We start from the raw sequence: 57,671 nt of genomic DNA, 5'->3' as shown, positions 1-57,671 counted from the left end.
CCACAGCCAGCGACGATCCACACATTGAAACGCGCGCAGTTGGACGATGCAAAACAGGCACCACGGAATAAAACTGCTGCCAATGCCAATATCGCCATAGGCCATCAGCTTAACGAAGCTCACCAGCACGCCCGCGAGGAAAATCTCCGCCATCCCCCAGCTTTTAAGCTGAAAGAGCACCCGTGCCAGCAGTCGCTTTAAAGGCTCCGGCATCTCAAGGCGATTTACCAGCAGTAAAATGGTGATCAGACAAAACGCGGGGACCAGTTGAACGAAGACGATAAAAAACGTTCCGAGGCTGGCATAATCTTCAGAGAACATGACGCGCGGGATCTCCAGCAGCGTCACTTCGCTTTTAACACCTGCCACGTTCATATTGACGAACGGGAACAGGTTTGACAGCAGAAGCATGAACAGCGCCACCAGCGCGTAGGCGGTCGGGCGCTGCCTTGGCGCAAACCATTCTGTCGTCAACGTCGTTTCGCAACGTGGACACGTGGCCTTATGACCGTGTTCCAGCGGCGGTAAAGCCACCAGCAAATCACACTGCGGGCATAAAATATGCCGCGCAGCATGATGGCTATCACACATACTCGTTCCTCGGGTTATGCGCCGTTTTTAAGCGCTTCCAGGTATTCCCAGCGCTCAAACGCCTCTTCCAGTGCCTGCTCAGCGGCGGCCATCTCCGCCAGCACTTTTTGCGTATGATCGTGTGGCTGGTTAAAGAACGTAGCGTCAGCGACCTGAGCCTGAAGCGACTCCAGATTCGCCTCCAGACTCTCCAGCTTCTGCGGCAGCTGTTCCAGTTCACGTTGTAGGTTATAGCTTAACTTTGCACCACCGCGCTTAACATTTTCCGCTTTTGTTGCCACTGTCTCCGGCGCTTTGCTACTGGCAACCGGTTTTTTTGCCAGCGCCTGCGACTGAGATTGTTGACCGCGCGCGTCGTGATAGCCGCCAACGTAGCAGCCAATCTTACCGTTACCTTCGAAGATCCAGCACTCCGTCACGGTATTATCAACAAACTGACGATCGTGGCTCACCAGCAAAACCGTGCCCTGATAACCGTCGATCAACTCTTCCAGCAGTTCCAGCGTTTCGACATCGAGGTCGTTGGTCGGTTCATCGAGGATCAATAAGTTGCTGGGTTTGAGGAATAACCGTGCCAGCAGCAGGCGGTTACGTTCCCCACCGGAGAGTGCCCTTACCGGCGTCATCGCCCGTTTTGGATGGAACAGAAAGTCCTGCAGGTAGCCGAGCACGTGACGCGGCTTACCGTTGACCATCACTTCCTGTTTGCCTTCGGCGAGATTATCCATCACCGTTTTATCCGGATCGAGTTCCGCCCGGTGCTGGTCAAAGTACGCCACTTCAAGCTTAGTACCGACATGGATCCGTCCGCTGTCCGCCTTCAGTTGGCCGAGCATCAGTTTTAACAGCGTGGTTTTGCCGCAGCCGTTAGGCCCAATCAGGGCGATTTTGTCGCTGCGCTGTACCTGGGCCGAGAAATCGTTTACCAGCACTTTGCCGTCAACCTGATAATTAGCATGCTCAATTTCAAAGACAATTTTGCCGGAGCGGGTGGCCTCTTCGACCTGCATCTTCGCGCTACCCATCACTTCACGGCGTTCACTGCGCTCGTTACGCATCGCTTTCAGTGCGCGCACACGCCCTTCATTACGGGTACGACGCGCTTTGATGCCCTGACGGATCCACACCTCTTCCAGCGCCAGTTTGCGATCAAACTCCGCATTCTGTAGCTCTTCAACGCGCAGCGCCTCTTCTTTTTCCAGCAGGTACTGATCGTAATTGCCCGGATAAGTCACCAGCTTGCCGCGGTCGAGATCGACAATGCGCGTCGCCATATTGCGAATAAAGGAACGGTCGTGCGAGATAAAGATAATCGTGCCGTTGAAGGATTTTAAAAACCCTTCCAGCCAGTCGATAGTTTCAATATCCAGGTGGTTAGTCGGCTCGTCGAGCAGCAGAACGCGCGGTGCGCTGACCAGCGCCCGCCCCAGCGCCGCTTTACGCAGCCAGCCGCCGGAGAGCGCCGCCAGCTCGGTATCCGGCTCCAGACCTAATTGCGCGAGCACTTCATTAATGCGGTTTTCAAGCTGCCACAGACCGTGATGATCCAGCTGCTCCTGCACTTTCGCCAGCTCGTGCAAATTTTTATCACTCGGATCGGTCATGACCAGATGCGAGATATCGTGGTAACGCTTGAGATACACCGCTTGTTCTGCAATCCCTTCCGCAACGAAATCATAGACGCTGCCCTGCACGTTGCGCGGTGGATCCTGTTGCAGACGCGCCACGACCAGATCCTGCTCATAGATGATGCGACCGTCATCCAGCCCCTGTTCACGATTGAGGATTTTCATGAGGGTGGATTTGCCTGCGCCGTTACGGCCAACCAGACAAACACGCTCGTTATCTTCGATATGCAGTTCTGCGTTATCCAGCAGCGGCGAGTCGCTAAACGACAGCCAGGCACCGTGCATACTGATTAATGACATTTACTTTTCCTTTCAGGCGGCGGTAATCAGCCAGCAGTTGTGGATCTGACGATTGCGGGCAAAGTCTTGTGACAGCGTTTTTTGGGTGATTTCTTGTGCTTTCAGTCCCAGCTCAGCCAGCCCGTCGTTATCCATGCGAAAACCGCGTTTGTTGTTAGAGAACATGATGGTGCCGCCTTTGCGCAGCAGGCGCTTGAGATCGCGCATCAGACGCAGGTGATCGCGCTGCACGTCAAAGGTTTCTTCCATCCGTTTAGAGTTAGAGAACGTCGGCGGATCGATAAAGATCAGATCGAATTGTTCATCGGTGTCGGCCAGCCAGCCCAGAACATCAGCCTGCATCAGGCGATGCTGACGCCCGGTCAGACCATTCAGGCGCAGGTTACGTTCGGCCCACTCCAGATAGGTACGTGACATATCGACGGTGGTGGTTGAGCGTGCGCCGCCCAGCCCGGCGTGAACGCTGGCGCTGCCGGTATAGGAGAAGAGGTTGAGGAAATCTTTCCCTTTGCTCATCTGCCCCAACATCCGGCGGGCAATGCGGTGATCGAGGAACAGACCGGTATCCAGATAGTCGGTCAGATTTACCCACAACTTCGCGTTGTATTCGCTCACTTCAAGGAAGTCACCCTTCTCGCTCAGTTTTTGATACTGATTTTTGCCTTTCTGCCGTTCGCGGGTTTTCAGGATCAGCTTATTCGGTGCCATATTAAGGACAGCGATCGTTGCCGCGATAATATCAAACAGGCGCTGACGCGCTTTATGCTCGTCGATGGTTTTCGGCGGCGCGTATTCCTGAATGACGATCCAGTCGCCGTAGCGATCGACCGCCACGTTATATTCCGGCAGGTCGGCATCGTACAGGCGATAGCATTCAATCCCCTCCTGACGCGCCCATTTTTCCAGTTTCTTCAGATTTTTACGCAAGCGGTTAGCGTAGTCTTCCGCCACCGTGGCCGGTTTACTCTCAGCGGTAGTTTCGGCGAGGTGATAGTTTTTCTGCACGCAGTCCAGCGGGCCGTTTTTGGCTTTGAACTGGCGATCGGCGCGCAGCTGAAGGCAATTAAGCAGATCCGGCGAGGCGCTGAACATCGACAAATTCCAGCCGCCAAACTGGTTTTTCATGATCTGACCCAGCAAGCTGTGCAGCGCGATCAGCGCAGGTTCACTCTCCAGACGCTCGCCGTAAGGCGGGTTACTGACCACGGTGCCGTAAGGTCCTTTCGGCAGCGGATTGGTCAGTTGCGCCACATCTTTTGCTTCAAAGGTAATCAGTTCGCCAACGCCGGCGCGGCGGGCATTGCCGCGCGCGAGTTCAACGACTCTACTGTCAACGTCAGAGCCATAAAAACGTGAGCCATACTCTGCCAGTCCCTGACGGGCGCGCGTCTGCGCCTCGGCTTTAACATCTTTCCACAACGCCTCATCGTGTTGCGCCCAGCCGCCAAAACCCCAGTGTCCACGATGCAGGCCCGGCGCACGGTCCGTCGCCAGCATGGCGGCTTCAATCAGTAAGGTCCCCGAACCGCACATCGGATCCAGCAGCGGCGTACCCGGCTGCCAGCCGGAGCGCATTATGATGGCAGCGGCAAGCGTTTCTTTGATGGGGGCCATGCCGGTGCGATCGCGATAGCCGCGCAGGTGCAGACCGTCACCGCTGAGATCGAGGGAAATGTGCGCCGTTTCTTTATTCAGCCAGACGTTAATGCGCAGATCCGGAGACTCACGGTCAACGTTCGGACGCGGCAGGTTTTTACGCATAAAGGCATCGACGATGGCATCTTTAACTTTTAATGCCCCGTACTGGCTATTGCGAATGCTGTCATTGAGACCGCTGAAATGAACCGCAAAGGTCGCCTCAGGGTTGAACATCTCGGTCCACGGGATTGCCTGTACGCCAAGATAAAGGTCGAGATCGCTGTAAACGCTGCATTCTCCGAGCGGCATCATGATGCGCGACGCCAGACGACTCCACATCAGGCTTTGATATAAGAGCCGCGCGTCCCCTTCAAAGTGGACACCACCCTGGACCACCTGGCAATTCACCGCACCAAGCCCTTCCAGTTCAGTTTTTAACAGCTCTTCCAGCCCACGGGCCGTACTGGCAAACAGAGAATTCATATCGTCACTTTTACTCTAATAAAATTGTTGCGCATTATAGCCAATCTCAACGCTATGTCATAAAGTTGAGGGCTTATTTTCATGCATAAGGGGCAGGTTGTGGCCACGTTATCCAGACTTTTCATTCATCCGGTAAAATCCATGCGCGGCATTGGCCTGTCGCATGCCCTTGCGGATATCAGCGGCCTGGCATTTGACCGAATCTTTATGATCACTGAACCTGATGGTACGTTCATTACTGCCCGTCAGTTTCCACAGATGGTTCGCTTTACGCCTGCGCCTCTGCATAACGGACTTCATCTTACCGCACCTGATGGCAGCAGCGCGCTGGTGCGTTTTAGCGATTTTGCCGTCCACGGCGAACCCACTGAGGTATGGGGAAATCATTTTACCGCACTCGTGGCCCCCGGGGAAATTAACCGCTGGCTTTCAGGCTTTTTCGCCCGCGAGGTCCAGTTGCGCTGGGTGGGACCCGAGCCGACGCGACGCGTTAAGCGCTTCGATGCGGTGCCGCTGTCCTTCGCCGATGGCTTTCCGTTTCTGCTGACCAGTGAAGCCTCGCTGCGCGAGGTGCAAAACCGCTGCTCTGCCGGGGTGAAGATGGAACAGTTTCGCCCTAATCTGGTGGTGGCGGGCGCGCAACCGTGGGAAGAAGATACGTGGAAAACAATCCGCATCGGCGAGGTGATTTTTGACATCGTTAAACCCTGTAGCCGTTGCGTATTAACCACCGTCAGCCCCGAACGAGGCCAGAAACATCCCGCCGGTGAACCGCTGGCCACCCTGCAAACGTTCCGTACTGCCGACAACGGCGATGTCGACTTTGGCCAAAATCTGATTGCCCGTAATAGCGGCGTCGTTCGGGTGGGCGATGAGATCACCGTTCTGGCTACCGGCCCGGCCAGACCGTATGGCGCGGGTGAGGTCGTTGAAAATATTGCCGTTGCGCAGCAGGAGAACGCGGCGGTCGATATCGACTGGCAGGGGCAAACGTTCAGCGGTAATAATCAGCAGATCTTACTTGAGCAACTGGAACAACAGGGGATCCGCGTGCCCTACTCTTGTCGTGCCGGACTCTGTGGCAGCTGCCGCATTCGTCTGGTTGAGGGAGAGGTGAGCGAATTAAGGAAAGGGGCTATCGCTCAGGACGGAACCATCCTGTGCTGTAGCTGCGTGCCGAAAACATCACTACGCCTGCAAAATTAAACGGCATGCTCCAGATAGTGACTGACACAGTCGACCTGACGGAGTCGGTCATTCATCACTTTTATCGCATCCCCTAACTGCATCGTACGCCCGGCAATCATTACGCCGGGCTGAGCCACCAGACAGAGCGTAGCATTATCGCCAGGTTCAACCACCAGCAAATTAATCTGCTCTAGTGAGTCGCTAAGCCATACACAGGCGGCATCGCCCATCATGGGCATCCAGTGGGAGGAATGCGAGGTGAAGTGCCAGCTTTTCGGCATTTGTGGTTTCAGAAAACGAATGGCGACCAGCGCATTAAGCACCAGTTCGGCACGATGTTCTTTTTTAAGATCGAGGTCGCGGCATTTCTCATCAAACGAGAAATAAAGTGCGGCATCGTCAACACAAAAGCCAGAGGATTCAAAGGCATCCGGCGTTAGCATTCGTCGGGCAAAGCGAGAGCGAAAAATCATGCCGTTCGCTAAATCGAGCATCATTCGATCGTGCTCATCGTCGAAATACCAGCGCCAGTTATCGTCGGGTTTAATACGCATTATGTTCCTGTCCCCTTCAGATTTTGATTTCGGCATCGTCCTTTGCCGCTTCGTTTGTTGCTTTAATAATAAAGACCAGAACGTATAAATAAGCAACAAGAGGGGAATATAAAACAACCAGGGCTGAAAATAAAGCCCTGGCAGGTCACAAAATTCAGGATTAGATGTGAGAAATGATGTCTTTAATCAACGGTGGACCTTTAAAAATAAATCCGGAGTAGATTTGCACCAGCGAAGCCCCTGCCGCCATCTTCTCGCGAGCAGCCATCACCGAGTCAATGCCGCCGACGCCAATAATGGGCAATTGACCTTTTAATTCCGCAGACAGCATACGGATAATTTCAGTGCTTTTTAACTGTAATGGACGGCCGCTCAAACCACCGCTTTCATCGCAATTCTTCATCCCCTGAATCAGAGATCGATCTAATGTCGTATTGGTCGCAATAACGCCATCGATATTATGGCGTAATAAACTATCGGCGACCTGAATCAGTTCCTCTGAAGAAAGATCCGGGGCGATCTTTACTGCGATCGGAACATATTTGTGATGCCGCGCCTGAAGTTCATTTTGCTTATTTTTTATCGCGCTTAATAAATCATCCAGTGCCTCACCGTATTGCAGCGTGCGCAGACCGGGGGTATTTGGCGAGGAAATATTAATCGCGATATAACCGGCATAGGCATAGACTTTTTCCATACAAATCAGATAGTCATCTTTACCATGTTCTACTGGCGTATCTTTATTTTTGCCAATATTAATCCCAAGTACGCCATCAAAATGCGCTTTTTTAACGTTCTCAACCAGATTATCAACGCCAAGATTATTGAAGCCCATGCGGTTGATCAGACCTTCGGCCTCCACCAGCCGGAAGATCCGCGGTTTATCATTGCCTGGCTGAGGCAGCGGCGTGACCGTGCCGATTTCAACCGAACCGAAACCCATTGCGCCCAGGGCATCGATGCATTCGCCATTCTTATCCAGTCCGGCGGCCAGGCCGAGGGGATTTTTGAACGTCAGCCCCATACAGGTGACTGGCTTTTGCGGCACCCTCTGGCGCACCAGCACTTCCAGTGGTGTTCCTGAAAGGCGGCGTAATTGCTGAAAAGTAAATTCATGAGCGCGCTCTGGATCGAGCTGGAACAGGGCTTTACGAACGAAGGGGTAGTACATGAACTCTCCTGGATTCCCGGTGTGCAAACCGGGGGCGTATTATGGGTGATATTCAGGAGAAAGGGAATTGACCTGCGGCAAAAAAGGACCGTTTATACGCAAACGTTTTCTTATCGCGGTGCGAGCACCTCTTTGTGCGAGATTTTCGCCGGATGAATCATTTACGGGAATGGCCCCCTTTTGCCGCATTCTCGCTGGGGGAATTGATGTAGGGTTTATGAGGAGTGGTCATGCGCCAGGTGAAAGAGGATCAACGCGCTCATGCTGTTCCAGCACCGCCAGCGCCAGTCCCCTGGCCGGATCGACCCGCTGTTCAATAAAATGCAGGCGGGTTCGTTGCACGGTAAAATCCAGCGCGCTTTGCTTAGCGCTATGACGCACGGCGGTAACAAACCCTTCATGGCAGTTCCAGGGGCCATCAATCACAATATCACCAGGATTCAGTAGCAGCATGATTTGACCCAGCGCATGTCCCAGATACATGCCAGCGGTCGCCATAATCGTGTTCACAATATCAGGGGCGCTGGCACGATTTTCCCAACAAAGACCGGGCGCTTTTTGTGCCAGTTGCTGCTGGATAGCTGGCTGACTTATCAGCGTTTCCAGGCACCCTTTACGGCCACAGGAGCAACGGCCCCCACGCGGATCGATAACCAGATGCCCCACTTCCCCGGCGGTCCAGCTACTGCCGGTATAAATTTCCCCTTCTTTGACCAACGCTCCGCCGACCCCTTCGCCGATACGCAAATAAAAATTACTGTTGGTCGGATCGCATTTTAACTGCTGTACGGACAGCAACGCCGCCGCCTTGACGTTATTCATAATCAATAACGGCACCGAAACCTGCGGCTGCAACGATGAGAAGAGATCGGCATCCTGCCAGCCAAGATGGGAGGAGTGGTGCATCCATCCGCGCTGCGGATCGATGATCCCCGGGAAGCCAAGCGCAATGCCAATCAGCGCCGGATAATCGCGAGTCAGTTGCTGGCAGTGTTTGCCGAGTTCAGCAAGCAAACGCGTCGGATCGGCGGTCTCCGTTTGCCAGGTCCGTTCTTCCAGCACCTGAGAAAAGGCATCACATACCCGCAGATGAACGCCCTGCCGCTCAACCATGATCCCCGCACTTAACCGCCGCTCCGGACGTAGCGCAATACCGATTTTGCGCCTTCCTGCCACGGAGGAGGAGAACGGTTCACGCTCTTCAACGATGCCAGCAGCAATAAAATCGTCAACGATCAGCGAGACGGTATTTTTGCTCAGTTTGAGCTGGCGGGAAAGATCCTGCCTGGAGGTCAATTGCTGATGACGCAGGGCGGCTATCACTCGCTTTTCATTGTTTATGCGCAGGATAGCCGTCCCTTTCCCTGTTTCTTTCATGACTGGACTCAGTTAGTACGGTGATGTTTCCAGTCTATCAGTCGCGCTGAGTTAGTCACCCCATACTTTCTGCCCTTTTTTCCAGCATCCCGTCAGCGTCACGCCACCGTCGGAACGCTCGAAAAGCGTAATCAAGTCGGCTGGGGCGCCCACGGTAAGCCCTGCCTGCTGCGGTAAGCTAAGCTGCCGTGCCGGGCGCAAAGAAGCCATCTCAATCGCCGTTTGTAAATCAGTAAGCGATGAGGTCAACAGGTAATTAACCCCCTCCAGCAGACTACGGGCCGAGCCGGCCAGTAACTGCGGGTTATCACGCATTGCCAGCCGTCCGTGAGGATGAAGAATGACATGTCCGCCAATATTGGCCTGATATTCTCCCGGCGCAAGCCCGGCAAAATGCGTCACATCGCTGACCAGCATGATGTGCTCTCCCTTAGCGCGCATAAATACTTTCAATACCGACACTGGCAGATGTTCGCCATCGGCAATGACAGTGCAGGCCAGTCGGTCGTCTGCCAGTTGTTGCCAGATATAATTCGGATGACGCGGAAGTTGTAAATGCGCACCGTTGCCAAGGTGCGTAGACATACTCGCTCCGGCCTCAACCGCCTCATCAATTTGCGCCGGGGAGGCGGCGGTATGGCCGATGGAAAACCGGACGCCGCTGTGCTGATAGTTGCGAATAAACGCCGCGGCCTGCGGCCATTCCGGGGAAAGGGTCAACAGACGAATTCGCCCGTTTGCGCGGCGCTGCCACTCGTCAAATAGCGAGCATGCCGGCGCGCAAATAGCATCGCGCGGGTGTGCTCCCCGCGGCCCGTCCTGCGGCGACAAAAACGGGCCTTCAAGATGAATACCTGCTATCGCTTCTTCCACCACCGACCGCTGCTCACACGCCTGAGCCAGCACGCTCATGGCGTTGCCGATGGTTTCTGCATCGGCGGTGATCACCGTCGGTAACCAACTGGTCACCCCCTCCCGCCACAGCAGACGCACGGCCTCTTCTACCTGCTCGTCGCTAAAGGGATAATGATTAAAATCGATTCCCTGAAAACCGTTGACCTGAAGATCGACCAGACCGGGGGCAATGATGGGCAGCGTCTCATCAGTATCCAGACGTTCGATAGCACAAATTCTCCCCTGCGCTATTTTCACGGCGACCGGATGTAACGTCCGGTAATCACGCGCGTGCAATACATTATTAGTCAACGGTCACCTCCGCACAGGCATCGGCATCGGTATATAGCGTGCAGTCGGCATGCTGGCGCAGGATCGTCGCCGGACACGCGACGGTGATCGGATCGTACAATGTGCTGGCAACCGCCTGACGTTTCGTGGCTCCCGGCACGATGCAAAAGAGACGGGCCGCCTGCATCAACGCGGGAATAGTCAACGTCAACGCCCGGGTGGGGACGTCTTCCAGACGAGCAAAGCAGCCATCGTTAACCTGCTGCTGGCGGCAAATCTCGTCAAGCTCGACGGGCTTAATAATGGCCGGATCGTTAAAATCCGCTACTGGCGGATCGTTAAATGCCAGATGACCATTCTCACCAATGCCCAGGCATACTGCGTCAATCGGCGCTTCAGCCAGTAACTGCGTATAGTGTCGGCAGATTTCCTGAGTATCCCCCTGCCCCTCAATTAAATGAACATTCCCTGGCTTCACCCGATCAAACAGAGCGTCGCATAAAAAACGACTGAAGCGCTGGGGAGCCTTTGCCTCCAGCCCAATATATTCATCCATATGAAAAACGGTGACACGTGACCAGTCGATACCTTCAGCCTGCGTTAATGTGGCGAGGAATTCCGATTGCGAAGGCGCGGCGGCGAATATCATCCGCACCTGTGGTTGAAACGCAAGGCGAGTGCGCAGCCAGCCTGCGACCGCTTCCCCGGCGGCTTCCCCCATCGCCTGACGGCTGGTAAAACGCAGGACGTCAAGGTTTTCAACTTTTGCTTTCTGAAGAAGCGTTGTCATGTTACACCTCCTGTGATGTAGCTGTTCTTTTAACCGAAAGCCGATCGGCTTCTTTATTGAGTGCAGCCAGCATTTGTTCTACCTCGGGTCGCACGGCGGACGGTCGTAGCCAGCCAAAGACCACATACACCACCAGCGATGAAAGCACGGGCGCGGCGACTGTCATGGCAGTGCTGGCATCGGTCAGGACAAACTTAACGATGAAAAATGCGCTAATCCCTGTCGCCCAGCTCACGATGGCGGCGGCGCTACCGCTGCGTTTACACCATGGCAATAAGCCTAACAACATTGGAATGGAAATAGGTCCTACCAGCCCACCAAACCAGATTACCAGCAGGGATAACACGCCACCAAAGCGGGAAGCGTTAACAGCGATAATCAACGTGGTGATGATGAACAAAAAGGCCGTTGTGCGCGCAACCAAAAGTGACGTTTGACCGCGTTTAAACTTTTTAGGCAACATGACAGGCAGAATGTCACGCGTCACCACTGCCGTAATCGCATTTGCATCCGACGAGGTCATGGAGAGTGTATGGGTAAACATGGCGATAAGCACCAGCCCAATCAGCCCGTTAGGCAGTAAATCCATTGCCATGACTGAGTAAGAGCGCGAAGGATCGCTAATATCGGGATAAATAAGCGGGGCCGCCCACATCGGCAAAAACAGTACCAGTGGCCAGATAAGATACAGCGCGGATGATAACAGCGCGGCCTTACGCGCGTCGCGCCCACCGGGAGAGGCAATAAAGCGCTGTGCCAGATTCCATGTTCCTCCGTTATAGCTCAATGTATAGATGACCAGATAAGCAAGAATAAATCCGAGCGTATAGGGTTCCTGAATAATTTGCGTATGGTGCGCTGGCAATCGGTCAAAAATGCTTAACAGCTCGCCAAACCCGCCGAGGTGCATCGCCACGGCCACCACCATCACGATAGCCGCGATAAACTGGACGATAAACTGGCCAAAATCGTTACAGGCATCCGCCCATAAACCGCCCATCACGGTATAGAACATACTCAACGCACCGGAAATACACATGCCAATGATGGGATCAAGCCCGGTAAAGACATTGATAATAATGGCGATAGCCGCCCACTTCGCGCCCACATCAAAGGTCTTGAGCAGCACGCCGCTCCAGGCCAGAACCTGCTGCGTGGGCAGGTTATAACGCGTGGCGAGATACTCCATCGGCGATTCGATATTCATATGAATACGCAGGCGTGCCCAGCGCGGGGCGAAAATCCATGCGCCGATAAGCACGGCTATCGCGATAGGCAGCGCCCACCAGAAATAGATCGTAATTCCGGCGTTATAGGCCACCGCAGCATAGGCGACAAATACTGCCGCACTGTAGCCTGACATATGGTGGGATACGCCTGATAGCCACCACGGCATTTTGCCACCGGCGGCAAAAAAGTCTCGCGTGCTGTCAACCCGCCGCATCGCCCACAGCGTTATTACCACAATCATTAGCGCGTAAAGCGCCATTACACTGTAATCAAGAGCATTCATCCCGAACTCCATTAAGGGGCTTTTCCCCTGCTGGTAAAGGTATGCGGATGTTCTCGCCAATTAGTCCTTAATTAGGACCAATTGAATGTGACAGATCTTCACTGGCGATTTTGTGATCGTTTTCTCGTTACGTGAATGAAGGAATTAATTTATGGGTGACACGGTTTTCAGGGCGTAAAAAAACCGGGCAACGTCATGTTTGCCCGGCTGGATGGATAACGAAGCGCGATCAGGCCAGCGCTTTAACAATTTTCTCGTACAAATCACCGGATAGATCCGGCAGGTTTTTCAACTGCTCCAGCGCGGAACGCATCAATGTCTGACGTTTTTCGTCATAGCGTTTCAGACGGATTAGCGGTTCGATCAGCCGCGAAGCCACCTGCGGGTTACGGCTGTTCAGCTCGGTCAGCATTTCAACCATAAACGCATAGCCGCTGCCATCTTCCGCATGGAACGCCGCCGGGTTGCTGCTGGCGAATGCGCCGATCAGCGAGCGGATGCGGTTCGGATTGCTGAGGGTGAACGACCGGTGATTCAGCAGACCACGCACCGTCTCAAGCACGTTTTCAGCCGGGCTGGTCGATTGCAGTACAAACCATTTGTCCATCACCAGACCATCCTGATGCCATTTATCATCGTATTCCTGCATCAGCGCATCACGACACGGTAGCTGAGCCGCCACGGCAGCAGAAAGCGCCGCCAGCACATCGGTCATGTTATCGGCATGATGATATTGTTGGCTGACCAGTTTCACCGCCAGCGCCTCGTCACCAAACGCCAGATAGCGCAGGCAGGCATTGCGCAACGTGCGCTTGCCAATATCGGCGTGATCCACACGATAAGTATCGAGTTTGTTGGCGTTGTAGACCGCGAGGAATTCATCCGCCAGCTCGACAGCCAGCGTGCGGGTCAGCGCCTCACGTACCGCGACAATCGCGATGGGATCGATGATCTCGAACAGCTCAGCGATTTCCGTTGCCGACGGCAGGGTCAGGATCTCCGCGGCCAGCGCCGGATCGATATGCTCATCCAGCAGGATACCGCGGAAGGCGTCAGCGACGTGGATTGGTAAGGAGAGCGGTTGACCCTGCTGATAGCGAGCCACGTTCAGTTTGATCCAGATAGCCAGCAGGCTTTGCGCCGCATCCCAGCGGGAGAAATCGTTACGCGCGTGACGCATCAGGAAAGTAAGCTGCTGATCGCTCCATTTATACTCGAGTTTCACCGGCGCGGAGAATTCACGCAGCAGTGAGGGGATCGGCGGCGTAGTAATATTATCAAAGATAAAGCTCTGTTCAGCTTCGGTCACATTCAGCACATGATGCACCGGATGCCCGCCTTTTTGCAGCGCAATAACCTGCCCTTCGCTGTCATACAGTTCGATATCAAACGGGATATGCAGCGGTGCTTTCTCCGGCTGCCCGGCGGTCGGCGGCGTATATTGACTAATTGTCAGGGTGTACTGACTGTTCTCAGCGTCGTAATCATCGCGAACGGTTACGACAGGCGTACCAGACTGACTGTACCAGCGGCGGAAATGGGAGAGATCGATGTTCGACGCGTCTTCCATCGCCTGTACAAAGTCATCGCAGGTTGCTGCACTACCGTCATGGCGTTCAAAATAGAGCTGCATGCCTTTCTGGAAGTTTTCTTCACCCAGCAGCGTATGCAGCATGCGGATAACTTCGGCCCCTTTCTCATAAACCGTCAGGGTATAGAAGTTGTTCATTTCGATAACCTGATCCGGGCGGATCGGGTGCGCCATCGGGCTGGCGTCTTCAGCGAATTGCAGGCCACGCATGGTGCGCACGTTATTAATGCGGTTGACGGCGCGCGAACCGAGATCGGAACTGAACTCCTGATCGCGGAATACGGTCAGCCCCTCTTTCAGGCTGAGCTGGAACCAGTCACGGCAGGTCACGCGGTTGCCGGTCCAGTTATGGAAATATTCGTGGCCAATCACGCGCTCAATATCAAGATAATCTTTGTCCGTCGCGGTATCGGTACGGGCCAGCACATATTTGGAGTTAAAGACGTTCAGCCCTTTGTTCTCCATGGCACCCATGTTAAAGAAATCCACCGCCACGATCATATAGATATCGAGGTCGTATTCGAGAGCGAAACGGGTTTCATCCCATTTCATCGAATTTTTCAGCGAGGTCATCGCCCACGGCGCACGGTCGAGATTGCCACGATCGACAAACAGCTCCAGCGCGACCTCACGGCCTGAACGGGTAGTAAAGGTATCGCGCAGCACGTCGAAATCACCGGCCACCAGCGCAAACAGATAGCACGGTTTCGGGAATGGATCCTGCCACTGCACCCAGTGGCGGCCATTTTCCAGCTCGCCCTGGTCGATACGATTGCCATTGGAGAGCAGAAACGGATATTTGGTCTTGTCAGCAATTAATTTAGTCGTAAACCGCGCCAGCACGTCCGGACGATCAAGATACCAGGTAATGTGACGGAAGCCCTCAGCTTCGCACTGAGTACACAGTGCCTCACCCGACTGATAAAGTCCTTCAAGGGCGGTATTCGCAGACGGGCTGATTTCATTAACAATACGCAGCGTAAAACGCTCCGGCAGCCCGGAAATGACCAGATGACGCTCTTCCTGCTGATACTCAGTCCACGGCTGGTCATTGACATGCAGGGACACCAGCGTCAAATCTTCGCCGTCCAGTTTCAGTGGAACCTCAGACGCCCCCTGGCGAGAGACCTGGCTTACCGCCGTTACCACGGTTTTTGTGGCATCCAGGTCAAAGGTCAAGTCAATATCACTAATCAGGTAGTCAGGCGCACGATAGTCGTGGCGGTATTTGGCTTGTGGCTGTTGTGTCATAAAAAACCTTTAGCATCTTCAGTTAGGTATCGATTCCAGTCTATTCCTGTTGCCTGGATCGCGCTATGCAGAATAAACATCTTTCGCCGTTGAGGGCGCAAATTGCACCATTTCTTACGCTCATGTATCAATGGGAAAGCAGTGGGTCCAGTTATAGTTTGTTTTGACAAGTTGAGCGCTGCCGGTCACCTCGCCGTAACGCTGCGTCTGGCGAAGGAGGAAAAATGACCGCACTGTTTCCGGCAGTCGTTGCGCCCGATAACGCAACAGCGTGCTATGCCAGAAAAGCGGCGGCAGTGGGCTATTCTGGTGCCGCGCCAGCAGCTCTTGACGCCATGAAGACTCCAGCACCTGCTGACAAAAACGCTGACGTAAAGAAACAGCAGCCCGATTGGCGATACCCGCCAACAGCAGTTGCCCCGGAAGCGCAACCAGTCGTAGCTGACTGATGGTTATCTCCGTGCCGCGGTAGTCATGCCACAAATCATGGAGCTCCTGCACTCTGCCGGGAAGCGGCTGATGTTGCTCAAAGCGCGCGAGCGTCAACGGTAGTAACGTGAAATGAAAGCCCGCTTCAGGCAATACATCCGCCAGCGGATCGTCTTTAACCACGGTGTAAAGCGCCCTCAGCAATGCGCATTGCGTCAGGGATAACGCGGGTTTGATGCCAGTGGCTAAGGCCAACGTCTCAGCCGGGTAATATTCCTCGCGAAGCCTCTCGCCGGCGGTAGCCTGGGTTTGCCATTCCTTTATCGTTCGCGCGCTGGTGGCAGCGTAGAGCTGAGCTAACCTGGTATCGCACATCATTTAACCTTTTGATAGTCAGGATCTCTTCATACTCTATGTCAGTTTGCCAGCGTAAATCCAGATCGTCGCCACGCAGGTTAAGTTATTGTTCGTTTTTTGTTACTTTTCATTTAAGAAATTGGTGCGCAGGCTGATTAAGCCGGGAAAATGATACTACTGGCCTGGCGGACAGAATAAGCTGTTCTTACCCACTCCTCCGGCAAATGGTTCGCTATACTAAACAAAAAGAGCGGGAACATTTATTAGTGAAACCATCCCGCTAAAGGTTAACAGCCCGGTAAAAACCTTTATTTTCTGAAGATTAAAGGCTTGTTTTCTACATTTACATAACATGTGGCACGAAATGTTCTCGATCCATTGGGCAGCTTGTGTTGTGATTGGGGTTTAATAAACAGATAATCAGGGTATACTCCTGCGTCTTTTATCTACCCGGTTTGAGATGGAAACGCTCCTGTAAGAGGACGCTACAGCGCACCATGAGACAATTCGCTTCTCCTATACTGTATTCGCTGCTTGATACCGACGCCTACAAGCTGCACATGCAGCAGGCGGTTTTCCACCACTACTACGACGTACAGGTCGCGGCTGAGTTCCGCTGTCGTGGAGACGATCTGCTGGGTATTTATGCCGATGCTATTCGTGAACAGGTCGAGGCGATGCAATCCCTCCGCCTGCAGGATGACGAATATCAGTGGCTGTCCGGCCTGCCCTTCTTTAAGAAAGACTACCTCGACTGGCTTCGCGATTTCCGTTACGACCCGTCGCAGGTGACGGTCAGTAATGAAGATGGCAAGTTGAGCATTCGTCTTACCGGGCCGTGGCGGGAAGTGATTATGTGGGAAGTTCCCTTGCTGGCGGTGGTGAGTGAACTGGTTCATCGCTACCGCTCACCCGAGGCGACCACGCAACTGGCGCTGGACGCGCTGGAGCAAAAGCTTGCGACGTTTGCCACGCTGACCGCAGAGACCGACATGTCTGCGTTCCGGCTGATGGATTTCGGCACCCGCCGCCGCTTTTCCCGCGACGTGCAGCAGGCCATCGTCCACCGTTTACAGCAGGAACCGTGGTTCGTCGGCACCAGCAATTACGATCTCGCCCGGCGTCTGTCGCTCACCCCGATGGGGACTCAGGCGCATGAATGGTTCCAGGCACATCAGCAAATCAGCCCGGACCTTGCCACCAGCCAGCGCGCCGCACTTGCGGCCTGGTTAATGGAATATCCGGATCAACTGGGTATTGCACTCACCGACTGTATTACCATGGATGCCTTCCTGCGCGACTTTGGCCCTGAGTTTGCCACCCGCTATCAGGGGCTGCGCCACGATTCCGGCGATCCGGTTGAATGGGGTGAAAAGGCCATTGCGCATTATCAGAAGCTGGGTATCGATCCGTTAAGTAAGACGCTGGTGTTCTCCGATAATCTCGATCTCAATAAAGCCTTTGACCTTTACCGGCATTTTGCCGATCGGGTCAATCTGGGCTTTGGCATCGGCACCCGTCTGACCTGTGATATCCCCCAGGTGAAACCGCTAAATATTGTCATTAAACTGGTAGAATGTAACGGTAAGCCGGTTGCCAAACTGTCCGATAGTCCGGGTAAAACTATTTGCCACGACAAGGCGTTTGTGCGTGCGCTGCGTAAAGCATTCGACCTGCCTAAAGTGAAAAAAGCCAGCTAGTATCAGTCTGAATCACGTCAGGTCTGAAAAGGGAGCCGTAACGGCTCCCTTTGTCATTGTTATTTTCCGATTTATTCCCTTCACGCTGCGAATTCTGCTTGTCTGATAGCGGATGACAGGTAACATAGGTATCCCCCCGCCAGGGGCGGATATTTATATGTTCATTGGACTATTAACAGATAACAGAGAGACTATTTATGAGCGTTGTGCCTGTAGCCGACGTACTCCAGGGCCGCGTTGCCGTTGACAGTGAAGTCACCGTGCGCGGATGGGTACGTACCCGTCGAGATTCAAAAGCTGGCATCTCCTTCCTCGCCGTTTATGACGGTTCCTGCTTTGATCCTGTCCAGGCCGTCATAAATAATTCTCTGCCCAATTACAATGATGATGTGCTGCACCTGACGACGGGTTGTTCAGTTATCGTCACCGGCGTGGTTACCGCCTCTCCGGGACAGGGTCAGGCCTTTGAACTTCAGGCGACCTCAGTAGACGTTGCCGGCTGGGTGGACGATCCGGATACCTATCCGATGGCAGCTAAACGCCACAGTATCGAGTACCTGCGTGAAGTGGCGCATATGCGTCCGCGCACCAACCTGATTGGCGCGGTCGCCCGTGTGCGTCATACCCTGGCACAGGCGCTGCACCGTTTCTTCCACGAACAGGGCTTTTTCTGGGTATCGACGCCGCTTATCACCGCCTCGGATACCGAAGGTGCCGGCGAAATGTTCCGCGTCTCCACGCTGGATCTGGAAAACCTGCCGCGCAACGATCAGGGCAAAATTGACTTCGACCAGGATTTCTTCGGCAAAGAAGCCTTCCTGACCGTGTCCGGGCAGCTTAATGCCGAAACGTATGCCTGTGCGCTGTCAAAAGTGTATACCTTCGGGCCAACCTTCCGTGCCGAAAACTCCAATACCAGCCGCCATCTGGCAGAATTCTGGATGCTGGAGCCGGAAATCGCCTTTGCCGATCTCGAAGACAACGCCCGCCTGGCGGAAGCTATGCTAAAATACGTCTTTAAAGCGGTGCTTGACGAGCGTATGGATGACCTGAAATTCTTCGCAGAACGCGTGGATAAAGACGCCATCGAACGTCTGGAGCGCTTTATTTCCGCTGACTTCGCGCAGGTAGATTATACCGACGCGGTAACCATCCTCGAAAACTGCGGCCAGAAATTTGAGAATCCGGTTTACTGGGGTGTAGACCTCTCCTCCGAGCACGAGCGTTACCTCGCCGAGCAGCACTTCAAAGCGCCAGTCGTTGTCAAAAACTATCCGAAAGACATTAAGGCTTTCTATATGCGCCTTAACGATGACGGGAAAACCGTGGCTGCCATGGATGTTCTCGCGCCGGGTATCGGTGAGATCATCGGTGGTTCACAGCGTGAAGAGCGTCTGGATGTGCTGGACGCACGCATGGCTGAAATGGGCCTCAACAAAGAGGATTACTGGTGGTATCGCGATCTGCGTCGCTATGGCACCGTACCGCACTCAGGTTTCGGCCTTGGCTTTGAACGCCTGATTGCGTATGTTACTGGCGTACAAAACGTCCGTGATGTGATCCCGTTCCCGCGTACTCCGCGCAACGCCACATTCTGATGTCTTTAAAAGCCAGCTTCGGCTGGCTTTTTCCTCTCCCTGCTGTTTTGTCAAAAAACTTCAGCAAATCCCGCATTCAACCCCTTTTCCTGCCAGGACTGTAACACTCCATTTCGATGTTACAAAAATGTACAAAAATAATCCCACATTCTTATTGCGCCTAAGTTATTTCTCATCACATAGCATAATTTGACCGCTCATATCGGCTATCCAGATGGCTAAATATTATCAGAAGAAAAAACGCGATTAGATTGGTACGGCGATAAGAAAGGCTTTTATCTAAATTAAATATAAGCATTTCATATATATAGAGTAAAAGGCGCTGTTTTAATAAGCGATCGCTTCGGAATTTAGAGGTGTCTCACAAAGTTCCTCAAAATTAATACTTATTTACACATTATTTCTTTTTGTTACTCATTTTAGACATTTGTAGCACTTTCAGGCTAGCGAAACGTTGTTATGAATGGAAAGATGCCTCTCAGACACAGAAAGACACCAAACTCTCATCAATGGTTCCGTAAATTTATATTGACAGAATTTATTGGCGGCAGTGGCAGGTGTTCAAAAAAAACCAATGAGGGTAATAAATAATGATGAAGCGCAATATCCTGGCAGTGGTTATCCCTGCCCTGCTGGTAGCGGGTGCGGCTAACGCTGCTGAAGTGTATAACAAAGATGGCAACAAAGTTGATATTTACGGTAAAGCAGTAGGTCTGCACTACTTCTCTAAAGACAATGGCGATAACAGCTACGGTGGTAACGGCGACCAGACCTATGCCCGTCTTGGTTTCAAAGGGGAAACTCAGATTAATGACCAACTGACCGGTTACGGCCAGTGGGAATATCAGTTCAACGGCAACAACTCCGAAGGTTCTGACGCTCAGGACGGCAACAAAACCCGTCTGGCATTCGCGGGTCTGAAATTCGGCGATGCGGGTTCCTTCGACTACGGTCGTAACTACGGCCTGGTATACGATGCGCTGGGTTACACCGATATGCTGCCTGAGTTCGGCGGCGACACCGCAGGTTCCGACCAGTTCTTCGCTGGCCGTACCGGTGGTCTGGCTACTTACCGTAACTCCAACTTCTTCGGTCTGGTTGACGGCCTGAACTTTGCTGCACAGTACCTGGGCAAAAACGAACGTTCCACCGTTAACCGTTCTAACGGTGACGGCTGGGCTGGCTCTCTGAGCTACGAAGTTGACGGCTTCGGCGTGGTCGGTGCTTACGGTGCTGCTGACCGTACCAATGACCAGGAAGCTCTGGCACTGGGTGACGGCGCGAAAGCTGAGCAGTGGGCGACTTCTGTTAAGTATGATGCGAACAACATCTACCTGGCCGGTACCTACAGCGAAACCCGTAACGCAAGCCGTATCCCTGGCGGTTACGCGAACAAAACTGAAGACGTGCTGCTGGTTGCACAGTATCAGTTCGATTTCGGTCTGCGTCCGTCCCTGGGCTACACCAAATCTAAAGCGAAAGATGTTGAAGGCATCGGCGACGTTGACGTAGTGAACTACTTCGAAGTGGGCGCAACCTACTACTTCAACAAAAACATGTCTACCTACGTAGACTACATCATTAACCAGATTGACAGCGACAACGAGCTGGGCATTGGTTCTGATGACACTGTTGCAGTGGGTATCGTTTACCAGTTCTAATCAGAAACTATTCTGTTAGATGCTTGAAAAACAGGACTTCGGTCCTGTTTTTTTATGTCCGTCAGCGAAAAATCTTCTCTTGTAAAAAGACCCGCGCTTTTTGTCGCAAACGGTTGGCATTTGCGCCATCTACCGTTAACCTGATAGCGGATCTCCCTTCTGTAATCACAATGGAACTTCGCCATGTTTGAGAACATTACCGCAGCCCCTGCCGACCCTATTCTGGGCCTTGCCGATCTGTTTCGTGCCGATGACCGTCCGGGAAAAATCAACCTCGGTATTGGCGTTTATAAAGATGAAACCGGCAAGACGCCGGTACTGACCAGCGTGAAGAAAGCAGAACAATATCTGCTGGAAAACGAAAATACGAAAAACTACCTTGGTATTGACGGTATCCCGGAATTTGGCCGTTGCACACAGGAATTATTATTCGGTAAAGGCAGCGCTATTGTCAGCGACAAACGTGCGCGCACCGCTCAGACTCCAGGCGGTACGGGGGCACTGCGTGTGGCGGCTGATTTTATCGCCAAAAATACCGACGTTAAACGTATCTGGGTCAGCAATCCGAGCTGGCCAAACCATAAAGGCGTATTTAACGCGGCGGGTCTGGAAGTTCGCGAATACAACTACTATGACGCGACTAACCATGCTCTCGATTTTGACGGCCTGCTGGCAAGTCTGAACGAGGCACAAGCGGGCGATGTCGTGCTTTTCCACGGTTGCTGCCATAACCCGACCGGTATCGACCCGACGCTGGAACAGTGGCAGCAGCTGGCACAGCTATCGGTAGAAAAAGGCTGGTTGCCGTTGTTTGATTTCGCCTATCAGGGCTTTGCCCGCGGGCTGGAAGAGGATGCCGAAGGTCTGCGCGCGTTTGCGGCACTGCATCAGGAACTGATTGTCGCCAGTTCATTCTCCAAAAATTTCGGCCTGTACAACGAGCGTGTAGGTGCCTGTACGCTGGTGGCGGGCGATACGGCAACCGCCGATCGCGCCTTCAGCCAGATGAAATCGACCATCCGCGCCAACTACTCTAATCCACCAGCACACGGTGCCGCGGTAGTTGCGACAATCCTCAGTAACGATGCGCTGCGCGCCATCTGGGAGCAGGAGCTGACCGACATGCGTCAGCGCATCCAGCGTATGCGTTTGCTGTTTGTGAATACGCTTCAGGAAAAAGGTGCCAACCGTGACTTCAGCTTTATTACCAGACAGAACGGCATGTTTTCATTTAGCGGTCTGACCAAAGATCAGGTGCTGCGTCTGCGTGAAGAGTTTGGTGTGTATGCGGTGGCATCCGGACGCGTCAACGTTGCCGGGATGACGCCGGATAATATGGCTCCGCTGTGCGAAGCGATTGTCGCGGTGTTATAAGGCAGAGACATTAAAAATGCCGCATCGGGATGCGGCATTTTTTATAGCAATATGTTGTTACCAGACCGGCATTTCATCCTGCAGGAAAGGATTATGCAGCCTTTCATGGCCGAGCGTCGATATCGGGCCGTGGCCGGGGATAAAGGTGACGTCATCACCCAACGGCAGCAATTTGCGCTTAATGGCATCGATAAGTTGCCCATGATCGCCACGCGGGAAATCACTGCGCCCTACTCCGCCTTTAAAAATCACGTCACCCGAGACCAGCAAACGGGAAAGCGGATCGAAAAACACAATGTGCCCTGGCGTATGTCCGGGACAATGCAGCACCTCAAGATTCACGTTACCAACGCTCACCTTGTCACCCTCATTCAGCCAGCGATCCGGCGTCAGCGGCTGACAATCCTCCAGCCCAAACATCCGGCTCTGCGCGGGTAAACCCTGAAGCCAGAACTCATCCTCTTTTTCCGGTCCCACAATCGGTACGCTGTAGAATGCTGCCAGCTCCGCAGCGGCTCCAACGTGATCGAGATGTCCATGGGTAAGCAAGATCTGCGTTAGCGTCACGCCGGACGCGGCCACTTCCTGTTTAATGCGTTCGGCATCGCCGCCGGGATCGACCAGCGCCGCCTGTTTTGTCTGCTCACACCAGATCAGTGAACAGTTCTGCGAGAAGGCAGTTACCGGGATAATACGATAGTTCATGCTGCTCCTGTTTCATTAAGCGTTTGATTACCAGTGGCGCACCGGCCCGGTATCAATATGCACAAAGTTGCTGCTCGGGTAATATCCTACACCACCTGAGCGCATAGATAACGCTGCTTTGCGAACATTGCTTAATGAAAGGCCTTCGATATGGAAATCCATTGCCTGACCTTTGGTGTGGTAGCTGTTTTTTGCCACCCCGCTACTGTGCCTGCGCAGGTCGTCGTTAGTATTCAACGAACGGTAGCCGGAGATAAGCTGCACCGGTTTGCGCGTGCCCAACAGTCCCTGTAAACGGTAAAGCTGATCGAACAACTTCGGATCGATGGACTTTATTTTATTCGCGCGATAGTCGCGGAAAAAATGGTTAAGTTTTGCTAATTCATCCTGAATATAGCCTCTGCCATCGAAAAACTCCGCCTTAATTGACTCACCGGTGTGCAGGTTGTTTAACGTCAAAATACGCGGCCGTGGGGTCGAGAGGGTGGCAAATGCAGGCGTCGGTAAGATAGCGGCTGCGCCCAGCGCAACGCCACCTAACGCCAGCAGTTTGCGGCGATTAGCGTCAAATTTGTCCATGATAATCAGGTCTACAGTAAAAGTATTAGTGTTGATAATTTATGCACTTCTGGCGCACGAAAGCACCTTACCGGGCATTATCACTGGCGTCAAGGCTACCAAACCCAGCCAAAACGGGCCGTGCAGCGATGCAGGCCCGTTTTTTTGCTGATCCTTTCGGCACTTACTTTTTCTGAACTACTTCATTTACCTGATTAATTGTTCCGCTTTTTCCATAATTTGTGCGCCAGATCGTGCCGTGAGATCATAATTGTAAATATCTGTTCGATACTGCGCTTTACCATCAGCACCAATAAACGCCGTTAAATAATAGAGATTGACCGGAATAGTTTGCGGAATATTAACGTAGCGGGTATCGCCCTGTTTTAACGCGCCCGAAATGCGGGTGTCATTCCAGCCAGCATCCGTTAATAACATATTCGCCAGTTCAGCCGCTTTATTAACGCGAACACAACCGGAGCTTAACGCACGCGCATCGCGCTGGAACAGGCTATGGTTGGGGGTATCATGCAGATAGATAGCGTCTGAACTCGGCATGTTAAATTTATAACGGCCAAGCGAGTTGTGCGCTCCCGGAGCCTGCTGGAAACGGAAAGGTAAGTTAGACGGCGTAATGGTCGCCCAGTCTACATTCCACGGATCGATTGTCTCGTTGCTGTTCCAGCCGCGCTTGACCGTATAACCATGACGCTCCAGATACCCCGGATCGTTCCAGACCTTCGGCAGAATGTCCTTACGCGCAAGCGTAGGCGGCACGTTCCACGGCGGGTTAACCACAACGTTATTTAACGCGCTACTCATCATCGGCGTCTTGCGATCGGGACGACCGACGATGACACGCGAATCCAGCACCGGATCGCCATTCTGATAATACACCAGCGAGTAGGCGGGAATATTCACCATGATGCCCGTAGAGAGTTTGCCCGGCAGCAGGCGCAAACGCTGAATATTAAGCGCTAATACGCCCGCACGTTGCGCAGGTGACACATTCAGCCAGTCGCGCGTCGCGCCGCCAATAATGCCGTCAGCCCCCAACCCCTGCCACGCCTGGAAGCGCTTCACCGCCTCCACCAGCGTTTTATCGTAGGCCGCGCGCACTGGCTGAGCCGGTTTTTTCGCCGTTGCGTTAGTTTCCGTAGAAACCGCTGAAGGACTCACGGCAGCATCGCCGGGAAGCGCAATATCAGGACCACCATCCAGCATACCGTTACGCTCAAGGATCTCGCGCAGCGCCGGAATGTCGTTACTCCACTGTCCTGGACGCAGCGAGGCCTTACCGGTCAGTTGTGGCCACGGGCGACGATCTTCTGTCAGCGCAAGCAACGCCTGATGCATCGCCTCATACTGTGAATGTTGCGGGGCAAGCGTGGCGATAAACTGCGGCAGGGAACCGTTATCCAGCGCCATTTGCCACTGATTGATGACCGACAGTGGCGGCGTTGCCAGTGCGTAAGGTTTACTGCTATAGAGCCAGCGGTTACCCTTAACCGGAATACCGCTGACAAAGTGCAGGTAGCCCATCATGGCATCGGAAAGCACGACATCCCGCGCCATCCCGGTGACAGCAGGATCGGTCAATAACTGCACCCAGGTAGTAAACTGTGGCTGAAAACCGGCCATGGCGACTTCCGCCAGCTGCTGCTGGAACGCCTTCACCGCCTCGCGGTTTTCCCACATTGGTTTCATTTCTCGCGCCGCATACAGCGACGCCAGCGCATTAAGATAGACGGGCGAATATCCTGCCGGAAGCAGTGACTCAATCTCGGTACGTCCCGCCTGCGGAGAATGGTTCTCCGGGAAAGCCCGGACACCCGTCATCATTTCGACGGCACTGGACTGGACCAGCGGCTGTAAGCCTTCGCTCATCGCGGGGACGCTATCCCCGGGAACCACTTCAGGCTCATCGGCCTGGACGTTGAACAGTGGAGCAAATGCGAAGGCCAGGCACAAGCTGAGTGCTGACCATCGACGACCATAACTACGCTTTAGCAACATCCCTTGCCCCCTGTTTTGACGATGTCATTTCCGCTTACTTTCAGTATATAAAGACAAAACGGGTTTTGCCTTACCTAATGTAAAGAAGATTAAAGATATTATCATCGTTCTAAGGTAATACTGAACACAAAAAAGGCGACATCACTGTCGCCTTTTCGGTCCTTTTTCGGACTACTACGATGCGTCAGCGGTGCCCGGCAGCGGATCCGGCAACTGCGGTGCAAAGCCACGCAGCCCCACCACGTGTACATGTTCCGTATTCTGGAAGACTTTACGTACCAGTTTATAAGTGGTGCCTTTTTCCGGACTGATGTTTTCCGGCGCAGCGATGATGAGCTGCATTTCAAGACGGTCACACAGTTCAAAAAGCGTGGCAATGGAGCGCGCATCCAGACGCGCTGCTTCGTCGAGGAACAGCAGACGGCATGGGGAAATATCTTTGCCGCGCAGGCGACGCGATTCATCTTCCCAGCTCTGTACCACCATCACCAGGATAGACATCCCGGTACCGATCGCTTCACCGGTCGACAACGCACCGGATTCCGCACGCAACCAGCCGTCAGAACCACGGTTAACCTCCACTTCCATCTCCAGATAGTTGCGGTAGTCGAGCAATTCTTCGCCGATGGTTTGCGGCGTGCGCTGTCCCATGTCGATCTGCGGATTCAGACGTTGGTACAGCTTCGCCAGCGCTTCCGAGAAGGTCAGGCGATTGCTGTTAAACAGATCCTGATGCTGCTCATGCTGCTCAGAAAGCACATCCAGCAATGTCGCATGGGCCTCACGGACGTTGACGTTGAGACGCACGCTGTTGACCTGACCAAAGGAAACGCTTTGCAGCCCCTGGTTAAGCATCCGGATACGGTTCTGCTCGCGCTGAATGGTCTTACGGATAATGTTCGCCGCACTTTTTGAGCTGATCGCCAGTTTCTGCTCGCGGGTGGTCAGTTCTTCCGTCAGACGGCTCAGTTCAATTTCCATCTGTTCGATGGCTTCAACCGGATCGTCGGTGCGAATGATATCCTGGCGGATACGCTCGCGCAGATGCTGATAGACGGCCACAAAGAACTGAATCTTACGCTCAGGACGTTTCGGATCTTCCGACATACGCAGCACATCGCGCAGGTGTTCGTTATCGGCCACAGCCAGACGCAGCGCACCCAGCGCCTTATCCGACATGGAACGTAGTTCATCAGCGGAAAGATAAGCCAGTTCACGGCGATGCAGACGACGTTCAACGCCGTTATCTTTCACCAGCCGCATGACCGCACACCAACCCGCTTTGGCGGTGACCACCTGCTCACGCATGGCGAGATAATCACGTTCCAGCGCACGCAGCTTACGAGTCAGGTTGTCCATTTCTGCCTCGCAGAAGGTCAACGCTTTTTCCAGCTGATTGCGCCGCGCACGGTTATTGCTCAACTGACTGTGCAGTTCATCGCGACGACTACGGGCGCGCTCTTCCGCGCCGTTGTCGGCACGCACGCCAATATCCTGCAACTCTTTATGCAGGTCGCCCAGCAGCTCTTTTTTGGTGTCGTAGGAACTTTTCAGCGACGCCAGTACCTGATTGTACTGACTGAGCTGGGCCGCATGCGCACGCAGCGCATCACGCGTGCGGCTACGTTCAGCCTCTGCATGCTCAAGGCGCTGACGCAGTTTTTCGTTCAGATCGCTGTTGCCGCTAAGCATTTCTGCCGAGTCGGAATAGCCAAAGTGCGCCCGGCGCTGGACCACTTCCGTCAGCGCAAACGCCTGCTGGCGAGCTTCACGCTGGGTCTGCTGCGACCAGGCGTAATCTTCTTTGAGCTGTTCAAACTGCTCCGGGTCGCTTTGCAGCACGGAGACCAGCGGTTCAAGTTTTGCCAGCTGATTACCGTGCTGCTGAATAAAGCGTACGGCTTCCTGCGCCTCGTCCAGACGCTCCTGAATTTCATCAACCCGGTCAGCAAGTGTTTCATCCGCCAGCAGGTTCAGGCGTGGCAGAAGGCGGTTCAGTTGTGAGACACCCTCTTTCGCCAGTTCATACTGAGCACGCTGCTGCTCGTTGTCACTCTCATGGCTGGTAAGCCCACGTTCCAGTTCGCCACGGCGAGTGGTTAACTGACGAATTTCCACTTCCGGATCGTCTTTAAAGGCTACGGCCAGATGGCTACCGATAAAGCGGCTGAAAGCCTGGTGCAGACGCTGGGTCTTCTGCACGTCGAAGGACAGCGTGGCAAAGCGTTCGGAAAGCGTTTCACGCTCGGCGTGCAGGCTTTCAATACGGCTTTCGCGCGCGGCGCGGCCAAACAACGGCAGTTCAGGGAAGCGGGAATAACGCCACTGGCGGTCGGCAATTTTCACCACCACCGCTTTTTCCAGCTCGTCGACGGCGAATACGCTATCGTCAAAGGACTGCGGATCGCCCTCGATCAGGTACAGATCTTCCGGACAATCTTCCAGCCCTTCGAGCTGTTCGGTCAGCAGCGACAGATCCGGTACCACAATCGCATGGCGTGACGGCCCGTACAGCGCGGAGAAGTACGGCGCATCTTCCAGGCTAACGTCATCGTAAATTTCAGAGAGCAGCACACCGCCAAAACGTTCGGCCAGTGCATTAAGACGCTGATCTTCCGACCCGCCCGGCTGACTGAGACGCTCAATCTCTTCATCAACGGCGTTTTTACGCGCGCCAACTTCATCACGTAAAACGATAGACTCACGCTCACGCTCCAGCAGTTGCTGCAGATATTCCGTTACATCCTGGCTGGTTTCGAAGGTTTCGCCGCACTGATCGGCAAGCTGGTTCAGGCTACTTTGCGCCGCCAGCCAGACCGGCGCACGCTTTTGCAGCGCCTGAATGCGTGCCTGCGTTTGCTCAAGCTCCTGACGCAGGTTCATGCGTTTTTCGCGGGCGTTTGAGACGCTATCGGACAGGCTGGCAATACGCGCTTCCAGTTCCTGATGCAGTTCCTCAAGCTCCTCGATATCGTAACGCTTACCCTGGCGCTTGTTGAATTCGGTTAACAGGCGCTCCGCGTCCTGTTGCTCGCGTAGCCGCTGTTCCAGCTCGCTCAGGCGACTACGCAGCGGTTGCGCCTGCTCAGCCAGATGGCGCTGATTGACGCCGTCACGCAGTAATTCACGGGCAATATCCCAGGCTTCATCGCGTGCCAGCGGGCCGTTGATAGCCTCCACCAGTTGAAACGCCTGCTCAAATTGCTTGTGCGCGCTTTGTGCCACGTTCATCTTCTGTTCCAGCGACAGCAGGCGCTCGGTGGCTTCCTGCTCTTTCGCCTGGAAGGTTTCCAGCCACTCGTCCGCACTGTCCGCCGTCAGGTCTGGCAGATGGCACAGTTCGCGCGCGCGCTGGAGGGCCTGTAACGCCTGGTTGTACTGAATGGCGCGGGTTTGCTGCACGTCCAGCGCCTGCTGGTAGTCGGCAAGCTGGTTTTTCAGCTCATCCACTTCCAGCTCAGCGGCTTCCGCCCGCGCTTCGTTATCTTCCTGACGGTCGACCGCTTCAGCAACCACCTCATTCTGCTCTTCAAGACGGATCTGCAGCTCTTCCAGGTCCGACTCGTAACGTTCAATTTTTTCCTGCTGGCGCAGCGCGGTTTGTACCAGGTTCAGATGATCGCTGGCCGCCTGGTAATCAGCTTCCAGATCGCCTTCTGCACCGTTGTGCTCCTGCAACTCACGCGCCATCTCAACGTGTTTGTACTGCTCCGCCGCCAGTTTCTTACGCGACGTAAACAGTTCACGGCGGAACTCCAGCGCCTTGTCGAGGTGGACCCGGCGCTCGTTGGCGTGACGCATATAATCTGCCGCCACATAATCCGTTGCTTCGGAAATCAAATGCTTGAACAGATCGCGATCCGACTGCGTTACGCGAATGGCTTCCAGCGTCATGCGGTTTTCGCGCAGCGCGGCTTCCATATCCTGAAAGGCTTTACGCACGCCGCTATTTTCCGGCAGCAGATAGTCGCGCAGGGAGCGGGTGATGGCGCTGGAAATACCGCCATACAGTGAGGCTTCAATCAGACGATAGTATTTGCTACGGTCTGAGGCCGAACGCAGACGACGCGCCACCACGCCCAGATCGAACATCAGCGAGTGGTAGTCGGTAATGGAGTTAAACTGCTTGAACTGCACGCCTTCCGTCGCTTCGAGTTTCTCTTTCAGTTCCGGAAGCGTTAACACCCGCGCCTGACGCTCGTTCAATGCCTCGGTTAACAGTTCAGTCGGCCCGACTGACGTCGGCAGGCCCTGGATGGCAAAAGGTTTGATATCGACTTTGCGATCGCGTCCGGCAACCTGCTGTAAACGGACCCCCACCAGCACCCGCTGATGACGGGAGTTGATCACATCCAGCACCGAGTAACATACCCCGGCCTTTAGCTTACCGTGCAGGCCTTTATCGCGGGAACCGCTGGTCGCCCCGGCTTCGGTGGTGTTACGAAAGTGCAGCAGCGTCAGATCCGGGATCAGCGCCGTGACGAAAGCCGCCATGGTTGTGGATTTACCGGCCCCGTTCCCCCCGGATAAGGTGGTGACCAGCTCATCAAGGTCAAAAGTACGGGCAAAAAAGCCGTTCCAGTTAATCAGCGTTAGCGAACGAAACTTACCGCGTTCTAACATTATTCTTCCTCTCCGCTATCAGACTGACTTTCTTCGGCTTCATCATTCAGCTGCAAATGATTTTCAATCGGCATCGCTTCACCGTCGCGAATCATACGCAATTGGGCTTCACGCGGGTCGTCGCCGCTGCGCACGTCGGCGCCAAAGCGGAAAACGGATTCCGTAATGCGAAACTTGCTGCTGTCATGACCCATAAACCACACCATCCCCAGCCGGCGCAGGCGGTTGAGAGAGGAACGCACTTTTTCCTGAAGTTTCTGTCGGTCAACGTCAGAACCGGTAGAACGGTTGTTGACCAGCTTCAGCAGCTTGCTCTCTTCTGCCAGGGTGAGCAGTTCATCGTATAGCTCTTGCTGGGTGAAAATCCCTTCATTGGCCAGACGTTCCGGGCTGAGATAGAGATAACAGAGGATTTTACCCACCAACATATCCAGCTCGGAGAGGACCGAACGTGGGATAAGCGTAGTAGAACGCGGACGCAGGTAGAAGAACCCTTCCGGCGCGCGGATCAATTCTACGTTATAGCGAGCGTAAAACTCTTCCAGATACTCCTGGAAATCCATCAGGAAGGCATGGTTATCCAGCTCGTCAAGACCAATATGGCGACCCGAACGTAGCGCGCTATCCAGCGCCGGAAAAAGCGGGTTGGCCAGAGCCTGTGCCATTTTAACTGGCATCATTTGTTCAATATTTGTCAATGACATGCGCCTGTACCTTGGCTCCGTAATCATTAATTGGCTGCCATTGTGCCTGCAGCCCACTGAAATCTGCTTGTGCAACACCCAGGCGCACGGCCTGGTCCACAACGATACGCGCCACGTCAAAATGGCGCGCGCGCGGATACTGCGCCAGATATTCGCGCACAACCAGGCCGAGATCCAACGGCAAGTTTCTGGATTTATAGACTTCCAGCTGCTGTTCAATCATGGCGGCAAGCTGCTCGCGGATCTCGTTAAACTCTTCAAACTCAAGGTCCGCCGGAAGCTCACCGGTGACCTCTTCATCACGCAGCGTCAACTCTTCGTCGCGCATATCGAGCAGGCGGTCGGCGCTGGCATACGTCAGTGCCCAGGGGGCGTCCAGATAGGTTTGCACCGACTGACGCAGCCGCTGGGCAAAGACGCGGTTTTTATCCATATCAATCGCGGTACGGATAAATTTATGGACGTGACGATCATAACCGATCCACAGGTCAATGGCCTGTTGTCCCCAGCTGACGATACGGTCCAGTTTACTTTGCAGATCGAACACCAGCCGATCAACAAAATTCAGATCGTCACGAGGCAGAATGGCATCCTGAATAAGCAGCAGGTTAGCCTGAAGCTTATCGCCTGCCGCATCCAGCGTATCCTGCAATTCACGCAGCGTGCCGGAAGTTTCAGAGAGTAACAGTTCACAACTGGAGATCGCCGCTCGCCAGTCTTTGTTCAGCAGTTGGGCGATGTCGTCTTTGACCGACTGTTGCTGTTCATCCATCAAACGCTGGGTGAGATCGATACTGTCAAAAATTTCCGCCACCGAATATTTCAGTGGGGCATAAACGTTGCGGTGCCAGTGGAACTCATCTCCCCCTTCGACGGCGGCATCGGCGGCGCGTTTTAATTCGCCGGCCACAATCGATAGCTGCATCGACAGCCGCAGGGTGGAAAATTCGCGCTGGCGAATATAGTAGTCGGTAATGCCAATTCCCAGCGGCGTCAGGCGGTAAATGGCGTTCCCTTCCGCTTGTTCACTGGTAAAGCGGTTCAGCAGACGTTGACGCACCATATCGTTGATGGCGTTATTCGCACGCACGCCAATGGTTTCGCTGGTTTGCTCAAACGCATCGCTGACGTGACGGAAAGCATCAATAAGGACGCCCTCCGTCATTTCTCCCTCCAGCCGTTCGCTGTTTAACGTGGCGACAGCCAGCAAAAATGAGAGCCTGTCGACTGGCAACTGAATGGAGAAATCATTTTTTCTGGCCCAGGCAACCAGTTCGGGGACTGTCTGGGAAAATTCACTCATCGGTTATCCTTGCATCTTCCTGCGGTTTACGCGCAGTGACGTGAATGTAACGGCCCAGGCTAATATAGGGTTCCTGACGGCAATAGCGCGTTTCTAATGCCAGCAGCGCGGCATAGCAATCATGCTGCTGATGTTTTTCGCGCAAATAATCATGAAATACCCGTACGCCGGTTTTCCCGGTAATCTGCCACCCTGCTTCTTCCAGCCAGCCGTAGACCTGCTGCGGATCGCGCGGATAGTCCGGCGAGAGGGTGCGCTTTTTCTTTTTCGGCATTCCCGCCTGCACGTAATCAAAATTCCCGGCCACCATATTGTGCATCAAAAAACCGTTGGCGTTATAGAACATCAGCGACAGCGCACCGCCGGGACTTAACACCGACCATAACGTTTGCAACATGCGCTGCGGTTCGGCGATCCACTCAAGCACCGCGTGAAACAATATCAGATCAACCGGCGATTCCAAATGCTGAGCGATCTCCTGAGCGGGGCATTGTACAAAATGCATGTTGTCGCTCACACCTTTATCCACCGCCGCCAGTTTCGCACGCGCGATCATCTCAGCGGAAAGATCGCATAACGTTACGTGATGCCCACGTTCCGCCATTTTAATCGCCGTCTGACCTTCCCCGCCGCCCGCATCGAGAATGCGTAGAGGACGCTCGTCCCAGGAGGCAAGCAAACTATCAAGATCCTGCCACAGGATCGCCTGACGCAGTTGGCCCTTGGTGGTGCCATAAATATTGCGGGCAAACTTTTCCGCGATGTCATCGAAATTGCGATCCTGCATAACTTCACTCCGCGATCCTGTCAAAGGCGCTATTTTGTCACAGCCGGGCAGAGAATGAAGCAATCTGGTGTAATATCCCGGACAAAGCAAGGTTGTATGGTTAAAAAAGGAGCCACGAAGGATGCTTTTTACGCTAAAAAAGTTCATCGGCGGGATGATGCTGCCCCTGCCTCTGTTACTTTTATTGATTGGCTGCGGTGTGCTGCTGGTCTGGTTCAGTCGTTTTCAAAAAACCGGCAAATCATTTATTACCCTCGGCTGGCTGGTGCTCCTGTTGCTGAGTCTGCAACCCGTAGCTGACAGTTTACTCCGTCCGATTGAAAATAAATACGCTACCTGGCACGGCCGCGAGCAGGTTCAGTACGTGGTAGTATTGGGTGGCGGGTATACGTGGAACCCGCGGTGGGCACCGAGTTCAAATCTGATTAATAACAGCTTGCCGCGGCTGAATGAGGGAATACGGTTATGGCGTGCGAATCCGGGATCAAAGCTGATTTTTACCGGGGGCGTCGCGGTGAGTAATAATGTCAGTACCGCTGAGGTTGGGGCCAGAGTCGCCGAAAGCCTTGGCGTGCCGCGCAGCGACATTATTACCCTCGACCAACCGAAAGATACGGAAGAAGAAGCCGCTGCGGTTAAAAAAGCCATCGGTGATGCGCCTTTCCTGCTGGTGACCTCTGCGTCTCATCTGCCGCGTGCGATGATTTTCTTCGGGCACGTTGGTCTGCATCCGCTTCCGGCCCCCGCGAATCAACTGGCAATTGATTCACCGCTTAATCCGTGGGAGCGGGCGATCCCTTCGCCGGTGTGGCTGGGCCACAGTGACCGGGTCGCCTATGAAACGCTGGGCCGTGTCTGGCAATGGCTGAAAGGCGCGTCAGGTGAGCCAGGGCACGAGTGATTTTGCCGCCAGATCGAACCGGGCGCGGTCAAAGCGTCCGGTATTCACCAGTTGCGCCACTTCATCCCACAACAGATAGAGCCAGCGCCGCCAGAGAAAAGCTTCCGCTACCGGCGCACGTTGCAGGTAATGCCACAGCAGGTCTTCTGCCAGCCGGTTATCCGCCAGGCGAAACAGCTCATACTCTCGCGGAGCCCACAGCATGATGCCAGGCCCGACCATCGCCAGCAGTTGATCGGTACGCGCATCTTTGAGCATGCTCATCAGCGACAGATTACCGTGTACCAGCACGCAGTTGTCGTTAAAGCCTTCAAACAGCGACGGCAGGCATTCTCGGGCGCGAAACAGCAGTCGCTTATCCTGCATGGTTAACCCGGTATTGTTATAAAGATTGAGCGTGCTCCAGAGCATTTCGACCCGCTGGCGATACCACTGCGGCCACAAGTTTTCCTGGGTATTATCCACCATCCCTACGCAGCCACGGCTATCCTGGCGATGCCATGCAAGCAGGCCCTCGACGATTTGATCTTTAAGCTGCTCCCAACGCTGGGGGGTACGCGCGGGCGCTTCCACCGGCACGCCACGCAACCGTTCAATCAGTAAGACATCCGGCCCCGGATGCTCTTCATGGGTAAGGACACCATAGACCACGGGCATTCTTACCGTGCCGCTACGCGCCAGCATGGATACCTTCCAGGCAAGCTGTCTGGCAAGGCCCGGCGTGGTAAAGCTTTTCGCCATCAACGGCATAGGGTTGCCCTGCGAATCGTATAACGACCACAGCGAAGAGTCGGCTTTCTCATTGACGCATTCCAGCCGACTGAGATTTTCACCTAACAGGTGGCTTAATTCGGCACGCAATTGTTCCATCACGGATAACCCTTATGAATATTACTGATTTCATAATGAGCGCCTGGATGCAGGATGTCACCGGGTAAGATCAAAGGTGCTACAGAAAAGTTGAAAAATAACGAAAATTATTCTCCCTTCCGGCGGGAAGGGAGACGGGGATCAGCGCATTTCTGCGCGCACGCGTTCCAGATCTTCTGGCGTATCCACACCGGTGCCCGGTACTTGTTGAGCAACAGCAACATGGATTCTTTCGCCGTACCACAGCACGCGAAGCTGCTCCAGCATTTCGATTTGCTCAAGCGGGCTGGGTGCCCAGCTGACATAGCGGCGGATAAAACCGGCGCGATAGGCGTAAATGCCGATATGGCGCAGCAGCGTATCGCCAATGGCCTCGCGCGAGTGAGCAAAACGATCGCGATCCCAGGGAATAGTGGCGCGAGAAAAATAGAGGGCATAGCCCTGTTCATTCATCACCACTTTAACCGCGTTCGGGTTAAAAGCCTCTTCGGCATCGTGGATCGGCACCGCCAGCGTCGCCATGCCCGCCTCACACGCGGCAATATTTTCTGCCACCTGACGCACAATCGCCGGGGGGATCATCGGTTCGTCACCCTGAATATTGACGATGATGGTGTCATCGCTAAAAGCGCATTTTTCCACCACTTCCGCCAGCCTTTCAGTTCCGGACTGGTGATGGGCACGCGTCATGCAGACTTCGCCTCCCGCCGCTTCTACGGCGCTGGCCACGTCTGGGTGATCGGTCGCCACGATAATCCGCGCCGCGCCGGATTCGCGTGCGCGATCCAGCACGTGCAGGATCATTGGTTTGCCGTTGATATCCTGGAGAGGTTTACCCGGCAGGCGGGTGGAGGCGTAACGTGCCGGAATAATAACCACGAAACTCATGGACGGCTCTCTTCTGCATTTAACTGACGGGCTTCGGTTTCCAGCAGCACCGGAATACCTTCACGCAGCGGAAATGCCAGGTGATCGGGTTTACAGATAAGCTCCTGTTTATCCTGGCTATAATATAGCTTGCCGTTACAGACCGGGCAGGCAATGATTTCAAGCAAACGATGATCCATAATTCCTCCTGATGGACCGAAAAAGGTCCGTTGCAACCTATCATAATGGCATATCAGGCCACGTCAATTTCCCAGCCGCTACGCTTATGCGTAAAGAGCGATTCCGGCATAAAACCGGCCTGGATACGCGTTGCGCCCTGCCAGCGGGCAAAATCGTCGATGGCGGATTGTAGCCCATTTTCAAGCGTGCGGCTGACGCTCTCACCCGCTTCCAGCCATAGCGAGATGATCTCCAGCACACCCTCTTTACGGTGCATTTTACAGTCCATGCGCCCAACCAGCCTTCCCCGGTGCAGCAACGGCAGTACAAAGTAGCCATATTTACGTTTCGGAGCGGGCGTATAGCACTCCAGCCGGTAGCTAAAGTTAAACAGCTGTTCCGCGCGTTTACGATCCCAGACAACCGGATCAAATGGCGAGAGCACCGCGCTGTGCGTGGCGTTAAGTTTGCCCTCCTGCGCCGCAGGCAGCAAAGGCAGAAGATCCGTGTGCAGCCATAGCTGTCCCAGCGTTTCAACCTCAACGGGGACAATCTGTTTTTGTTCCTGCCAGCGAGCCAGTAGTGCAGCGCTCTTTGGCTGACGCAATCGGTAATAGTCCGCCAGCCATTGAGGGCGGAAAATCCCCAGACTGCGGGCGCTGTTTAACAGCATCACCTCTTCCGCCGCTTCCTGGCTGAGCGCATCGCGCGTGTCATCCCACTCCGGTAATACCCGGCTGGTCAGGTCGTAAACCCGCTGAAAATTGCGCCGCTCCACCACCATCACTTTTCCGGCGGTAAATAATCCCTCCAGATGACGCTTATGCGGTTTCCACTCCCACCAGCCGCTTGAACCTTTTCCTGAACGGGCAAAATCCGCTGAGCGTACCGGACCCTGCTCGTGGATATGCGCCATTAACTGTTCAATTTCCTCGACGTTCTCTTCCATCCACGTCTGACGATATTTCCATCCCATATTTTCCGGAGCCAGCATCCGGTGGCGCACCAGCGAAAAATCGCTGCGGGGGAGGAAACAGGCTTCATGCGCCCAGTACTCCATCAGTTCACCGCGGCTTAACGCCTCGTCCAGCCAGGACGGTGGATAATTTCCCAGCCTGCTGAACAGCACCAGATAGGGACTACGGGCGACAATGTTGATGGTGTCAATTTGCAGGAGCGACATCTGGCGGATAGTGCGCAGGATATCGTCAGGTTGAGCGCGGCGTCGGGGCTTTTTAAGCAGTCCCTGCGCAGCAAGATGAAGACAACGCGCGGCATGTAGAGAGAGCATTTATTTCCTCATCATCGATTCCGGCGTTTGCAGCAGGAGGCTAACGCTGCGCCAGGAGAGTAAGTTTCGCCAGCAGTTGTTGCACACCATCACCCTGGAGTTCGGCATTCACCGGTAGATACCACCAGTTATCCTGAGCAAAAGCCCGGCATTTGACCGCGTCTTTCTCGGTCATGAGCAGAGTCTGTCCTGGCTGGGTCATCGCCTGTACATCGGCCTGGAGCAGTGCCTGATGATCGGCCAGCGCGACGGTTCTTACTGGCCTCACGCCGCCCTTTTCCAGGGTGGTAAAAAAACGCGGCGGATGACCAATACCGGCCATTGCCACCACATTCGTCAGCGTAGACATCTCGCAGCGTTCACCGGTCAGCAGATTCACCGCGTGTCCCGGGCGCAGAGTCATGGGAATTTCCCCCGGCGCAGGCTCGCCGCCGTTGGTAATCACCGCATCGACCGTTTGCAACCGCGACGCACGCTCGCGCATGGGGCCGGCAGGAAGCCACCAGCCGTTACCAAAACGGCGTACCCCATCCACCACCACAATTTCTACGTCACGCGCCAGACGATAATGTTGCAGGCCGTCATCGGTAATAATGAGCTGTAAATCATGTTCTGCCAGCAGTGCGCGAACGGCGTCAGCCCGCACTGGCGAAACGGCGACAGGCGCGCCGGTGCGCTGCCAGATAAGCACAGGTTCATCGCCTGCGCTGGCAGGCGTTGTGTTAGCGTCGAGAAGCAGAGGATAGCGGTCCGCCTTGCCACCGTAGCCGCGAGACACCACGCCAACGCGGATACCGCGCTGCTGGAGTTGCTCAACCAGCCAGATGGCCACGGGGGTTTTGCCGTTACCTCCGGCGGTCAGATTTCCCACCACCACCACCGGGACCGGCGCCCGCCACGGTTTTTTCAGGCCGAGGCGATAGCTCAGACGGATAAGGCCGCTTACCAGCCCATAAAGCCAGGAAAGCGGCAGCAACAGCCGCCAGAGCGGAGATTCACCGGACCAGATACGGGCGATCATTGACCGAACTGCATCTTATGTAGCTGCGAGTAAACCCCACGCAGTTCCAGCAGATCGTGATGGTTTCCGCGTTCAACAATGCGGCCATCTTCAACCACCACAATTTCATCGGCCTGTTCAATGGTTGACAGGCGATGCGCAATCACCAGCGACGTGCGATTCTTCTGCAACTCATCCAGAGCGGACTGGATCGCCCGTTCAGATTCGGTATCCAGCGCGGAGGTGGCTTCATCAAGGATCAGGATCGGACTGTCGCGCAGTAGTGCACGCGCAATCGCGATACGCTGACGCTGACCACCGGAGAGCATCACGCCGTTTTCACCAATAATGGTATCGAGGCCGTTATCCATTTTGTTGATAAAGTCCATCGCATACGCCATACGGGCGGCTTCTTCGATCTGCTCGCGGCTATATATGTCGGTGCGCGCATAGGCAATGTTGTTGGCAACCGTATCGTTAAACAGATGCACGTTCTGCGACACCAGAGCGACCTGATTACGCAGTGATGAGAGCGTGTATTCACGCAGATCGTGACCATCAAGCAGGATTTGCCCGTCATCTACGTCATAAAAGCGGGTGATCAAACTGGCAATGGTTGACTTACCCGAACCAGAACGGCCGACGAGCGCGACCGTTTTGCCTTCAGGGATCGTCAGATCGATATTGCGCAGCGCCGGGACTTCACGTCCTGTGTAGGTGAAGGTGACGTTGCGGAATTCCAGATCGCCTTTTGCACGTTCAACGACAAAGGTACCCTGGTCTTTTTCCTGCTCGGAGTCGAGAATAGTAAATAGCGTCTGACAGGCAGCCATCCCGCGCTGGAACTGGGCGTTAACGTTGGTCAGCGATTTTAACGGGCGCATCAGCGCAATCATTGACGAGAACACGACGGTTATCGTACCGGCAGTCAGGGTCTCCATTACGCTGGGGAAACTGGCCGCATACAGCACAAAGGCCAGCGCCAGGGAGGCAATCAGTTGAATAATCGGATCGGAAATGGAAGAGGCAGAGACCATCTTCATTCCCTGTAAGCGCATCTTGTTGCTGACTTTATCGAAACGCTTCGTTTCGACGTCCTGACCGCCAAAAATCAGCACCTCTTTGTGCCCTTTCAGCATCTGCTCTGCGCTGGTGGTGACCTGCCCCATGGTATTCTGCATATTCTTACTGATGCTGCGAAAACGTTTGGAGACCAGTCGAATCGCAAATGAGACAATAGGTGCGAGGACGATCAGGATCACTGACAATTGCCAGCTGTAGTAGAACATCATAATAAACAGGCCGATAATCGACGCCCCTTCACGCACCACGGTAATGAGCGCACTGGAAGAGGAGGAGGCAACCTGCTCTGAGTCATAGGTGATGCGAGACAGCAGTGTCCCGGTGGACTGCTTGTCAAAAAAGGAAACCGGCATCCCCATCATATGACTGAACAGGCGGCGACGCATGGTCATGACCACTTTGCCTGAGACCCATGAGATGCAATAGCTGGAGACGTAGCTGGTTATACCTCGCACAATCATCAGCCCAATCACTACCAGCGGCATCCATAGCAGCACCGAGCGATCTGTTTTACCAAAACCATCATCCAGTAATGGTTTAAGGAGCGATAACATGAAGGTATCGCTGGCTGCGTTGAGGATTAACGCAATTGCCGCCACGATCAGACCCGGCTTGAAAGGGGCAATAATCGGCCAAAGTCGGCGGAAGGTCTGCCACGTAGAGAGATCTTTATCGTTATGCATTCAAAAAACCAGCATTTGTTGAAATAGCCGCATATTCTACCCGTTATCTGCGGGCGCGCCAAACCACTGATGATACCAGCGGGGTAAAATTTGCTCCCGCAGGCTGCTGATTTGCCACCCATCATCGGAAAAAGTGACCGTAATTTGCCCCTGATGGGGGGTATCAAGCCATTGATATCCCTGCTGCCGGTAACGTTTCATGACTTTCGGCGACGGAAAATGCCAGGCGTTGTAACGCGAGGCGGACGCCAGCGCCGCTTTTCCGTTCACCCTCTGTATCAGCGCGATCCCCGATGAGGTATTGCTGCCGTGATGGGGCACCTGAATAATGGTAGACGCCAGATGCTGCCAGTAATGGCTAAGCATAGCGAGTTCGGCCGGCGTTTCGATATCGCCGGTTAATAAAATACTGTGCAGGCCATCATCAACGTTTACCACGCAGGAGCGGTTGTTACCCTGCGTTTTATTATTCTTTAACGGCCAGTGAGCGCTGAAGGTTAGCCCCTCCCACTGCCAGCGTTCCCCCCGAAAACAAGGCAGGTGCCCTTCCCACCTTAGCGGACTGCGGATCCATGCCTCAGGCCACGCCTGATGAATGGCATCTAGCCCACCGCGATGATCGAGATGCTCATGACTAATGATGATGCCTTCGGGTCGCAGATGGTGCCAGCGCAGCCAGGGGATAATCAGCTGTTGCCCGGAGTCACCACCGGGCCACGCCAGCCCGGTATCATATAAAATGGCTTTGCCGTGACGCTCAATGACCATACCCAGCCCCTGCCCGACATCCAGCATATGTACCGCCCATACGTCCTTTCGCACCTGCCGCCATAGCGGAAAAGTCAGTACCACCAACAGGGTCAGTGTCACAGCGTTGATAGCGCGCCAGGCCCGACAACGCCAGAGTATCAGCGCTATCCACGGCATCATAATAATACCCTGCCAGCGCGCATCCACATCCAGCCAGCCATCGGGCAATTGCCGCAATAGATAAAATAGTAACGCCAGTAGCCGATCCGCCAGATACCAGAGTCCCTGTTCACACAACTGAGGTCCGGTCAGATGCAGCAGCATTCCTGCCAGGATCAGCGGCACAATCACGAAGGTGACCAGCGGGACCGCAACCAGGTTTGCCAGCAGCGACGTCATGCTAATGCCGTGAAACAGCAGCACCTGGAGCGGTAACAGCAATATCATTAGCCCCAGTTGAAGGTGAATCAAGCCAACAAGCTGGCGCAGCAGTGTCCGCATTTTCCACGCTGGCACAGGCACCCACTGGTACCAGAAAATCAGCGCTGCCACAGCGAACGCCGAGAGCCACAGACTTTGTGACAGCACGGCCAGTGGATCGCAAAACAGAATGGCGGCGATACAGCACAGCCAGATGTCCCATGGCGACCATTGACGCCCGCTTAAACGCAGGCCATACCACATTCCCAGCGCCACAATGGTTCGTAGCGCAGGCGGCTGTAAGCCCGTGAGACATGCATAACCCGTTGCACAAAGGAAGCCAAACATTAATGGCGTCCGCCAGCTAATCAGGCGGCATGGCATGAAAAATTGCAGGCCGCGAATTAACAGCCAGCCGAGCGATGCGCCGAGGGTGATATGCAGACCGGAGATCGCCATCAGATGCAGGGTGCCGGTCTGCTGCATTAATTTTTTGATCTCAGGGGACACGGCCAGACGCTCACCTAAGCCCAGACCTAAGATAACCCCCTGCCAGGGATAATCGGTCAGCGTCGCAGAGAGTGAAGCAAGATAGCGCGCCCGCAGACTACAGCTGGCATCCAGCGCTTTTGCCTCAATAAAACGACCGGTCAGGGGAGTATGTCGTGCAAAGGCGCTGCGCTGGGTATCAAATCCACCGTCGTTTAATTCGCCGTGAACGGCCCTTGCGCGAATAGTCATCGCCCAACGCTGCCCGGCACAGCCCGCTTCGGGTAAATAATTACCGTAAAGCGTAATGCCCGGTGCCGGGAACAGGCGTTTTCCGTCATAGCGCGTTATCACCCCCTGATGCGTCGTTGCTCCATCGGTCGCGGTAAGGGTGATTTCTACAGGCTGATTTTTTCCGGTAAGATGCTGTGCAGGCCATACTATCTGATGCGCAGCCAGAATCCCCCAGCAGAAAAACAGACCTGTTAACCCGGCAATCTGAAGGGACCGTGGACTGCACCCTGCGAGCACCATCGCGATAATGACGATGAGTTCCGTACAGCCCACCCCCGGCAGTTTCGGCAGCCAGATTAACGGGGCGAGACCTGCAATCACACAGATCGCCAGTTGTGGCAAACGCATAGACACCTCCCTGTTACGGAGAGTGTCGCGCTACGTTATGAGGTTGTCCGCAGGGATTTGCCTGGTTTGCGGCAAGCTTTGTGAGAAATCGGCGGGATTGCTGCGATATGCAGGCAATGTTGCGAGGAGTATTCCATTTTTCATCAGAAGACAGAGATGAAAAAAGCACCCGCAGGTGCTTTCTTTCGTGTTCAATTTCCGGTGATAACTCAATCACCTTCATAAATATTAGCGCGGTCGCGTAATTCTTTACCCGGTTTAAAGTGTGGAACGTATTTACCTTCCAGATCCACTTTGTCACCTGTTTTTGGGTTACGCCCGGTGCGAGGAGCTCGGTAATGCAAAGAAAAGCTGCCGAAACCGCGGATTTCAATACGCTCCCCAACGGCGAGGGTAGAGGCCATATGTTCCAGCATCTCTTTCACGGCATCTTCAACCGCTTTTGCCGGGATATGCGATTGCTGGCTTGCAAGTCTTTCGATTAACTCTGACTTGGTCATGATTCCTCCGGTTTCCTTAATGGCCATATTCGCTAACAGCTTGAACAAGGGCGGCCGTAGCCGCCCTTTGTGCTTGATTACAGAACGAAAACTGTAATCTGTCAAGTTACTCATCATCCTTCTTCAAGGATTGAGAGTATTACTCGCCTTTAGCTGCTTTGAATGCTTCAGCCATTGCGTTAGAGAAGTTGCCTTCTTCCTGTTTGTTGTTAACAGTAGCAATTGCATCTTTCTCGTCAGCTTCGTCTTTCGCACGAACAGACAGGCTTACAACACGGTTTTTACGGTCAACGCCGGTGAATTTAGCTTCAACGTCGTCGCCTACGCTTAGAACCAGAGTTGCATCTTCAATGCGGTCACGGGATGCTTCAGAAGCACGCAGGTAACCTTCAACGCCGTCAGCCAGTTCTACGGTTGCGCCTTTAGCGTCAACTGCAGTGACTTTACCGTTTACGATTGCGCCTTTCTTGTTCACAGCAACGTAGTTGTTGAACGGATCTTCTGCGAGCTGTTTAACGCCCAGGGAGATACGTTCACGTTCTGCGTCAACCTGCAGGACAACGGCAGCGATTTCGTCGCCTTTTTTGTATTCACGAACTGCTTCTTCGCCTGCAACGTTCCAGGAGATGTCAGACAGGTGAACCAGACCGTCGATGCCACCGTCCAGGCCGATGAAGATACCGAAGTCAGTGATTGACTTGATTTTACCTTCAACGCGATCGCCCTTGTTGTGGGTTTCAGCAAACAGCTGCCACGGGTTAGATTTGCACTGTTTCAGGCCCAGGGAGATACGACGACGTTCTTCGTCGATATCCAGAACCATCACTTCCACTACGTCGCCAACGTTAACAACTTTGGACGGGTGGATGTTTTTGTTGGTCCAGTCCATTTCGGAAACGTGAACCAGGCCTTCAACGCCTTCTTCGATTTCAACGAAGCAGCCGTAGTCGGTCAGGTTGGTTACGCGACCGGTCAGTTTGGTACCTTCCGGATAACGTTTAGCGATAGCAACCCACGGATCTTCGCCCAGCTGTTTCAGACCCAGAGATACACGAGTACGCTCACGGTCGAACTTCAGGACTTTAACGTTGATTTCATCACCAACGTTCACGATTTCGCTCGGATGCTTAACGCGTTTCCAGGCCATATCAGTAATGTGCAGCAGGCCGTCAACGCCGCCCAGATCAACGAATGCACCGTAGTCAGTGAGGTTCTTAACGATACCTTTAACTTCCATGCCTTCCTGCAGGTTTTCCAGCAGCTGATCGCGCTCTGCGCTGTTTTCGGATTCGATAACGGCACGACGTGATACGACCACGTTGTTACGTTTCTGGTCCAGCTTGATTACTTTGAATTCAAGCTCTTTGCCTTCCAGGTGCAGGGTATCGCGAACCGGACGAACGTCTACCAGTGAACCCGGCAGGAACGCACGAATACCGTTCAGCTCAACAGTGAAGCCACCTTTAACTTTGCCGTTGATAACACCGACTACAGTTTCAGCTTCTTCGTAAGCTTTTTCCAGCGTGATCCAAGCTTCGTGACGTTTAGCTTTCTCACGGGACAGCAGGGTTTCACCGAAGCCGTCTTCTACTGCATCCAGAGCAACGTCAACTTCGTCACCAACCTGGATTTCCAGCTCGCCCTGGGCGTTTTTGAACTGCTCTGCCGGAATGGCGGACTCAGATTTCAGACCGGCGTCAACCAGTACGACGTCTTTGTCGATAGCAACAACAACACCACGAACGATGGAACCCGGGCGGGTTTCGATTGTTTTTAAGGATTCTTCAAATAGTTGAGCAAAAGATTCAGTCATGTTTAATCTTCAGGTTTCATATTAACGTCCACCTGGCTCCGTGCCGGATGGGGTTGTTTCACATACCCGCTAACACTCCATTGCTGCGGGGGTACTACTAATTCGGACGCATTTAAGCGAGGGCCAACTTTTGGCGCGCGTATTGTAACGCTTTTTCAATCACTTGCTCAATACTTAAACTGGTGGAATCCAGAACTAAAGCATCGGCAGCGGGAACCAGTGGCGCTACAGCGCGATTACGATCGCGATCGTCGCGTTCTTTAATCTCGGCCAAAAGGCGTTCAAAGTTAACACTAAAGCCACTTTCCTGCAACTGTAGCATACGGCGATGCGCGCGTTCTTCCGAGGAAGCATCAAGGAAAATTTTCACCGGCGCTTCGGGGAACACCACGGTGCCCATATCGCGCCCATCGGCAATCAGTCCGGGAGACTCACGGAAGGCACGCTGACGACGTAAAAGCGCTTCGCGCACCCGAGGGAAAGCAGCGACTTGTGATGCCGCACTTGCCACGTCCTGCGTGCGAATTTCGCCACTGACGTCTTCCCCTTCAAGGATCACTTCCAGCGTGCCGTCGGTCGAAACAAAACGCACATCCAGATGCGTGGCCAGCGGCACCAGCGCATCTTCGCAGGCAACATCAACGTGATGGTGCAATGCCGCCAGCGCCAGCACGCGATAGATCGCGCCTGAGTCCAGAAGATGCCACTGCAACGCTTCCGCCATCGCCTTGCATAAGGTGCCTTTACCCGCGCCGCTTGGGCCATCAATGGTAATAACCGGGGCAATTGCCGTCATCTTTTTCTCCTTAAACAGGCATACCGTCAACATAAACGCCGCGCATTATACGCGTGTCTGCGCCTGAGAGTTACCTTTGCATGCAAATTGCAGAATATTGAACGTAAAATGAGAGACGCCTGGCGAATTATAGCGGGTTAAGCGGGCTGGCGTGGTGCCAGCCCGGAAATGACACAGGTTTACTTTTTATCCTGTGCAATGCGATCGCGGATATGCTGCGCGCGTTCCGCTGACGGCGGGTGAGAGTCAAAGAGCGATTTGGTATGACCAGCGTCAAGACTTGCCAGTTTATCAAAGCTGCCGACCAGTCCCTGCGTCTTGATGCCGCGTTTTTTCAACAAATCGTAGGAGAAGTCATCTGCTTCAGACTCTTTAGCGCGGGAGAACTTAGCGTTGATAGCTCCCTCAGCAATATCACCAAGCTGAGATTTAGAGAGCTGAGCGGCAACGCCGCTGGTGGCGGAGATAGCATCACGCGCCGCAACGGTGGCATAAGCGGCTTTCATTTCCTGCAAAGAGTGGCCCAGCGCTACGTGTCCCAGTTCATGTCCCAGAACGGCTTCCACTTCGTTGTCGTTCATCATGTCCATCAGACCGCTATACACGCGGACGCAGCCGTTAGCCATCGCCCACGCGTTCACGTCGCTGGTCATATAAACTTTGTAGTTTACCGGCGTACCGTCAATATTGTTGCCCAGTGCTTTAGCGATTTTCGCCAGGCGTTTGCTGTACTTGCTGGAAGAACCCGCCAGCTGATTCTGGCTGTCCATCTCTTTACAGCCCTGATCGGCGATGGATTTTGCATCGGCATCGCTGAGCGTCACGGCTTTATAGGCTGACATACCCGAGCTGGCAAGCATGTTGCCATCTACACCATTTTTACAGCCGGCCAGCATAAGCGTTGACAGCGTGAGCGCCAGCAATAGCTTTTTATTCTTCATAGTAATCTTCCGTTGATATTTATAACAATCGCCCTAAAACGATAAGAAATTCATCAACAAAAATAGCATTACCCGTAAGAGCAAAAAAGTTTGAAAACGGACATAACAGCGCCGACGACGTGTCGGCGCTCAGGAGGATTTATTGTGGGGTACTGACGCGGGCAAGCTGCTCGAAGTAGTCAGGAAAGGTTTTGGCAGTACATGTCGGATCGAGAATCGTCACCGGCGTATCTGACAGGGCCACCAGCGAGAAACACATCGCCATTCGGTGATCGTTATAAGTGCCGATTTCGGCAAACTGCAGCTGCGCGGGCGGAGTGATACGGATGTAATCCTCGCCCTCTTCCACTTCCGCCCCGACTTTACGCAGTTCGGTCGCCATCGCGAACAGGCGATCGGTCTCTTTCACCCGCCAGTTATAGATGTTGCGCAACGTCGTCGTGCCGCGAGCAAAGAGTGCCGCTGTGGCAATGGTCATCGCCGCATCGGGAATATGGTTCATATCCATATCAATGCCGTGTAATTCACGGTGAGTACAGCTGATGAAATCATCGCCCCAGTCAATCACCGCGCCCATTTTTTCCAGCACGTCGGCAAAGCGAATATCGCCCTGGACACTGTGACGACCGATGCCGGTCACTTTGATCGTGCCGCCTTTTATCGCCGCCGCCGCGAGGAAATACGAGGCAGAGGAGGCATCGCCTTCCACGAGGTACTCACCCGGCGAACGATACGTCTGACCGCCACGCACAACAAAGCGCTGATAGCGTTGGTTTTCTATCTCAACGCCAAAGGTTTCCATCAGGTTCAGGGTGATATCAATGTAGGGTTTCGACACCAGGTCGCCCTTGATGGTGATGGTCGTATCCTGTGCGGCGAGCGGTGCGGTCATCAGTAACGCCGTCAGAAACTGGCTGGAGACGCTGCCGTCCACTTCTACATGACCGCCGGTAAAGCCACCGCGCAGACGCAGCGGTGGATAATTCTCCTGCTCCAGATAAGTAATGTCTGCCCCGCCCTGACGCAGCGCATCGACCAGATGACCAATCGGTCGCTCTTTCATCCGTGGCTCGCCGGTCAGCACAACATTACCATTGCCCAGGCACAGCGCGGCGGCCAGCGGTCGCATAGCGGTGCCCGCATTGCCGAGAAACAGTTCCAGATCGCCGTCAGCCTGTAGCGGGCCAGCATTGCCGATTATTTCGCAACGGGTGCGGTCGGCGGAAAGGGTGTAATGAATGCCTAACGCACTCAGGGCATTCAGCATATGACGGACATCATCACTGTCCAGCAAATTCGTCAGCACCGTGGTGCCCTGGGCTAATGCAGCCAGCAGCAGCGCCCGGTTAGAGACACTTTTTGATCCAGGCAGGTTGATAACACCGTCTACGCGCGCGATGGGTTGTAACGTCAGGGAATCCATGAAGCTTAACTCTCAGAAGCAAAAGCAAAATAAAGCCCCGCAGACAGGCTGCGGGGAAGAATGAAACGGGTAATTAACCGTGGCGACGTTCGAAGTCGGTCATAAAATCGGTCAGCGCTTTGACACCGGCTAACGGCATCGCGTTATAAATTGAGGCGCGCATGCCGCCGACGACGCGGTGTCCTTTCAGCGCATGCAGACCGGCCGCCAGAGACTCTTCAAGGAAGAGTTTATCCAGCGTGCTGTCTGCCAGCTGGAACGGCACATTCATGCGGGAACGGTTAGCTTTTGCCACGTCGTTACGATAGAAATCACTGTGATCGATCGTGCTATACAGCAGATCAGCCTTTTGCTGGTTGATCTTATCCATCGCCTCGACGCCCCCCTGCTCTTTCAGCCATTTGAAGACCAGGCCGGACAAATACCACGCGAAAGTCGGCGGGGTATTAAACATAGAATCATTGTCATTGAGAGTGGTGTAATCAAGAATTGAAGGGCAAGACTGATGCGCTTTACCTAACAGGTCTTCACGCACGATCACCAGCGTCAGCCCTGCCGGGCCGATATTTTTCTGCGCGCCAGCGTAGATCACGCCGAAGCGGCTGACATCCAGCGGACGGGAAAGAATTGTCGAAGAAAAGTCGGCAGCGACCACAATGTCGTTACCAAAATTGGGAGTTTCTTCGATGGCAATGCCATCAATAGTCTCGTTAGGACAGTAGTGCAGATAGGCTGCATTATCGGAAAGCTGCCAGTCGCGCATGGGTTTCACGGCGCGCAGTCCGTCAACCGTCACTTTGCCGTCAATCACGTTTGGCGTACAGTATTTGTTTGCTTCTTTAACTGCGCTCGCCGCCCAGTATCCCGCATCAACATAATCAGCAGTGGTTTTGTCACCCAACAGATTCAGCGGCACGCCAGCGAATTGACCGCGCCCGCCACCGTGGCAGAACAGCACTTTGTAGTTTGAAGGAATGCTCAGCAGCTCGCGAAAATCCTTTTCTGCTTCTTCAGCGACCTGGATAAATTCCTTACCACGGTGGCTGATTTCCATGACCGACGTTCCCAGACCGTGCCAGTCGCACAGTTCCTGTTGCGCCAGTTTAAGCACTGCTTCCGGTATCATTGCCGGACCTGAACTAAAATTGAAGACCTGAGTCATTTCCTCTCACCACGCTGCTTAGATCTACCCACCGCAATGGGTATACGTTATTCCTGTGGATATCGGTTTTACCATTCAGTGACACGTGTCGCAACGGGTAATCAACTGCAGGGTAAAAATGTGTTCTTTATCACACAATATAATCTATCGTATTGACGAATAAAGGCCGACAAAATCGCTGTCAGGTGATCCGCTTTGCCCGGCTGGCTTTTGACCATTCCGGATGCGCGCACCGGGGACAAAGCTGATGGTCACCCGCTTTCATTACATACACCGCGCTGCATTTATTACAGGCGTATTCGCCATCATCGGGTACAGTGGTATACCGCTCAATACCTGCTGGCAGAATTGAAAGCCCCGGTTTCACCTCATCATCAGAATAGTAGTAAACGCTTATCTGACCGTTAGTTTCCATTATTGCCAGTTTGATTTGCCCGAGTTGCTCAACGCTATTGATCCGCAATTCCATAAAAAATTCAAATTCAGTCAGGTTAGCGGCATTCACTTTCTCCCATGCTAACTGCCCCTCCTCAATAAAGATGACGGGTTTACCCTCCAGTAAATCCTCCAGTTTTTCACTGTGCGACATCAGCCACATCACCAGCCGGTACAATACTCCAAGAGTGATAAATACGGTCAGTACCGGTAGCAGAGGCACATCATCGTAAAACGCCACGTCGCCAGCAGCCGAACCCAGCGTCAGGATAATTAACACTTCAAACAGCGACATCTGCCGCACGCCGCGCCGCCCGGTTATCTTAAGAAACAGGAATACCAGTACGAAGGTATACACACTGCGCAGCGCCACTTCCCCAAGGAACTCAAGCGGCACTTTATCCAGCGCCATACGTTGAAGATCAAATGCTTTCATTTTTTTATTCTCAAACAGCACGTTACTATCCATAAGCATAGCCAATACTTTTATTTCCGCGCCGCACGCCGGGAAGATAGCGCCGGTCAGTTAAAACCCGTATCATTGCGCGCTTTGCGTACAATAAAAGTGAATGACATGACCCAAACCTTCATCCCCGGCAAAGACGCCGCTCTGGAAGATTCCATCGCTCGCTTCCAGCAAAAACTGCAGGACCTCGGCTTCGATATTGAAGAAGCTTCCTGGCTGAATCCTGTCCCTAACGTCTGGTCTGTGCATATCCGCGATACAGAATGCGCCCTGTGCTTCACTAACGGAAAAGGCGCCACCAAAAAAGCGGCGCTGGCCTCTGCGCTGGGTGAGTATTTCGAACGTCTGTCAACAAACTACTTCTTCGCCGATTTCTGGCTGGGCGACACCATTGCCAATGGCCCGTTCGTGCATTATCCGAATGAAAAATGGTTCCCGCTGCCGGAAAATGACGAGCTGCCGGAAGGGATCCTCGATGCCCGTCTGCGCGCGTTTTACGATCCGGAAAACGATCTGAGCGCCGGGATGCTGATTGACCTGCAATCCGGTAATGAAGATCGCGGGATCTGCGCCCTGCCTTTCACTCGTCAATCTGACAATCAGACCGTGTATATCCCGATGAACATCATCGGCAACCTGTACGTTTCCAACGGCATGTCTGCGGGTAATACGGCCAATGAAGCGCGCGTCCAGGGGCTGTCGGAAGTTTTTGAGCGTCATATCAAAAACCGTATCATCGCCGAATCGATCAGCCTGCCGGAAATTCCATCCGAAGTGCTGGCCCGATATCCGGGCGTTGTAGAAGCCATTGCGACACTGGAAGCGGAAGGTTTCCCGATTTTCGCCTATGACGGCTCGCTGGGCGGCCACTATCCGGTGATTTGCGTTGTGCTGTTTAATCCGGCAAATGGTACCTGCTTTGCCTCTTTCGGCGCGCATCCTGATTTTGGCGTGGCGCTGGAGCGTACCGTCACTGAACTGTTACAGGGTCGTGGCCTGAAAGATCTCGATGTCTTCACGCCACCAACCTTTGATGATGAAGAAGTGGCCGAGCATACCAATCTGGAAACCCACTTCATTGACTCCAGCGGCCTTATCTCCTGGGACCTGTTCAAGCAGGACGCTGATTATCCGTTTGTGGACTGGAGCTTTGCTGGCACCACTGAAGAAGAGTTCGCGACCCTGATGGCTATCTTCAGGAAAGAAGACAAAGAGGTCTACATCGCCGATTACGAACACCTCAGCGTCTACGCCTGCCGCATTATCGTACCGGGCATGTCCGATATCTATCCGGCTGAAGATTTATGGATGGCGAACAACAGCATGGGCAGCCATCTGCGCGACACGATTCTGGCGCTGCCGGACAGCAACTGGGACAAAGAAGATTATCTCAACCTGATCGCCCAGCTTGATGAAGAAGGTCATGACGATTTTACCCGCGTGCGCGAATTGTTGGGCCTGGCGACAGGCAGCAATAACGGCTGGTATACGTTGCGTATTGGCGAGCTTAAAGCGATGCTGGCGCTGGCCGGTGGCGACACCGAGCAGGCGCTGATCTGGACCGAATGGACCATGGAATTTAACGCCTCTGTTTTCAGCGCCGAGCGGGCTAACTACTATCGTTGCCTGCAAACCCTGCTGCTGCTGACCCAGGAAGATGAACGCGAGCCGTTGCAGTACCTGAACGCCTTTGTACGGATGTACGGTGCCGATGCGGTAGAAGCCGCCAGCGCCGCCTTAAGCGGTGAGTCTGCATTCTACGGTTTGCAGGCGGTTGACAGTGACCTGACCGCCTTCCCGGCTCATCAGTCACTGTTAAAAGCCTATGAGAAGCTACAGAGAGCGAAAGCGGCTTTCTGGTCACACCAGGGCTAAATAACCGCGCAAACCATAGGCTTACAACTGAGTCTGCGTTATATTACGGAGCGCATTTACCGCTCCGTTTTTTTATATTTTGCGTATTAACCTGAAAATGTAATGTTAAAGTTAAATGTGAGTAAATTTTATTAAGTTTATCTTTTCCTTAATGTAACTTTATATAGTAAATACTCCATTTTAATTAACCGCTCACTGATGAGGCCATAAAAAAATTCAACACAATTTATAATTTTTAAAATTTATTTTTATTCAGATAATCAATACTTTACCCCTAAATAGCTGTAAAACCATACACTATGAAGGCCTATAAGCCAGGCGAGATATGATCTACATCAAATTCTCTTCTATAATGCTTTGTTAGTATCTCGTCGCCGACTTAATAAAGAGAGAGTTAGTGTGAAAGCTGACAACCCTTTTGATCTAATACTTCCTGCAGCAATGGCCAAAGTGGCTGAAGAAGCGGGTGTCTACAAAGCAACGAAACAACCGATGACCACGTTTTTCCTGGCAATTACTGCGGGCGTGTTTATCTCCATTGCTTTTGTTTTCTACATTACTGCCACCACAGGTACCGCCTCCATGCCGTTTGGTATGGCGAAACTGGTAGGCGGCATCTGCTTTTCACTGGGCCTGATTCTTTGCGTTATCTGCGGAGCTGATCTGTTTACGTCAACGGTACTGATTGTGGTGGCGAAAGCCAGCGGTCGTATCACCTGGGGTCAACTGGGTCGCAATTGGCTGAACGTTTACGTCGGCAACCTGATCGGTGCACTGCTGTTTGTACTTTTGATGTGGCTTTCTGGCGAGTACATGACCGCCAACGGTGGCTGGGGGCTTAACGTCCTGCAAACCGCCGACCACAAAATGCATCATACCTTTGTTGAGGCCGTCTGCCTCGGCATTCTGGCAAACCTGATGGTCTGTCTTGCCGTCTGGATGAGCTACTCGGGTCGTAGCCTGACAGATAAAGCGCTCATCATGATTTTGCCGGTCGCTATGTTCGTTGCCAGCGGCTTTGAGCACAGCATCGCGAATATGTTTATGATCCCAATGGGTATCGTAATACGTCATTTCGCCAGCCCGGAATTCTGGACCGCGGTCGGTTCCTCTCCGGACAATTTTTCTCACCTGACTATTATGAACTTTATCACTGATAACCTGATCCCCGTGACTATCGGGAATATTATCGGCGGCGGTTTGTTAGTTGGGTTGACATACTGGGTCATTTACCTGCGTGGTAACGATCATCATTAATGATTGTTCCAGGCGTAAATAAAAAGTCCACTTAAGAAGGTAGGTATTACAATGTCCGAGCTTAATGAAAAGTTAGCCACAGCCTGGGAAGGTTTTGCGAAAGGTGACTGGCAGAATGAAGTAAACGTCCGTGACTTCATCCAGAAAAACTACACTCCTTACGAGGGTGACGAGTCTTTCCTGGCTGGCGCAACTGAAGCTACCACCAAGCTGTGGGACAGCGTAATGGAAGGCGTAAAACAGGAAAACCGTACTCACGCGCCTGTTGATTTCGACACTTCTGTTGCCTCCACTATTACCTCTCACGACGCTGGTTACATCAACAAACAGCTTGAGAAAATCGTTGGTCTGCAAACCGAAGCGCCGCTGAAACGTGCGATTATCCCGTTCGGCGGCATCAAAATGGTTGAAGGTTCTTGCAAAGCGTACAACCGCGAGCTGGACCCATCACTGAAAAAAATCTTTACTGAATATCGTAAAACCCACAACCAGGGCGTTTTCGATGTTTATACCAAAGACATTCTGAACTGCCGTAAATCCGGTGTTCTGACTGGTCTGCCGGATGCCTATGGCCGTGGCCGTATCATCGGTGACTACCGTCGCGTTGCGCTGTACGGTATCGACTTCCTGATGAAAGACAAATACGCACAGTTCCTGTCTCTGCAATCTGACATGGAAAACGGCGTAAACCTGGAAGCCACCATCCGTCTGCGTGAAGAAATCGCTGACCAGCATCGCGCTCTGGGTCAGATCAAAGAAATGGCAGCAAAATATGGCTGCGACATCTCTGGTCCGGCTACCTCTGCTCAGGAAGCTATTCAGTGGACCTACTTCGGCTACCTGGCCGCTGTTAAGTCTCAGAACGGCGCAGCAATGTCCTTCGGTCGTACCGCGACCTTCCTGGACGTGTTCATTGAACGTGACCTGAAAGCAGGCAAAATCACCGAGCAAGAAGCGCAGGAAATGGTTGACCACCTGGTCATGAAACTGCGTATGGTTCGCTTCCTGCGTACCCCGGAATATGATGAACTGTTCTCTGGTGACCCGATCTGGGCAACAGAATCCATCGCCGGTATGGGCGTAGATGGCCGTACTCTGGTAACCAAAAACAGCTTCCGTTTCCTGAACACCCTGTACACCATGGGGCCGTCTCCGGAACCGAACATCACTATCCTGTGGTCTGAAAAACTGCCGCTGAACTTCAAAAAATATGCGGCTAAAGTTTCCATCGATACCTCTTCTCTGCAATATGAGAACGATGATCTGATGCGTCCTGACTTTAACAACGATGACTATGCTATCGCGTGCTGCGTAAGCCCGATGATCGTTGGTAAACAAATGCAGTTCTTCGGTGCGCGTGCAAACCTGGCGAAAACCATGCTGTACGCTATCAACGGCGGCGTTGATGAAAAACTGAAAATGCAGGTTGGTCCGAAATCTGAACCGATCAAAGGCGACGTTCTGAACTTCGACGAAGTGATGGATCGTATGGATCACTTCATGGACTGGCTGGCTAAGCAGTATGTCACCGCGCTGAACGTGATTCACTACATGCACGACAAATACAGCTACGAAGCCTCTCTGATGGCGCTGCATGACCGTGACGTTATCCGCACCATGGCGTGTGGTATCGCGGGTCTGTCTGTCGCAGCTGACTCCCTGTCTGCTATCAAATATGCGAAAGTAACCCCGATTCGTGACGAAGACGGTCTGGCTATCGACTTCAAAATCGACGGTGAATACCCGCAGTTTGGTAACAACGATTCTCGCGTAGATGACATGGCGGTTGACCTGGTAGAACGTTTCATGAAGAAAATTCAGAAACTGACCACTTACCGCAACGCTATCCCGACTCAGTCTGTTCTGACCATCACCTCTAACGTGGTGTATGGTAAGAAAACCGGTAATACCCCAGACGGTCGTCGTGCTGGCGCGCCGTTCGGACCAGGTGCTAACCCGATGCACGGTCGTGACCAGAAAGGTGCTGTTGCCTCTCTGACTTCCGTTGCTAAACTGCCGTTTGCTTACGCTAAAGATGGTATCTCTTACACCTTCTCTATCGTTCCTAACGCTCTGGGTAAAGACGACGAAGTTCGTAAAACCAACCTGGCTGGCCTGATGGATGGTTACTTCCATCATGAAGCGTCCATCGAAGGTGGTCAGCACCTGAACGTGAACGTGATGAACCGTGAAATGCTGCTTGATGCGATGGAAAACCCGGAAAAATATCCGCAGCTGACCATCCGTGTATCTGGCTACGCAGTACGCTTTAACTCCCTGACCAAAGAACAGCAGCAGGACGTTATTACTCGTACCTTCACTCAGACCATGTAATGGGTTTTGACTGAAATCACGATTAAAAAAGCGTAAAATAAAGGCTCCACAGTAGTGGGGCCTTTTTAACACCCGAAGTCTGGTTCGCCAGTTATCTATACTCAATGGGTAACCGTCAAAACAGACCCGACACAACCTTAGCGAGTTGTGCACTCACAGGCCAGGAAGGCCAAAGCTGGAGAAACCACCGCAATGTCAGTAATTGGTCGCATTCACTCCTTTGAATCCTGTGGCACCGTTGATGGCCCGGGCATCCGTTTTATTACCTTCTTCCAGGGTTGCCTGATGCGCTGCCTGTATTGCCACAACCGTGATACGTGGGATACCCACGGCGGCAAAGAAGTGACCGTAGAAGAGCTGATGAAAGAGGTGGTGACCTATCGCCACTTTATGAATGCTTCCGGCGGCGGCGTTACCGCATCCGGCGGTGAAGCCATTTTACAGGCTGAGTTTGTCCGTGACTGGTTCCGCGCCTGTAAGAAAGAAGGTATTCATACCTGCCTCGACACTAATGGCTTCGTCCGTCGTTATGATCCCGTGATTGATGAGCTGCTGGAAGTGACCGATTTAGTGATGCTGGATCTGAAACAGATGAACGATGAGATCCATCAGAATCTGGTCGGAGTGTCCAATCATCGCACGCTGGAGTTTGCCAAATACATTGCTAATAAAGGCATCAAGGTGTGGATCCGTTACGTCGTGGTTCCCGGCTGGTCAGATGATGATGACTCTGCGCACCGTTTGGGCGAATTTACCCGCGATATGGGCAACGTCGAGAAAATCGAAATGCTGCCGTATCACGAGCTGGGTAAACACAAATGGGTGGCGATGGGCGAGGAATATAAACTTGACGGCGTACATCCACCAAAAAAAGAGACCATGGAACGCGTCAAGGGTATTCTTGAGCAGTACGGTCATAAGGTGATGTATTAAGGAATGGTATCCTGCCGGCGTTAACCGGCAGGAAGCACTATCAGACGTGAGCCACTGGCGTCGGATGTTGGCCCGCTTTCCGCAGCAACATCAGCAGATAAATGAACGATACGCTGGCAATCATGATAAACAGCAGGTTATCGGTATAATTTTGCATCAGCATGGCGGTTAACGATGGGCCAAGCAGACTGCCAATTGTATAGCTCAGGAGCAGCGCCTGGTTCATCGCTACCAGCTGATGATGCTCAACCTTCTCACAGGCCCATGCCATCGCCACCGGATAGAGCGTAAAGCCTGCCGCGCCAAGCACAAACAGGGCCGGTGCCATTGCCGCGTGACTGAGCATCGCCAGACAGCCGAGGATCACCACAAACACCTGCACCCGCAGCACCAGCAAACGACCATAGCGGTCCGCCAGTCGACCAATCGGCCACTGACCAAAAATCCCCGCACTCACCAGCACCGCCATCCAGAAACCGATCCCGGCATCGCTGACACCTCGATGGTTAAGATACAGTGGCATCAGACCATATAATGAGCCAAGAACGATGCCTGAAATAATACAGCCGTTTACCCCAAGACGAGCCTGACGCAATCTCAGCATCGGCCATATGCGGGTGGTGTCCTGATGTTCGCTATGCTGATTAACGATGCGTGTAAACAGCAGCGGTAAGATGCCAGCCAGTGTTACGGCGGTCACCCATGGCAGCACGCTCATCAGGTCGGTAGGCAGTTTGCTGACCAGCAGTTGAGCCAGCACAGTACCCACATAGTAAACCATCATATAGGCCGCCAGCAGGCGACCACGGTTGTTTGAGGTGCCGCTACACATCAGCGCACTTTCAACGACCACCCAAATCATCGCGCAGCCAACGCCGGCAATAAAACGCCAGCTTAACCAACTCCAGAAACCGACCATCATCCCCAGACCAATACAGCCCACGGCGAAAATCAACGTAGCAAGATAATAACTACGGTTAAAGCCAAGCCGTTTGATCACATATCCGGTCAACAGCGTACCGACTAAGTTACCGGTGAAATAAGACGATCCCACCATCCCGACCTGCCACGTTGGAAGGTTTTCATGGGCGAGCCAGAGCGGGACGAGCGTGTTTAATACCGCGATCGCCAGGGTCAACAACAGCAGGCCACAGAGCAGCAATTGCACCGGGCGGGTATAGGTGGACATGGATAATAAACCGTGAGGAAGATCAGAATTCGAGCGCATCATGCCACCGCCAGAAACAAAGTCAATTGACGTTTTTCAGCCATAGCACGCTTTGTTTTTCGACGATTGAAATTGCTTATCCAGAACAGAATAAGAAAGGTGATACTAAAAATTACGTCGTTGATTTTGTTGTATTAAATTATAAGAGTTCGCCGCCTGTCAGTCGAAAAATTTCATGATCAAATAAAGGCGTAAAGCCAGGGCAAGCCCCTGACTTTACGCCTTTTATAAGCCATTACCCTGCAATGGCCATACCC

44 protein-coding genes (2 of these 44 cut by a window edge) are annotated in these 57,671 nt (G+C 53.4%); 10 read left to right on the top strand and 34 right to left on the bottom strand.

What is annotated here, in order from left to right:
- The 3 genes in view from pqiA to rlmKL are tightly spaced (at most 14 nt apart) and all read right to left on the bottom strand, a layout consistent with a single transcriptional unit that may run on beyond the window.
- On the bottom strand, positions 1-591 hold the start of the coding sequence (pqiA, locus tag ACMGGS_RS15350) for a membrane integrity-associated transporter subunit PqiA (protein WP_414163339.1). 666 nt of this gene lie to the left of the window's left edge; only the first 591 of its 1,257 coding nucleotides appear in the window; its start codon is at positions 589-591; the stop codon falls past the left edge of the window.
- A 14-nt stretch (positions 592-605) separates the two neighbouring features.
- Positions 606-2,519, bottom strand: coding sequence for an ABC transporter ATP-binding protein (locus ACMGGS_RS15345; protein WP_414163338.1), 1,914 nt, complete (start codon positions 2,517-2,519; stop codon positions 606-608).
- 12 nt (positions 2,520-2,531) lie between these two features.
- On the bottom strand, positions 2,532-4,640 hold the full coding sequence (rlmKL, locus tag ACMGGS_RS15340) for a bifunctional 23S rRNA (guanine(2069)-N(7))-methyltransferase RlmK/23S rRNA (guanine(2445)-N(2))-methyltransferase RlmL (protein WP_414163337.1): 2,109 nt from the start codon (positions 4,638-4,640) through the stop codon (positions 2,532-2,534).
- Positions 4,641-4,739: 99 nt separating this feature from the next.
- On the opposite strand from rlmKL, the gene ACMGGS_RS15335 reads away from it, so the two are divergent.
- Positions 4,740-5,846, top strand: a complete 1,107-nt coding sequence (locus ACMGGS_RS15335; RefSeq protein ID WP_414163336.1) for a YcbX family protein — start codon at positions 4,740-4,742, stop codon at positions 5,844-5,846.
- On the opposite strand, the gene ACMGGS_RS15330 is transcribed toward ACMGGS_RS15335, so the two are convergent.
- From ACMGGS_RS15330 to ACMGGS_RS15295, 8 genes are all read right to left on the bottom strand, one after another.
- A complete protein-coding gene (locus tag ACMGGS_RS15330) occupies positions 5,843-6,382 on the bottom strand; it encodes a cell division protein ZapC (protein WP_414163335.1) in 540 nt (179 codons plus the stop codon). The two genes, ACMGGS_RS15335 and ACMGGS_RS15330, sit on opposite strands and share 4 nt — an antisense overlap.
- A 160-nt stretch (positions 6,383-6,542) precedes the next feature.
- A complete protein-coding gene (pyrD, locus tag ACMGGS_RS15325; protein ID WP_414163334.1) occupies positions 6,543-7,553 on the bottom strand; it encodes a quinone-dependent dihydroorotate dehydrogenase in 1,011 nt (336 codons plus the stop codon).
- A gap of 228 nt (positions 7,554-7,781) precedes the next feature.
- Positions 7,782-8,930, bottom strand: a complete 1,149-nt coding sequence (locus ACMGGS_RS15320; protein ID WP_414163333.1) for an ROK family protein — start codon at positions 8,928-8,930, stop codon at positions 7,782-7,784.
- A 51-nt stretch (positions 8,931-8,981) separates the two neighbouring features.
- Positions 8,982-10,136 carry an N-acetylglucosamine-6-phosphate deacetylase gene (locus ACMGGS_RS15315; protein ID WP_414163332.1) on the bottom strand — a complete coding sequence of 385 codons (1,155 nt, stop codon included), beginning with the start codon at positions 10,134-10,136 and terminating at the stop codon, positions 8,982-8,984.
- Complete coding sequence (locus ACMGGS_RS15310) at positions 10,129-10,905, bottom strand: glucosamine-6-phosphate deaminase (protein ID WP_414163331.1); 777 nt, start codon at positions 10,903-10,905, stop codon at positions 10,129-10,131. The genes ACMGGS_RS15315 and ACMGGS_RS15310 overlap by 8 nt, the downstream gene beginning before the upstream one ends.
- Position 10,906: 1 nt before the next feature.
- Positions 10,907-12,418 (bottom strand): sodium:solute symporter family protein, encoded by a 1,512-nt coding sequence (locus ACMGGS_RS15305; RefSeq protein ID WP_414163330.1) that lies wholly within the window; start codon positions 12,416-12,418, stop codon positions 10,907-10,909.
- A 229-nt stretch (positions 12,419-12,647) separates the two neighbouring features.
- Positions 12,648-15,260 (bottom strand): aminopeptidase N, encoded by a 2,613-nt coding sequence (gene pepN, locus ACMGGS_RS15300; protein WP_414163329.1) that lies wholly within the window; start codon positions 15,258-15,260, stop codon positions 12,648-12,650.
- A gap of 120 nt (positions 15,261-15,380) precedes the next feature.
- A complete protein-coding gene (locus ACMGGS_RS15295; RefSeq protein ID WP_414163328.1) occupies positions 15,381-16,067 on the bottom strand; it encodes a hypothetical protein in 687 nt (228 codons plus the stop codon).
- Between the two features lie 476 nt (positions 16,068-16,543).
- On the opposite strand from ACMGGS_RS15295, the gene pncB reads away from it, so the two are divergent.
- The 4 genes from pncB to ACMGGS_RS15275 all read left to right on the top strand — a co-directional run bounded on the left by pncB (position 16,544) and on the right by ACMGGS_RS15275 (position 22,379).
- Positions 16,544-17,746 (top strand): nicotinate phosphoribosyltransferase, encoded by a 1,203-nt coding sequence (gene pncB / locus ACMGGS_RS15290; RefSeq protein WP_414163327.1) that lies wholly within the window; start codon positions 16,544-16,546, stop codon positions 17,744-17,746.
- A gap of 197 nt (positions 17,747-17,943) precedes the next feature.
- Positions 17,944-19,344 carry an asparagine--tRNA ligase gene (asnS, locus tag ACMGGS_RS15285; protein ID WP_414163326.1) on the top strand — a complete coding sequence of 467 codons (1,401 nt, stop codon included), beginning with the start codon at positions 17,944-17,946 and terminating at the stop codon, positions 19,342-19,344.
- A 590-nt stretch (positions 19,345-19,934) separates the two neighbouring features.
- Positions 19,935-21,005 (top strand): porin OmpF, encoded by a 1,071-nt coding sequence (gene ompF / locus ACMGGS_RS15280; RefSeq protein WP_414163325.1) that lies wholly within the window; start codon positions 19,935-19,937, stop codon positions 21,003-21,005.
- A 183-nt stretch (positions 21,006-21,188) separates the two neighbouring features.
- Complete coding sequence (locus tag ACMGGS_RS15275) at positions 21,189-22,379, top strand: amino acid aminotransferase (protein ID WP_414163324.1); 1,191 nt, start codon at positions 21,189-21,191, stop codon at positions 22,377-22,379.
- Between the two features lie 57 nt (positions 22,380-22,436).
- Here ACMGGS_RS15275 and ACMGGS_RS15270 read toward each other — a convergent pair whose 3' ends face one another.
- The 7 genes from ACMGGS_RS15270 to cmoM form a co-directional block, all read right to left on the bottom strand.
- Positions 22,437-23,084 (bottom strand): MBL fold metallo-hydrolase, encoded by a 648-nt coding sequence (locus ACMGGS_RS15270; protein ID WP_414163323.1) that lies wholly within the window; start codon positions 23,082-23,084, stop codon positions 22,437-22,439.
- Between the two features lie 27 nt (positions 23,085-23,111).
- Positions 23,112-23,663 (bottom strand): YcbK family protein, encoded by a 552-nt coding sequence (locus ACMGGS_RS15265; protein ID WP_176920656.1) that lies wholly within the window; start codon positions 23,661-23,663, stop codon positions 23,112-23,114.
- 186 nt (positions 23,664-23,849) lie between these two features.
- The gene (gene ldtD / locus ACMGGS_RS15260; RefSeq protein ID WP_414163322.1) at positions 23,850-25,658 is read right to left on the bottom strand and encodes a L,D-transpeptidase; all 1,809 of its coding nucleotides are present in this window, start codon (positions 25,656-25,658) and stop codon (positions 23,850-23,852) included.
- Between the two features lie 174 nt (positions 25,659-25,832).
- Positions 25,833-30,281, bottom strand: a complete 4,449-nt coding sequence (gene mukB / locus ACMGGS_RS15255) for a chromosome partition protein MukB (RefSeq protein ID WP_414163321.1) — start codon at positions 30,279-30,281, stop codon at positions 25,833-25,835.
- Entirely contained in the window at positions 30,281-30,985 is a 705-nt protein-coding gene (mukE, locus tag ACMGGS_RS15250) for a chromosome partition protein MukE (protein ID WP_194205612.1), read from the bottom strand. The genes mukB and mukE overlap by 1 nt, the downstream gene beginning before the upstream one ends.
- On the bottom strand, positions 30,966-32,288 hold the full coding sequence (mukF, locus tag ACMGGS_RS15245; RefSeq protein WP_414163320.1) for a chromosome partition protein MukF: 1,323 nt from the start codon (positions 32,286-32,288) through the stop codon (positions 30,966-30,968). Before mukF ends, mukE begins: the two co-directional genes overlap by 20 nt.
- Complete coding sequence (gene cmoM / locus ACMGGS_RS15240; RefSeq protein WP_414163319.1) at positions 32,281-33,075, bottom strand: tRNA uridine 5-oxyacetic acid(34) methyltransferase CmoM; 795 nt, start codon at positions 33,073-33,075, stop codon at positions 32,281-32,283. Before cmoM ends, mukF begins: the two co-directional genes overlap by 8 nt.
- 121 nt (positions 33,076-33,196) lie before the next feature.
- On the opposite strand from cmoM, the gene elyC reads away from it, so the two are divergent.
- Positions 33,197-33,976, top strand: a complete 780-nt coding sequence (gene elyC / locus ACMGGS_RS15235) for an envelope biogenesis factor ElyC (protein WP_414163318.1) — start codon at positions 33,197-33,199, stop codon at positions 33,974-33,976.
- On the opposite strand, the gene ACMGGS_RS15230 is transcribed toward elyC, so the two are convergent.
- The 14 genes from ACMGGS_RS15230 to ACMGGS_RS15165 all read right to left on the bottom strand — a co-directional run bounded on the left by ACMGGS_RS15230 (position 33,953) and on the right by ACMGGS_RS15165 (position 49,757).
- Positions 33,953-34,846: a YcbJ family phosphotransferase gene (locus ACMGGS_RS15230; protein WP_414163317.1), complete on the bottom strand. Its 894-nt coding sequence runs from the start codon at positions 34,844-34,846 to the stop codon at positions 33,953-33,955. The genes elyC and ACMGGS_RS15230 overlap by 24 nt on opposite strands.
- A gap of 141 nt (positions 34,847-34,987) precedes the next feature.
- Positions 34,988-35,734: a 3-deoxy-manno-octulosonate cytidylyltransferase gene (gene kdsB, locus ACMGGS_RS15225; RefSeq protein WP_414163316.1), complete on the bottom strand. Its 747-nt coding sequence runs from the start codon at positions 35,732-35,734 to the stop codon at positions 34,988-34,990.
- Positions 35,731-35,913 (bottom strand): protein YcaR, encoded by a 183-nt coding sequence (ycaR, locus tag ACMGGS_RS15220; RefSeq protein ID WP_414163315.1) that lies wholly within the window; start codon positions 35,911-35,913, stop codon positions 35,731-35,733. Before ycaR ends, kdsB begins: the two co-directional genes overlap by 4 nt.
- A 53-nt stretch (positions 35,914-35,966) precedes the next feature.
- Entirely contained in the window at positions 35,967-37,184 is a 1,218-nt protein-coding gene (locus ACMGGS_RS15215) for a winged helix-turn-helix domain-containing protein (protein WP_414163314.1), read from the bottom strand.
- A gap of 40 nt (positions 37,185-37,224) precedes the next feature.
- Positions 37,225-38,205 carry a tetraacyldisaccharide 4'-kinase gene (gene lpxK, locus ACMGGS_RS15210; RefSeq protein WP_414163313.1) on the bottom strand — a complete coding sequence of 327 codons (981 nt, stop codon included), beginning with the start codon at positions 38,203-38,205 and terminating at the stop codon, positions 37,225-37,227.
- Positions 38,202-39,950 carry a lipid A ABC transporter ATP-binding protein/permease MsbA gene (msbA, locus tag ACMGGS_RS15205; protein WP_414163312.1) on the bottom strand — a complete coding sequence of 583 codons (1,749 nt, stop codon included), beginning with the start codon at positions 39,948-39,950 and terminating at the stop codon, positions 38,202-38,204. The genes lpxK and msbA overlap by 4 nt, the downstream gene beginning before the upstream one ends.
- A gap of 36 nt (positions 39,951-39,986) precedes the next feature.
- Positions 39,987-42,251, bottom strand: coding sequence for a ComEC family protein (locus ACMGGS_RS15200; protein ID WP_414163311.1), 2,265 nt, complete (start codon positions 42,249-42,251; stop codon positions 39,987-39,989).
- Positions 42,252-42,460: 209 nt separating this feature from the next.
- A complete protein-coding gene (ihfB, locus tag ACMGGS_RS15195) occupies positions 42,461-42,751 on the bottom strand; it encodes an integration host factor subunit beta (RefSeq protein ID WP_049840220.1) in 291 nt (96 codons plus the stop codon).
- Positions 42,752-42,890: 139 nt separating this feature from the next.
- On the bottom strand, positions 42,891-44,564 hold the full coding sequence (gene rpsA / locus ACMGGS_RS15190) for a 30S ribosomal protein S1 (protein WP_194205603.1): 1,674 nt from the start codon (positions 44,562-44,564) through the stop codon (positions 42,891-42,893).
- Positions 44,565-44,676: 112 nt separating this feature from the next.
- Positions 44,677-45,360, bottom strand: a complete 684-nt coding sequence (gene cmk / locus ACMGGS_RS15185) for a (d)CMP kinase (RefSeq protein WP_176920642.1) — start codon at positions 45,358-45,360, stop codon at positions 44,677-44,679.
- A 179-nt stretch (positions 45,361-45,539) separates the two neighbouring features.
- A complete protein-coding gene (locus ACMGGS_RS15180) occupies positions 45,540-46,301 on the bottom strand; it encodes a M48 family metallopeptidase (RefSeq protein WP_414163310.1) in 762 nt (253 codons plus the stop codon).
- 139 nt (positions 46,302-46,440) lie between these two features.
- Positions 46,441-47,724 (bottom strand): 3-phosphoshikimate 1-carboxyvinyltransferase, encoded by a 1,284-nt coding sequence (gene aroA, locus ACMGGS_RS15175; RefSeq protein WP_414163309.1) that lies wholly within the window; start codon positions 47,722-47,724, stop codon positions 46,441-46,443.
- A gap of 73 nt (positions 47,725-47,797) precedes the next feature.
- Positions 47,798-48,886 (bottom strand): 3-phosphoserine/phosphohydroxythreonine transaminase, encoded by a 1,089-nt coding sequence (gene serC / locus ACMGGS_RS15170; RefSeq protein ID WP_414163308.1) that lies wholly within the window; start codon positions 48,884-48,886, stop codon positions 47,798-47,800.
- 181 nt (positions 48,887-49,067) lie between these two features.
- Positions 49,068-49,757: a DUF421 domain-containing protein gene (locus ACMGGS_RS15165; RefSeq protein WP_414163307.1), complete on the bottom strand. Its 690-nt coding sequence runs from the start codon at positions 49,755-49,757 to the stop codon at positions 49,068-49,070.
- Between the two features lie 138 nt (positions 49,758-49,895).
- On the opposite strand from ACMGGS_RS15165, the gene ycaO reads away from it, so the two are divergent.
- The 4 genes from ycaO (at position 49,896) to pflA (ending at position 56,186) form a co-directional block, all read left to right on the top strand.
- Positions 49,896-51,662: a 30S ribosomal protein S12 methylthiotransferase accessory factor YcaO gene (ycaO, locus tag ACMGGS_RS15160; RefSeq protein WP_414163306.1), complete on the top strand. Its 1,767-nt coding sequence runs from the start codon at positions 49,896-49,898 to the stop codon at positions 51,660-51,662.
- Positions 51,663-52,061: 399 nt separating this feature from the next.
- Positions 52,062-52,919 carry a formate transporter FocA gene (gene focA / locus ACMGGS_RS15155; RefSeq protein ID WP_414163305.1) on the top strand — a complete coding sequence of 286 codons (858 nt, stop codon included), beginning with the start codon at positions 52,062-52,064 and terminating at the stop codon, positions 52,917-52,919.
- Between the two features lie 51 nt (positions 52,920-52,970).
- Entirely contained in the window at positions 52,971-55,253 is a 2,283-nt protein-coding gene (gene pflB, locus ACMGGS_RS15150) for a formate C-acetyltransferase (RefSeq protein ID WP_176920636.1), read from the top strand.
- Between the two features lie 192 nt (positions 55,254-55,445).
- Complete coding sequence (gene pflA / locus ACMGGS_RS15145; RefSeq protein ID WP_103675420.1) at positions 55,446-56,186, top strand: pyruvate formate lyase 1-activating protein; 741 nt, start codon at positions 55,446-55,448, stop codon at positions 56,184-56,186.
- Positions 56,187-56,226: 40 nt separating this feature from the next.
- Here pflA and ACMGGS_RS15140 read toward each other — a convergent pair whose 3' ends face one another.
- Together ACMGGS_RS15140 and ACMGGS_RS15135 are read right to left on the bottom strand one after the other, a co-directional pair.
- Positions 56,227-57,375 (bottom strand): MFS transporter, encoded by a 1,149-nt coding sequence (locus ACMGGS_RS15140; RefSeq protein WP_414163304.1) that lies wholly within the window; start codon positions 57,373-57,375, stop codon positions 56,227-56,229.
- A gap of 274 nt (positions 57,376-57,649) precedes the next feature.
- A protein-coding gene (locus ACMGGS_RS15135; RefSeq protein ID WP_414163303.1) for a dimethyl sulfoxide reductase anchor subunit family protein crosses the window boundary here: on the bottom strand, positions 57,650-57,671 show its end. 842 nt of this gene lie beyond the right edge of the window; only the last 22 of its 864 coding nucleotides appear in the window; its start codon lies beyond the right edge, outside the window; the stop codon is at positions 57,650-57,652.

Source organism: Superficieibacter sp. BNK-5 (assembly GCF_047456055.1).
GTDB lineage: Bacteria > Pseudomonadota > Gammaproteobacteria > Enterobacterales > Enterobacteriaceae > Superficieibacter.
Note: the sequence above shows the minus strand (reverse complement) of the source record. Positions and strands in the feature narration are given on the sequence as shown.

What these genes read in the sequence shown, in the direction of transcription:
- elyC (WP_414163318.1), top strand. Translation starts at nt 33,197, where the DNA reads ATGCTTTTTACGCTAAAAAAGTTCATCGGCGGGATGATGCTGCCCCTG.
- ACMGGS_RS15320 (WP_414163333.1), bottom strand. Translation starts at nt 8,930, where the DNA reads ATGAAAGAAACAGGGAAAGGGACGGCTATCCTGCGCATAAACAATGAA.
- ACMGGS_RS15215 (WP_414163314.1), bottom strand. Translation starts at nt 37,184, where the DNA reads ATGCTCTCTCTACATGCCGCGCGTTGTCTTCATCTTGCTGCGCAGGGA.
- ldtD (WP_414163322.1), bottom strand. Translation starts at nt 25,658, where the DNA reads ATGTTGCTAAAGCGTAGTTATGGTCGTCGATGGTCAGCACTCAGCTTG.
- kdsB (WP_414163316.1), bottom strand. Translation starts at nt 35,734, where the DNA reads ATGAGTTTCGTGGTTATTATTCCGGCACGTTACGCCTCCACCCGCCTG.
- serC (WP_414163308.1), bottom strand. Translation starts at nt 48,886, where the DNA reads ATGACTCAGGTCTTCAATTTTAGTTCAGGTCCGGCAATGATACCGGAA.
- aroA (WP_414163309.1), bottom strand. Translation starts at nt 47,724, where the DNA reads ATGGATTCCCTGACGTTACAACCCATCGCGCGCGTAGACGGTGTTATC.
- cmoM (WP_414163319.1), bottom strand. Translation starts at nt 33,075, where the DNA reads ATGCAGGATCGCAATTTCGATGACATCGCGGAAAAGTTTGCCCGCAAT.
- ACMGGS_RS15330 (WP_414163335.1), bottom strand. Translation starts at nt 6,382, where the DNA reads ATGCGTATTAAACCCGACGATAACTGGCGCTGGTATTTCGACGATGAG.
- ACMGGS_RS15310 (WP_414163331.1), bottom strand. Translation starts at nt 10,905, where the DNA reads ATGACAACGCTTCTTCAGAAAGCAAAAGTTGAAAACCTTGACGTCCTG.
- rpsA (WP_194205603.1), bottom strand. Translation starts at nt 44,564, where the DNA reads ATGACTGAATCTTTTGCTCAACTATTTGAAGAATCCTTAAAAACAATC.
- lpxK (WP_414163313.1), bottom strand. Translation starts at nt 38,205, where the DNA reads ATGATCGCCCGTATCTGGTCCGGTGAATCTCCGCTCTGGCGGCTGTTG.
- ACMGGS_RS15180 (WP_414163310.1), bottom strand. Translation starts at nt 46,301, where the DNA reads ATGAAGAATAAAAAGCTATTGCTGGCGCTCACGCTGTCAACGCTTATG.
- pncB (WP_414163327.1), top strand. Translation starts at nt 16,544, where the DNA reads ATGAGACAATTCGCTTCTCCTATACTGTATTCGCTGCTTGATACCGAC.
- mukF (WP_414163320.1), bottom strand. Translation starts at nt 32,288, where the DNA reads ATGAGTGAATTTTCCCAGACAGTCCCCGAACTGGTTGCCTGGGCCAGA.
- cmk (WP_176920642.1), bottom strand. Translation starts at nt 45,360, where the DNA reads ATGACGGCAATTGCCCCGGTTATTACCATTGATGGCCCAAGCGGCGCG.
- ihfB (WP_049840220.1), bottom strand. Translation starts at nt 42,751, where the DNA reads ATGACCAAGTCAGAGTTAATCGAAAGACTTGCAAGCCAGCAATCGCAT.
- mukB (WP_414163321.1), bottom strand. Translation starts at nt 30,281, where the DNA reads ATGTTAGAACGCGGTAAGTTTCGTTCGCTAACGCTGATTAACTGGAAC.
- pyrD (WP_414163334.1), bottom strand. Translation starts at nt 7,553, where the DNA reads ATGTACTACCCCTTCGTTCGTAAAGCCCTGTTCCAGCTCGATCCAGAG.
- ACMGGS_RS15305 (WP_414163330.1), bottom strand. Translation starts at nt 12,418, where the DNA reads ATGAATGCTCTTGATTACAGTGTAATGGCGCTTTACGCGCTAATGATT.
- ompF (WP_414163325.1), top strand. Translation starts at nt 19,935, where the DNA reads ATGATGAAGCGCAATATCCTGGCAGTGGTTATCCCTGCCCTGCTGGTA.
- asnS (WP_414163326.1), top strand. Translation starts at nt 17,944, where the DNA reads ATGAGCGTTGTGCCTGTAGCCGACGTACTCCAGGGCCGCGTTGCCGTT.
- ycaO (WP_414163306.1), top strand. Translation starts at nt 49,896, where the DNA reads ATGACCCAAACCTTCATCCCCGGCAAAGACGCCGCTCTGGAAGATTCC.
- ACMGGS_RS15165 (WP_414163307.1), bottom strand. Translation starts at nt 49,757, where the DNA reads ATGAAAGCATTTGATCTTCAACGTATGGCGCTGGATAAAGTGCCGCTT.
- pflB (WP_176920636.1), top strand. Translation starts at nt 52,971, where the DNA reads ATGTCCGAGCTTAATGAAAAGTTAGCCACAGCCTGGGAAGGTTTTGCG.
- ACMGGS_RS15230 (WP_414163317.1), bottom strand. Translation starts at nt 34,846, where the DNA reads ATGGAACAATTGCGTGCCGAATTAAGCCACCTGTTAGGTGAAAATCTC.
- ACMGGS_RS15275 (WP_414163324.1), top strand. Translation starts at nt 21,189, where the DNA reads ATGTTTGAGAACATTACCGCAGCCCCTGCCGACCCTATTCTGGGCCTT.
- ACMGGS_RS15295 (WP_414163328.1), bottom strand. Translation starts at nt 16,067, where the DNA reads ATGATGTGCGATACCAGGTTAGCTCAGCTCTACGCTGCCACCAGCGCG.
- pflA (WP_103675420.1), top strand. Translation starts at nt 55,446, where the DNA reads ATGTCAGTAATTGGTCGCATTCACTCCTTTGAATCCTGTGGCACCGTT.
- ycaR (WP_414163315.1), bottom strand. Translation starts at nt 35,913, where the DNA reads ATGGATCATCGTTTGCTTGAAATCATTGCCTGCCCGGTCTGTAACGGC.
- ACMGGS_RS15200 (WP_414163311.1), bottom strand. Translation starts at nt 42,251, where the DNA reads ATGCGTTTGCCACAACTGGCGATCTGTGTGATTGCAGGTCTCGCCCCG.
- pepN (WP_414163329.1), bottom strand. Translation starts at nt 15,260, where the DNA reads ATGACACAACAGCCACAAGCCAAATACCGCCACGACTATCGTGCGCCT.
- ACMGGS_RS15140 (WP_414163304.1), bottom strand. Translation starts at nt 57,375, where the DNA reads ATGTCCACCTATACCCGCCCGGTGCAATTGCTGCTCTGTGGCCTGCTG.
- ACMGGS_RS15345 (WP_414163338.1), bottom strand. Translation starts at nt 2,519, where the DNA reads ATGTCATTAATCAGTATGCACGGTGCCTGGCTGTCGTTTAGCGACTCG.
- ACMGGS_RS15265 (WP_176920656.1), bottom strand. Translation starts at nt 23,663, where the DNA reads ATGGACAAATTTGACGCTAATCGCCGCAAACTGCTGGCGTTAGGTGGC.
- mukE (WP_194205612.1), bottom strand. Translation starts at nt 30,985, where the DNA reads ATGTCATTGACAAATATTGAACAAATGATGCCAGTTAAAATGGCACAG.
- rlmKL (WP_414163337.1), bottom strand. Translation starts at nt 4,640, where the DNA reads ATGAATTCTCTGTTTGCCAGTACGGCCCGTGGGCTGGAAGAGCTGTTA.
- msbA (WP_414163312.1), bottom strand. Translation starts at nt 39,950, where the DNA reads ATGCATAACGATAAAGATCTCTCTACGTGGCAGACCTTCCGCCGACTT.
- ACMGGS_RS15270 (WP_414163323.1), bottom strand. Translation starts at nt 23,084, where the DNA reads ATGAACTATCGTATTATCCCGGTAACTGCCTTCTCGCAGAACTGTTCA.